Genomic DNA, 57535 nt, shown 5'->3' on the forward strand with positions numbered 1-57535 from the left:
ATCCTCGGTGTCGCGACCGGACTCGGCTTCCTGGCCGGTGCCGTCATCGGCGGCTATCTCCTGCACCAGAGCCTCGGCGATCTGCGCATGGTCAATGTCGGACGCACGGTGTCGCGCGTCCTGCTGTCCTCGATCGCGGGTGGCGCGGTCATGCTCATCGTCGACAAGGTGCTCGGACTCGACCGCCTCTCCGGCGGACCCGGCTCGCTGATCCGGGTGATCGTATCGGCCATCGTGATGTTCGCGGTCGCCTTCGGGCTGATGCGCCTGGCCGGTATCCCGGAGATCGTCGCGATCACCGTCGCCGTCTCCCGGCGCCTCGGCTTCACCCCGCCCGCCCCCGATCTCGATCTCGAGGGTCCGGTCGAGGACGAGTACGCGACACAGGTATTCCGGCGGCCCGAGCCGTATGTGGCATACCCTGGTTTCGACCCGTACATGGATGCCCAGACCATGGTGCTACCCGTGATCCGAGCTCATACCGTTGACAGCACCGGTATGGGTGAGTTCCCGTACCCTGTTCGGCAGAGAAGCACAGGTGGCGAGTTCGCCGGAACTTCGACATATCAGGGCGAAGGAGGAACGAGGGTGAGCGACGACGCGGCGCTGGGCGGCGTCCCAGCCGCCGAATCTGCTGCGACCAAGGCAGGCGGGCTCTCCACAGATGTTTCGCCCGCCGGGAAGGCCTCCGATCCCGCATACGCGAATCAGGGTGCCGACAACGGTCCGCCGGAGCACGATTCGGCGCCCGGATCCGGTGAGCAACCGCGGGAGGCCCCGCAGCGCGATCCGATGTACGACACCGGGATGATCCCCATCCCGCCGCAGCTACCGCCGATGGACGACGCGGGTCGAAGAACGCCGCGCGGCCCCAAGCTGATTCCGGGCGCTTCCGTAGCGGGCGGCCGCTACCGGCTGCTCGCGAGTCACGGTGGATCCCGCGGACTCAAGTTCTGGCAGGCGCTCGATATCAAGCTCGACCGCGAGGTCGCCCTCACCTTCGTCGACGCCGATCAGAAGGCGACCGACAACTCCGGTCACGATGGTCCGCAGGCCATCCTGTCGCGCACGCTGCGCCTGGGCCGGATCAACTCGCCGGGCCTGGCTCGCGTACTCGATGTGGTGCGTGGCAGCTCCGGCGGCATCGTGGTGGCGGAATGGACGCCGGGCCGCTCGCTGCGCGAAATGGCCGAGACGGTGCCGTCGCCGATCGGTGCCGCGCGTGCCATCCGGGCTTTGGCCTCGGCCGCCGAACTGGCCCATCGCGGCGGCGGTTCGCTGTCCATCGACCATCCGGACCGGGTCCGGATCAGTGCCACCGGTGATGCGGTGCTCGCGTTCCCGGGCACGCTGTCCGATTCCGACGCGCAATCCGATGTGCGTGGCCTCGGCGCCATGCTCTACGCGCTGATCACCGCTCGCTGGCCGATCCGCGCCGGTGGCATGACCGGTACGGCAGCGACGGTGGGCGGTTTGCGGCTGGCCGATTTCGGTTCCGACGGCACCCCCGTCGAACCGCGGCAGATCCGGCCGGAGGTGCCGTTCGAGATCTCGGCGGTCGCGGTCCGTTCGCTGGAATCGAATAAGGGCGTGCGCACCGCTGCGACCGTGCAGCATGTGCTCGAACAGGCCTCGGTGGTCGACCAGAAGACCGATTTCATCCCGGTGCTCCGCCTCGGTCAGCGTCCGTCGAGCGGTGCCGAGGAATCGCTCGCCGATCCGGAATTGCTTGCGGCGGAACGGGAACGCTCGCAGCGGATGATGTGGATCATGGTCGGGCTCGGCATTCTGGCCGCGCTCGTGGTCGGCATCATCATCTGGTGGATGGTCAGCGTCTTCGCGCCGACCGCCTCGGACGCACCGCTCAACGAGCAGCGCAATATCGGCCTCACAACAAACAGTTCACCCGCGCCCGCGCCCACTTCCGGTGGTACGACAGGGACGGCCGCGGGCGGGGTGCCGGTTCCGGTGACGAGTGTGTCGGTGTTCTCCCCGGAGGGCACACCGGACAATGTCAGCGGTACCGGTGCGGTGCTCGATCACGATCCGGGCACCGTCTGGCGCACCGATCAGTACTTCCAGCAGTTCCCGGCGCTCAAGAAGGGCGTCGGGCTGCTGGCCACTCTGCCGAGTCCGGCCAAGCTGACGAGCGTCTCGATCGAATCGCCGAGTACGGGCACCTCGGTCGAGATCCGCACCTCCCCGACTGCCTCGCCCACGTTGGACCAGACCCAGCTGATCGGCTCGGCGCGACTAGAGAACGGCATCACCGAAATCCCGGTCCGCGGTGATCAGGCTGCCCGCTATGTGCTCGTATGGATCACCGGACTCGGCAATTCCGGTGGCCAGTTCCAGACCTCGATCGCCGACCTGCGTTTCGACGCCGCGCCGTAAGCGCCGCTCAGCTCTGCCTCTCGCCGCACGTGTCCGCCCCGTGCTCATCCGCCTCCCCGAATCTTCAGGCCGTACAAGTAAGTGCCGCGACAGCTGCGTTCAGGTCCAGCGTCGCCTGCCTGGCTCGGTTTTGGGCGTCCCCGGCGAGTTACCCATGTACTTACGAAATCAGGCGTCACCTTCCCGCAGTCTCGGATCCGCTGTGCTCCAAGTGGTCTGGTTGCTGCCAATTCTTTACTGACGATATGATCTAGCCGCGCTCTCACTCAGGGGGAGCTCCCCGGGTTCTGGTTGTTCGATCCTGGATGCTGCGAAATTTCGATGGTGGTCGCTCGTGTCCGTCATCGCCGTGAGAGCTGTCCAAGGGGTTGGTTTTGCCGTCCGAACTGAACGAGGATTCCCACGGGGGGAAGTCGCGGCCTGTTGCGTTCCGCGAGCGTTCGTTCATCCCCGACGAGCTCACCGATGTCGAACTGCTGCAAGCCCATGTGCGCGGTCAGCGGCATGCCTTCGCCGAGCTGCTGCGCCGCCATAACGACCACCTCTGGCAGACCGCCCTGCGCACCTCCTATACCCGCGAGGACGCGGCGGATTCGCTGCAGGACGCCTTGCTCTCGGCACACCGCACCGCCGCCACCTTCCGCGCCGAGGCCGAGGTGCGCAGCTGGCTGCACGCCATCGTGGTGAACGCCTGCTTGGACCGGATCCGGCGCAATAAGACCCGCCGCGCGGTGCCGCTGGCGCCGGAGACCATGCCGGAACCCAAGGGCACCCGCGACGATATCGCCGAACTGGAAATGTCACTCGTCATCGACCGTGCGCTGTTCACGCTGCCGGAGGAGCAGCGGGCGGCGCTTGTCGCGGTGGAACTGGAGGGGCGTAGTGTCGCGGAAACAGCGGCACTGCTCGGCGTTCCGGAGGGCACCATCAAGAGCCGATGCGCGCGCGGCCGACAGCGGCTCCAAGAACGTTTGGAATTTCTGCGTGATCCGGGGAACCGGAAGTAGTCGAGATGCGTCATTAATAGTGACGGACAACCAGACGATGTACTGGCAGTGCCGCCCGCGACATGCGGGCGGCCATCTACTCGAGAATCCGGAGGTGCGATGGCGGCCCGATCCGATCCGCAGCCTCCGTTCTCACCCGAACTGCTCGCCGATCTACATGCCGACAATGTGGCACCGGAGCTGAGCGAGCAGCTGTGGCCGATGGTTCGCAAGGATCCGGACGCCCTGCGGTTCCTCAACTCGCTCGACGATGTCAGCGCCGAATTACGCGCACTCGGCCGGGACGAGCACATCATCCACGCCATGCCCGCCGATATCGCGGCCCGGCTGGAGGAGTTCGTCGAGGGCCTCGATGTGGCGCAGGAGCCCACCGAGCAGGTCGCAACCGTCCATCGGCTACCCTCCGCCACCACACGGCCGGAATCGTCGGTTGCCGTGTGGCCCGAATCCGCAGATGACGCAAAGCATCCCGGGCACGAGGCTGCCATCCCGCTGACGCGACGCGACACTCGCAGACTCCGCTGGGTCGCCGCTGCGGCCGCCGTGATCGCGGTGGTGGCCTGCGTGGCGGTCGCGGTGGACGCACTGCGCGGGCACGAGGTGGCCCCGAGCGCCCAACCGACCACCAGCAGCAATGTCCAACTCGGTGACGAACTCGACGCCACCGTCGCACTTAGCGCACTCGGTCGCAATGACGTGACCGGCGCACTCGGCACCCCGGCGGCCCTGAACCGCTGCGTCCACGCCAACGGCCTGGACCGCACCGTCCTCGGTTCGACCGACACCACCTTCCAGGGCAGGGACGCCGTGCTGATCCTGCTCACCGGCCCGCGTCTGCACAAGATCACCGCACTGGTCGTCGGAATCGGTTGCGGCGCCAGCGATCCGCAGCAGCTGGCACTCACCGACATCGGTTGACGAGTGGGCGACGTCACGTCGTGCGGTTGTCCCACATCACGTCGGGAACAACACCGTTTACCCTGTTGTTGACCGACACGTCTAACGAATCTCCCTCGGAAGGGTCACATGAGCAACGCAGTTCGCGACTTGATCATCGTCGGCTCCGGACCCGCCGGCTATACCGCCGCCGTCTACGCAGCCCGCGCCGAACTCCAGCCCCTGCTGTTCGAGGGCACCCAGTTCGGCGGCGCATTGATGACCACCACCGAGGTCGAAAACTTCCCCGGTTTCCGCGCCGGCATCATGGGCCCGGATCTGATGGAGGAAATGCGCGAACAGGCCAAGCGGTTCGGCGCCGATATCCGGACCGAGGATGTCGACGCCATCGATCTGAGTGGCCCGATCAAGACGGTCACTGTCGGCGATGAGACCTTTCAGGCCTACGCCGTAATCCTCGCCATGGGCTCGGCCGCCCGCTATTTGAACGTCCCCGGTGAGCAGAAGCTGCTCGGCCGCGGTGTCAGCGCCTGCGCCACCTGCGACGGCTTCTTCTTCAAGGGCCAGGACATCGTCGTGGTCGGCGGCGGCGACTCCGCGATGGAGGAGGCGACCTTCCTCACCAAGTTCGCCAGCACCGTGACCATCGTGCACCGCCGCGAGGAGTTCCGTGCATCGCGCATCATGCTGGAGCGCGCCAAGGCCAACGAGAAGATCAAGTTCGTGCTCAACGCCGAGGTCGCCGCGGTCAACGGCGATACCAGCGTGACCAGCCTGACACTGCGCGATACCCGTACCGGCGAGACCTCCGAACTGGCCGCGACCGGCCTGTTCGTGGCGATCGGACACGATCCGCGCAGCGAGCTGGTCAAGGATCAGGTGGAGCTGGACGACGAGGGCTACGTGCAGGTGCTGCATCCGTCGACCGCTACCAAGGTGCCCGGCGTCTTCGCCGCGGGCGATCTGGTCGACCACACCTACCGCCAGGCCGTCACAGCCGCCGGCACCGGCTGCCGCGCCGCGATCGACGCCGAGCGCTGGCTGGCCGAACAGGGTGACATCACCCCGAACACCCTGGATCACGCCGGCAACTCAGTTGCCGTGCCCGCCAACTGATCTCATCACTTTTTGCACTACAAGGAGATACCCATGTCCGAAAACACGGTCACCGTGACCGACGCGTCCTTCGCCGACGATGTGCTGCTCAGTGAGAAGCCGGTACTCGTCGACTTCTGGGCCGACTGGTGCGGTCCGTGCAAGATGGTCGCCCCGGTGCTGGAGGAGATCGCGGGCACGCACGCGGATAAGCTGACCGTGGCCAAGGTGGATGTGGATGCCAATCCGGGCGTCGCCCGCGATTATCAGATCCTCTCGCTGCCAACTATGATGCTGTTCTCCGGTGGCAAGCCGGTCAAGCAGATCGTCGGAGCGAAGGGCAAAGCCGCCCTGCTGCGTGAACTCGACGGCATCATCTGACGTATTCGTCAAAGAACGCCGTCAATCGACGACGCGCCGTAGGATGCCTGGACGCCGGGAATTGTCGTATTCCGGTCCGGGTCTGAGACAATCGACCGACCTCCGGTCGTGCGAGGGTGTGAGCCATCGCATGAGTGGGTACCCGGGTTGACGGAAGGAAAGGGCTCTCACGCATGCACCGACTTCGTCACGGCGATACCGGTCCAGCCGTCGCCGAGGTTCGGAGCACCCTGGCAAGTCTCGGGTTTCTGCATACGCACTCCGCCGCAACAGATCACGCTGATGCGCGAGAGTACTGGATGGACACCGACGCTTCCTTCGATCGCCAGCTCGACTCGGCGGTTCGCGCCTTCCAACAGCACCGCGGACTGCTGGTCGACGGGGTCGTCGGACCGGCTACCTACCGTGCGCTCAAGGAAGCCTCCTATCGCCTCGGTGCCCGCACATTGATCTACCAGCTTTCGGCGCCGCTCTACGGCGACGATGTGGCAACCCTGCAGCGCCGGCTACAGGATCTCGGTTTCTACGTGCATCGCGTCGACGGCTACTTCGGCCCGCACACCCATGAGGCGCTCACCGCATTCCAGCGGGAGATCGGCTTGGCGGCGGACGGCATCTGTGGTCCGGATACGCTGCGCTCGCTGGAGCTGCTCGGCGCGCGCGTCACCGGCGGCAATCCGCATCGGATCGCCGAGGAAGAGGTCGTGCACCGGGCCGGGCCGCAGTTGACCGGGAAGCGGATCGTCATCGATCCGGGTCTCGGCGGCCCGGACAAGGGCTTCGCGGTGCCGACCGAATACGGCGATGTCTACGAGTCGGAGATCCTCTGGGATCTGGCCAGCAGGCTGGAGGGCCGAATGGCCGCCACCGGTATGGAAACCTTCCTGTCGCGGCCGTGGGGCGCCAATCCGAGCGACGCCGAGCGCGCGGATACCTCCAATGCCTTCGACGCCGATCTGATGATCTCGCTGCGCTGTGCGACCAATCCGAGCCCGTCCGCCAATGGTGTCGCAGGCTTCCACTTCGGCAATTCGCACGGTTCGGTATCGATGATCGGCCAAGTGCTCGCCGGCTTCATCCAGCGTGAAGTGGTCGCGCGAACCTCGTTGCAGGACTGTCGAACTCACGCTCGCACCTGGGATCTATTGCGGCTCACCAAGATGCCGACGGTGCAGGTCGATATCGGTTATCTCACAAACGAATACGATGCTTCGGTACTCACGAACCCGCGGATGCGCGATGTGATCGCCGAGGCCATTCTCATCTCGGTGAAGCGGCTGTATCTGCTCGGCCAGGACGATCAGCCGACGGGCACATACACTTTCGCCGAACTGCTGGCAGAGGAATTGGCCGCAGCCGACCGGATGTAGTGAATTACCTTCTGGCTCACTAGGTTACGAACGACAAAATACTTCCGATACGAGTGCGCCCCTGCCGATCGCGGCAGGGGCGCACTGTTGCTGTATGCGGAATCTCAGGGTGCTCCGACACGGAAGGGGACCGTCAGGGAGGCGGCGGCGAGCAGCTGATCGAGCGCGCGCTCCACATCTTCCTTCCAGCCGTGATCGGAGTCGAGTTCCAAGCGCAGCCGGGGGAAGCGGTGGTGCGGCGCGACCACTTCGAAACCGACGTCCTCCAGGAAGTCCGCCTCGATCATGCAGGTCTCCGGCGAACATCCGGTCGCCTTACCGGCCGAGGCCGCATCCCGGACCGGTGAACCGATCCGCTCCATCAACCGCATCGAGCCGAGCGAACGATCCGACATCGCGGTCGCCGGGGGATCGGTGCGAATGCCGAAGGCCTCCAATGCGCGTACGCCACGACGCACCAGATCGGCCACCACAGCCGTCATGAGGCGGTGAGCTATGTCGGCATCCTGATACGGGAATTCGGACCGCAGCGTGGTCAGCAGGACCGCATCCGGGCTAACCGGCGATGTGGGGAACAGGCCGGCACGCGGTACGGCGCTCGGCGGCGAATACAGCGCACATCCCGCTATGTTGCCGTCCACGTTCGCGACCTGACCGCACGAACCCCACTCCAGCATGACCGTGGACAGCCAGGCCTCCTTCTCGAAGACCGGATCGCTGAATTCGCGGGAGGTCGCGGCCACGGCCGGATCGATCTCCCAGAACACGCAACGCCGCGCATGGGCGGGTAGCCTGTCGAGTCCACCCAAGGTTAGTGCTGTGACGCTGGTCGACACCGCTCTGCTCAGCCTCCAGCTATCCGATTCATCCACACTCACGCTGCATTCACTCGCCAGCAAGAATATGCGATCAAAGCGAACCCGCCTCATTCCACGTCGCTGTGCTGTTGGTAAGGAGCCCCTCCGTAGGCCGATTTTCTGCGCCGTCACAGTGACGTTTCGACGCCGAACACGTGCCTACCGGAAACACACGGCTATTTTTGCCACTTCTGTCACTTGCCGAGCTGCTGCTGCTCCATCATGCCTACGATGCGTTCGAGGTCTTCGACCGAACCGAATTCGACGACGATCTTGCCCTTCCGCTTGCCGAGGCTCACGGTGACGCGAGTGTCGAAGGATTCCGACAGCCGCTCGGCCACATCCTGCAGACCCGGCATATGAATCGGCTTGCGCCGGGGAGCAGGGGGAGCGGCCGTATCCGGATCCCGGTTCGCCAGGGTGACAGCTTCCTCGGTAGCCCGGACCGACAATCCCTCGGCAACGATGCGGGCGGCGAGTACCTCTTGGGCGTCGGCGCCTGCCTCGAGACCGAGCAGCGCCCGAGCGTGCCCGGCGGACAGTACGCCGGCCGCGACCCGGCGCTGCACCGGGATCGGCAGTTTCAACAGGCGAATCATATTCGTCACCACCGGTCGGGATCGACCGATTCGGGTCGCCAATTCCTCATGGGTGACATCGAATTCCTCGAGCAGCTGCTGATAGGCCGCCGCCTCTTCGAGCGGGTTCAGCTGCACCCGATGGATGTTCTCCAAGAGGGCATCCCGCAGCATCGCATCGTCCGCGGTCTCGCGGACAATGGCCGGAATCGCCGCGAGCCCGGCCTCTTGGCAAGCGCGCCAACGACGCTCACCCATGACGATCTGATACTTGTCGACCCCAGGCTCCAGCCGACGCACCACGATGGGCTGCATCAGGCCGAATTCCTTGATGGAGTGCACGAGCTCGGCGAGCGCCTCTTCCTCGAAGACGTGGCGCGGCTGCTTGGGATTCGGTTCGATCTGCTCCGGCGGAATTTCGCGATAGGACGCGCCGCCATCCGACAGCTGCTCATCGCTGGGGTCGGGGACCCGGTGCAGGAAGGCGGAAGCCGGTTGCGGTCCGATCGGATCGACGCCGATGACGACATTGGCTGCGGCGCTACCGAGTCCGGGTGCGGCACCAAGTCCCGGTGTGGCCGCCGGCCCCGTCGGAATCAACGCGGCAAGTCCGCGGCCTAGCCCGCCCTTCTTCGCCTGAGTCATCGGCTACCGACCCTTTCCTCGTTCGTCATTGCGCGCGCTCGGCAGCACCCGGCCGGATCACCGACCGGGAGGCCATCTCGCGACCGGCGTCCAGATAACTCATCGCACCCCGGGAGCCTGGATCATAATCGAGCACCGTCATGCCGTAGCCCGGCGCCTCGGAGACCTTCACACTGCGGGGGATGACCGACTTCAGCACCACATCGCCGAAGTGCCCGCGCACCTCCTCGGCGACCTGGTCGGCCAGCTTGGTCCGACCGTCGTACATCGTGAGAAGCACCGTCGACACGTGTAGTTCGGGATTCAGGTGCGCCTGCACCAGACCGATATTCCGGAGCAATTGCCCCACACCCTCCAGCGCGTAGTACTCGCACTGGATCGGGATCAGCACTTCCTTAGCAGCAACCATTGCGTTGACGGTGAGCAGACCGAGCGACGGCGGGCAGTCGATCATGACGTAATCGATGTCGTACCCGGCAATATTGGCCTCCTGGATGGCGGCCTTGAGCCGTCCCTCCCTGGCCACCATGGAAACCAATTCGATCTCGGCACCGGCCAGATCAATGGTCGCCGGGATGCACAGCAGACGCTCGCTGTGCGGGCTCTGCTGAATCGCATCCATCACCGACACCTCGCCGATGAGGAGCTCATAGCTCGACGGGACACCCGAGTGATGTTCGATGCCCAGGGCGGTGCTGGCATTGCCCTGGGGATCGAGATCGATCACGAGAACCGTCATCCCGGTATGCGCCAGGGCGGCCGCGAGATTCACGGCGGTTGTCGTCTTACCGACGCCCCCCTTCTGATTGGCGATGGTGATGATCCGTTGCTCGTGCGGTTTCGGCACTGTCACCTTTCCTGGATGCAATATCTGGCTTGCACGTTGGGCTTCGGCCGCTATCGGGGTCTCACTGGGGGAGATGTGCCCGAACGGTGTGCTTCCGAATGCCTCCGCATCCAAGGTGCTGGAGTCCAGCATCCCCGGCACGCGCGACGTTGTTTCCCGTGAAACATTCGCCGGACCGCTCGACATAGACAGCTCCTAACGCGAGAACCTCAGATCACGTGCGCCCGACCGAATTCGGCGCCGTGTCATCACTAGCTGTGTCGGATCGAACTTGATGCTCAATCGGGACCGCGGCGCTTGATCGACGAGCGGAGCTCTCGCCGCTGCGACAAACCCACATCCCTCCGTGGCACCAACGCTCACGCCCGACGCTCACTAGCTTGCCAGCACTCAGCGCGATTAGAAAGCTGAATCGCGGCATCGCGCAAAGGACACGCAAATCTGCACAGAATCACATCGCCGCGAACAAGATTGACGCATCCGATTCACCGTTTCACATGAAACATGAACTCCCGGAGCTACACCGAAGTTCTGTTTCACATGAAACATCGGATATGCCTCCGCGCCGCAGGTATCTCACGCAGGTCGCTCTCGTGTCCAATGAGCCTCGCGCAATGGGGATCATCGATTTCCCCATCCGGTGACACCGGATTCAAAACGTCACGTGAAGTTTCGGGTCGAAGTCTGCTGCGCTGCCGTCGCCCAGACGCCTTGTTTCACATGAAACATTGCCGCGAATCGAGAACTGCTACTTCGACTTCCGCGCCGACCTGCCAGCGCGACGCGACGGGCGCTCGGCACGCGGCAGCCGCTCAGCGCTGATCACCAGGGTGGGGGTCGAGACGAGTCCGGCACCGCATTCCAGAACGGTCGCATTTCCCGCGCCCGCCTTCGTCAAAGCCTCACCGTCGCGCTCGAGTTCCTCGGCCGCGCTGACTCCCTTCAGTGCGAGCATCCGTCCATGGTCGCGCAACAGGGGCAGGGACCACTGCGCCAGCTTCGCCAGCGGGGCAACCGCGCGAGAGGTCACCACATCCGCGCCGCCCGCTTCCTTCATCACGCCCGACTGCTCGGCCCGACCGCGTACCACGGTCACATCGAGTCCGGCCGCCTCGATGAATTCGCTCAGAAAGATGGTGCGACGCAACAGCGGCTCGACCAAGGTGATGCGGAGATCCGGACGCGCGATCGCCAATGGGATTCCGGGTAGTCCGGCGCCGCTGCCGATATCGACCACGGTGGTGCCCTCCGCCATCAACTCACCGACCACCGCACAGTTGAGAATGTGTCGATCCCATAGCCTCGGCACCTCGCGGGGACCGATCAGTCCGCGCTCGACACCGGCGGCGGCGAGGGCGGCGCAGTACCGACGCGCGAGATCTAGCCGGTCTCCGAAAACCACCGCGGCCGCGGCCGGGGGCTCCAGCTCATTCGGCAACGCGGTGATGCCACCGAGATCTCGTTCCACGTGAAACATCCTTCCGAAATCGAGTCGATAGTGCGGCAATGGGGCCAGGGCAGGGGAGCGCATCCAAGACATAAAGAGGGCCTCCGGTCCGAAGACCGGAGGCCCTAATCCAATCACAGCGCGCGATTCAGGCAGGCACCACGACAACGTGCCGATTGGGCTCCACGCCCTCGCTCTCGCTGCTGACACCGTCGACAGCGGCGACGGCGTCGTGCACGATCTTCCGCTCGAACGGAGTCATCGGCGTCAGCGGCTCCGGCTTACCGGATTCCAGCACTCGCTGCGCGGCGGCGGTGCCGAGCGCACTCAACTCCGAGCGACGCTTAGCGCGCCAGCCGGCTACATCGAGCATGAGCCGACTGCGCACGCCGGTGGCCTGCTGCACGGCCAGGCGGGTCAACTCCTGCAGTGCGTCGAGCACCTCGCCGTTGCGGCCGACCAGCTTCGAGAGATCCCGGCCGCCGTCGATGCTCACGATGGCGCGATCACCCTCGACATCGAGATCGATATCGCCGTCGAAGTCGAGCACATCGAGCAACTGCTCGAGGTAGTCGCCCGCGATTTCACCCTCTTCGATAAGAGCTTCCTCGGCATCGTTCGCGGCCTCGGTGGATTCGGCCCCCGCCTCGGCTTCGCCGTTCACCATCGTCGTCGTCGCCACAGTGGCGTCCCCTCCGTCGGTTTCAACAGTCATTTGATTTCCTTCGTCTGCTCATCGCGCGCGACCGGCGACCGGCGCCGATCGGAGAACGCGAACAGGGTTGCTCAGAGATCCCGCAGGCGCGCGATGTGTCAGCGCCGTCGCTTCTGGTTGGGTCGCCCACGGTTGCCCGGTCGCTTCTGCCCGCCCGAGCGCCGCTGTCCCGCCTTGGTCGGGGACTTCGCGGTGCCGTTCGTCGACGGCGGCGCGTCAACCGCATCCACGGCGGTATCGGCATCCGCATCGACGGGCGTCGCGTCGGAAGGCGACTGCTTCTTCTTCACATTGACCGGTTTGGCACCAGGCTTCGGCGCGTTCTGTGCGCGCTGCTCCAGCTTCTGCTGCTTCTTTATTTCCTCTTCCTTCGCCATGCGGCCGAAGACGAGGTGCTGCTGTCCGTAGGTCCAGATGTTATTGGACACCCAGTAGAGCAGGATGGCGATCGGCAGGAAGGGGCCACCGACCAGCACGCCGAGCGGGAACACCCACAGCGCGAGCTTGTTCATCATGGCCGACTGCGGGTTGGCCGCGGCCTCCGGACTCTGCCGGGCAACCGAGGCGCGCGCGTTGAAATGCGTCGCCAGACCGGCGATCACCATCAGCGGGATGGAGACCAGCGCGATGCTCAGCTTGGTCGGCACGCCGCCGTAATCAGCGAAGGCCTGCAACTGGCTCGGCGGGCTGGTGATGTAGGCCGAGATGGGGGCGCCGAAGATACGGGCGCTCAGGAAGGACTGGACGTCGGTGGCGCTGAAGACATAGTTCGGCGTATGCGCATTGTCGTAGGCCGACATGCTGAGCTGGCCGATGCCGGTGCCGGTGCGGTTGAACGAGCGCAGCACATGGAACAGCCCAAGGAAGACCGGCACCTGCGCCAGGATCGGCAGGCAGCCCATCAACGGGTTGAAGCCGTGATCCTTCTGCAGCTTCTGCATCTCGGTCGCCATCTTCTGGCGATCGTTCTTGTACTTCTTCTGCAGCTCCTTGATCTGGGGCTGCAGCTCCTGCATCTGCTTGGTGGTGCGCACCTGCTTGACGAACGGCTTGTAGAGCACCAGGCGCAACGTGAATACCAGGAACACCACCGCCAGTGCCCAGGTGAGTCCGTTGTCCGCGCCGAACGCGAACCCGAAGACCCGATGCCAGAACCAGAGGATCCAGGACACCGGATAATAAATGAAGTCGAGCACGGCTCTATGCACTCCCGTCGTTCGTATCGCCGATCACCGCGCGCGGTGATCCTTTACAAGCGTGTGGCGCCGACTCCTGCTGGCCGGCGGCTGACTCGTTCCGTTCGCGTGTTTTTCGCTCCGGAACGGGATCCCACCCACCAGGGTGCCAGGGTGCGCATTTCGCCAATCGCACGACCGTCAATCCGAGGCCGACGAACAGGCCACGGGTGCGTAACGCGGTCACCGCGTACTCGCTACAGGTCGGGGTGAAACGACACACCGGCAGGCGCATGGGGGAGACATACGTCCGGTAGAGCTCGATCAGGAAGATCACCGTGTTCGCGGGTAGCCGAGCAACGGTGGAACGTGCACTCATCCCGCACCGGCCACGGTAGCCGATGGGCGGACGATATCGAGCTTGCGCAGCGCGCCACGCAGCTGGCGGAGCAACTCCGTCGCGTCGGCGGTGGCGGCGCCGGGCAATGCGCGGATCACGATGTCGGTATTTGCGGGCAGCTCGGCGATCACCTGACCGCACATATGACGCAGGCGGCGGGCGACGCGGTGACGAATCACCGCGTTGCCCACCGCCTTGCTGACAATCAATCCGAACCGCGGACCGCCCACGCGGACCAACGATCCGGCCTCAGCCGCATCGCTTCGTCGTCCACTCGCGCCCATAGTTCCGTCATACCCGTGCACGAGCGCGTGTACGACCAGATCTCGCCTCCCGATTCGCTGGCCGCGGCGCACCGTCCGGGAGAAGTCGGCACGATGATGCAACCGATACGGCTCAGGCAACACCCGAGCGTCCGAGAGCGAGGATCAGGCAGTGAGGGACTTGCGGCCCTTGCCGCGTCGCGCGGAAACGATGGCGCGACCAGCGCGGGTGCGCATCCGGAGACGGAAGCCGTGGACCCGCGCCCGACGACGGTTGTTCGGCTGGAACGTCCGCTTGCCCTTGGCCACGGTCAACACTCCTCGAGTAGGTGGGCGCCGTTCGGCGCCCAAAGCTTGTTGGTGATACGTCTTTGCGCGATGAATCGCGAGGTGGTCATCATCGATGCGCGTCGGTCCTGGCGCACGAGGTCGATATGACCTGACACGGTCAGCACAGGACCGCCACCGCACCAAGGGGTGACTGTACGAGGGTACTGATCGGCAAAGTGCGGGTCAAACTCGGCCCACCGGTCATGCGGCCTGCATGGGAACGCTGCACCGGAGTCACGCATCCTGGGTATAACCGTGAGTTCGTCCACACCCCTAGCCGTGGACCGGTGCACCGGCTAGCGTATGTAGCCAGAAGATTGCTGTAGAATCGCAGGTCCAGGCCGTATAGCCGCGAAGCGCAACCTTGTTTCACATTTCCCCAGGGTTCTCCACATCTGTGGATAATTGTGTGGAAAGACCCCTGGAGTGGCATATTCGTAGGGCCGACGGTGCCACGCCGCGGCCCGGATGGGGGACCCGGGCAGCGTCCGAACCGGTTACGGACGTACGCGGAATCACAACATCGACTCAGCCACGGCCGATACTCCGCAGGCTCCGACCGTCTGCTCCTATCGCCTACTTCCGGGGAGGAAACTGCATGGACGACGAGCAGAACGTGTTGGCCACCGTGTGGCCGGAGGTGGTCGCCGAACTCACCACCGGCTCGGCCGATGGTGCCATCCCGCCAGTGTCCCGGGCACAGCAGGCCTGGCTCAAACTGGTCAAGCCGCTGACCGTGGCGCAGGGATTCGCATTGCTCTCGGTGCCATCGTCGTTGGCCCAGGAGGCCATCGAACGCGATCTGCGGGAACCCATTCTGCGCTCGCTCGGCCGTCGTCTCGGTCCGCAGGTCGAGGGCCTCGGCGTCCGGATCGCGGCGCCGGCGACGCAGCCGACCGAACGCCCTGGCAATAATCCCCGTCACGCGCGCATGACGAGTCGGCCCGAGCGTGGCCGCGACAGCGGTCGCGGTCCGGCGGGCTATCCCGCCCCCGACTATCCCGGACGCAACGACTACGCCCCGCCGCGTTATGCACAGCCCAACGATTACCCGGCGGCGCCCGAATACTCGTCCGGACCGGAGTACTCGGCGGCACCCGACTATGAGGCCGCACCCGAATACGCGGGCCCACCCGAGTACCTGCCGGTGCCCGGATACGAAGTGGCGGGGGAGTACCCGACCGACGAATACCCGAGCCGCGGCGAATATCCGAGCCAGACCAATGGCGAACGGCATGAGCCGCCCGCGACTCGCCGCGAATCCGGACTCCCGCCGCGACGCGATTCGGTGCCGCCCGGCCAGGAGTCTCTGTTCAATCCGGAGCCGACACCGGAACCGGTGCGGGCGCAGAGCCGTGCGCCGATGCGGGAGCCGGTATCGGCACGGGAATCCCGGCCGGGCACCGATCCGGCCATCGCGGCCGCGCACGAATCGGTCCGCGAGCCGATCTCGGACAACTCGCACGACAACGAACCCGTCGTCAATGTCCGTAATTCGTGGCCGACCTACTTCACCAAGTCGCAGGAGAATCCGGCGCCGTCGAATTCCTCGGCGAGCCTGAATGCCAAGTACACCTTCGAGACCTTCGTCATCGGCGCGTCCAATCGCTTCGCGCACGCCGCGGCCGTCGCGATCGCGGAGGCGCCCGCGCGCGCCTACAACCCGCTGTTCGTCTGGGGCGCCTCGGGTCTCGGCAAGACCCATCTGCTGCACGCGGCCGGACACTATGCCCAGCGGCTGTTCCCCGGCATGCGGGTGAAGTACGTATCGACCGAGGAATTCACCAACGACTTCATCAACAGTCTGCGGGACGACCGCAAGGTGGCATTCAAGCGCCGCTACCGCGAGACCGACATTCTGCTGGTCGACGACATCCAGTTCATCGAGGGCAAAGAAGGTATCCAGGAGGAGTTCTTCCACACCTTCAACACCCTGCACAACGCCAACAAGCAGATCGTGGTGTCCTCCGATCGGCCGCCCAAACAGCTGGCCACACTGGAGGAACGGCTGCGGACCCGGTTCGAATGGGGCCTGATCACCGATGTGCAGCCGCCGGAGTTGGAGACGCGCATCGCGATTCTGCGCAAGAAGGCGCGGATGGATCGGCTCGACGTGCCGCACGACGTGCTGGAACTGATCGCCAGTCGGGTCGAGCGCAATATCCGCGAGCTGGAAGGTGCGCTGATCCGGGTGACGGCCTTCGCCTCGCTGAACGGCCAGCCACTGGATCTGCCGTTGGCCGAGGTCGTACTGCGCGATCTCATGCCGGATACCGCGACGCTGGAGATCAACGCGGCGACGATCATGGCCGTCACCGCCGAATACTTCAACACCACGCTCGAGGAGCTGACCGGGCCGGGTAAGGCCCGGCCGCTGGCACAGGCCCGGCAGATCGCCATGTATCTGTGCCGGGAACTAACGGATCTATCGCTACCCAAGATCGGCCAGGCCTTCGGTCGCGACCACACCACGGTCATGTACGCGGAGAAAAAAGTGCGCAAGGAGATGACCGAGCGGCGCCGCGTGTACGACCAAGTACAAGAACTAACAGCCCGGATTAAACAGCGTTCGCGCTGACCGGGCACTAACACCTCAGCACCGCCCCTGACCTGGGGCGGTGCTTTTTTATGCCCTGTGGAGTCCTCGAGGAATTCTTGTGGAGTCCTCGAGGAAACTCCGAGTTGTGCACCGGTTCGTCCACAGGCTGTGCGGATGATCGTGGATCCATTGCTAACAGGTGTGGAATCAACAGAGTCCACAGCCGTATCCACACACAGGCTCTGACCAGCGACGGGCTCGGTCAGCGGCTTGGGGAATCCTCGAGGAGTCCATGTGGAGTCCTCGAGGATTCCTCGAGCTGTCCACGATTCGGTGCACACGTGTGAACAACCTGGTGAATCAGGTGGAACAACTCGAGGAGCGCTCGAGGATGAATGGGGGACAAACCCGCAACGTCCACAACCCCCGTCCGTTCATCCTCGAGTCACCCAGCGGTCATCCCCACCGCACCACGCCCCCGGACCTGCGGATTCGGCCGCAGTCCACAGATTCCACAGTGCCTACTACTACTTCAGTTCTTCTTCTAGAAGATCTCTCTTGAAAACAGGATGTGTGGAAAGTCGATCGGTGAGCATCGGCACCCGAGCCACTCGCCGAGACAAGCAAGGAGAAGAGGGGCGACACATCCGCGCGATTCACCCGCACCTGTTCTCCTTGCTCGATATTTCGCAGCACGGATCGTGTTCGCTACACAGAACAACCGGAGGGTCGGACTAGGTTCAGCTGGTCCGGACGAGTACGGTTCAATGTCGGTCGCCTATGCCAGACTTGCAAGGCGGCAGGTGCAGCACCCCCTTTCGAGAATCAACGCTGACGAAGCCGACAGAGATCACGGAACCGGGAGAGGACAGAACGGGCGATGGAGCTGGCGAGTATGAAATTTCGGGTCGCCCGAGAGGATTTCGCCGAGTCCGTTGCATGGGTGGCACGCAGCCTCCCGTCGCGGCCTCCGGTCCCGGTACTCGGCGGCGTACTGCTCGTGGCAGGCGAGGACGGACTGACCGTCTCCGGCTTCGACTACGAGGTCTCCGCGCAGATGCGCGTCGCGGCCGAGGTCGCCGGACCCGGCGAGGTGCTCGTCTCCGGCCGACTGCTTGCCGATATCACCAAGGCGCTGTCCAATAAGCCCGTCGATGTCGCCATCGACGGCACCCGCGTGCTGATCACCTGTGGCAGTGCGAAGTTCTCGCTGCCGACCATGCCGGTCGAGGACTATCCCCAGCTGCCCGAGGTGCCGCAGCAGACCGGCGAGTTGAGCGTCGATGTCTTCGCCGAGGCGGTCGGCCAGGTCGCGGTCGCCGCCGGACGCGACGACACGCTGCCGATGCTCACCGGTATCCGAGTCGAGATCGAGGGACCGCAGGTCGTGCTCGCGGCCACCGACCGATTCCGGTTGGCGGTCCGGCACATCGAATGGCAGCCCACCCGCACCGATATCGAGACCTCGGTGCTGATTCCGGCCCGGACACTGTCGGAGGCCGCGAAGACGCTGGGTCCCTCCGATGCTCCCGTACAGCTTTCGCTCGGCACCGGCAGTGGTGCGGACGGTCTGCTCGGTATCGTGAATGCGGGCCGCCGGACCACCACCCGGCTGCTCGATGCGGAATTCCCCAAGTTCCGCCAATTGCTCCCCAAGGAGCACACCTCGATCGCGACCCTCCCGGTCGCCACACTGACCGACGCCATCAAGCGCGTCGCGCTGGTCGCCGAGCGCGGTGCACAAGTGCGGCTGGAATTCACCGACGAGGGGCTGCTGCTCTCGGCGGGTGGCGATGACGCGGGTCGCGCCGAGGAGTGGCTGGAGGCCGAATTCCGCGGTGAGTCACTGACAATCGCGTTCAATCCGGGCTACCTCATCGACGGACTCTCCGCGCTGCACGCCGATCGGGTCACCTTCGGCTTCACCACGCCGAGCCGTCCCGCGGTGCTGCTGCCCGCGAGCGACGAGGAACTCAAGGTGACGGAGTCCGGTGCGTTCGTCGCACTGGAGAGTCCGTACATCTACCTGTTGATGCCGGTTCGGTTGCCGGGCTGAGCATCGGCGGCGATGCGATTTATCCACAGTTCGTCCACAGACAGTGGATGGACCACAAGATGTTGTGGTTTGCGCCCGATTCGTCGCCAGCAGCGGCAGAAAACGGCGATGACGACGGCCGGAGCGGAGTAGACGGGTGTTCATCCGGACGCTGTCACTGCGCGACTTCCGCTCCTGGGAGCACGCCGAGCTCGAATTATCCCCAGGCCGAACGGTTTTTCTGGGGGCCAATGGCAACGGCAAAACGAACCTGCTCGAGGCGGTCGGCTACCTCGCCACCCTGGGCTCCCATCGGGTCGCCGCCGACGCACCGCTGATCCGTATCGGCACCGAACGTGCCAGGATCGGCGCGACCGTCGTGAACGCGGGCCGCGAACTGCGCATTGATCTCGAATTGAACCAGGGCGCCGCGAATCGGGCGCAGATCAACCGATCTCCGGTGCGCAGGCCGCGAGAAATCCTCGGCATTCTGCAGACGGTGCTCTTCGCACCGGAGGACCTTGCCCTGGTCCGCGGCGATCCGGGTGAGCGGCGGCGCTTCCTCGACGAGTTGTGCACAGCCAGGTTGCCGCGGCTGGCCGCCGTGCGCGCCGACTACGACCGGGTGCTGCGACAGCGCTCGGCCCTGTTGAAATCCGCTGGGCGCCAAGCTCGCTCGAAGGCAGAACTCAGCACCCTGGATGTATGGGACGGGCATTTGGCGGCGCACGCCTCGGTGCTGCTCGCACAGCGACTGCGCCTGGTGCACGATTTGTATCCCTATCTCGCACAGGCGTACTCGTCGATCGCACCCGAATCACGCCCCGCCGCAATCGGCTACCGCAGCGCGAGCCTGCCACCCGAGTTCCTGGTTCCGGCGCGCGCACCGCAGCCCGATGACGTCGAGGCGCTGGAGGCGAATATGCTGCGCGAACTGGCGGCGGCGCGGCCGAAGGAATTGGAGCGGGGGGTTTGTCTGGTCGGCCCGCACCGCGACGATCTGGATCTGATGCTCGGCACTGCCCCTGCGAAAGGCTTTGCCAGCCACGGTGAGTCGTGGTCGTTCGCACTGGCGCTGCGGCTGGCGGCGTTCGAACTGCTGCGCGCCACCGGCGCCGAACCGGTACTGCTGCTCGATGACGTATTCGCCGAACTCGATCGCCGCCGACGCACGGCGCTCGCCGAGGTTGCGGCCGGTGCCGAACAGGTGCTGATCACCGCCGCGGTCCCCGAGGATGTGCCCGTGGAACTTTCCGCGGTTCCGCTCCAAGTTGAAACGAACGGCGGTGCGGACGGCCGCGTCTCCCGAATCGCCGACCGGGAATCCGACGCCGCCACCGGTTGATCGGGCACCGTCGGATGCCTGTCGTGTCGGTAAGATCAGCGCCGATTCCAATGCGACGCGTCGGCAACCAACGCGCGAACGGCGGCGGGGAGAGAGGCGGACCTCGTGAGCGAGCGTCAGCGAGTGAACCATCAACACAGCGCGCAATCGCGCACGACGAAGCCGAGCGCCAGCGAGGCGAAGTCGTGAGCGAGCGTCAGCGAGTGAACCATCAACACAGCGCGCAATCGCGCACGACGAAGCCGAGCGCCAGCGAGGCGAAGTCGTGAGCGATCCGGCAGCGTCGAATGCTTCCGCATCCGAGCCGGAACCAGAGTTGCGCGGTATCGATCTGGCGCGGCGTGCGCTGGAGGAGGCGCGGGCTGCCGCCAAGGCGAGCGGTAAATCGGTGGGGCAGGGCCGGGCATCGCCGCGTCGGCTGCGCACCGGAGCCCGCCGTCGCACCGGCTGGTCCGGCGCGCGGCCCGATGACCGTGACCCGCAACCGCTTTCGAGCCTGGCGGGCGCGATCGCGAAGAATCGGGGCTGGTCGGCCAAGGTCGCCGAGGGCATGGTCTTCGGCCGCTGGGCCGGTGTGGTCGGCGAGGACATCGCCTCCCACGCGACCCCGATGACATTGAAGGACGGCGTGCTGAGCATCGCCGCCGAGTCCACGGCGTGGGCCACCCAGCTGCGCATGCTGCAGGGGCAGATCCTGGCGAAGATCAATGCGGCGGTGGGACAGGGCGTGGTCACATCGTTGAAGATCACCGGTCCGGCGGCACCGAGCTGGCGCAAGGGTGAGCGGCACATCAAAGGCCGAGGTCCACGGGACACCTACGGATAAGCGACAGTCCGACGGAAAGATCAGTTTCACGTGGAACGCTGCGGCCGTCGTGCGCGAGTCCGCCACGTAGGCTGAACTATGCGCCGGCCACCCGCGCACCAGGCCCCGATTACGGCTCCGCCACACAGGCAACTCTCAGGCCGAATCTGATGGACTCAAAGGGGTTGAAGGCGGAGCCGACCCGTGGTCGACCGATTTCTCGCATCCACGGAGCCGTCAGGGGTGTCGTAGGTGCATTGTGGCTTGGGTCTACCAGTAGGATGGTGGGGTAACTAGCGGCGAACCTTTCGGCGCGTTCCGTACAGCTCGCGCGTGGACCCGTATTTCACGACAAGAATCAGACCGGGCCCACGCGTGCTGTCCGACCGCTGCGCCAGGGATCAGCAAGTAAGGAGAGCTACCGACCAGTGGCTGCCATGGACTCCAACGCAGACGGCTCGAACAAGCCCAAGTCAGGCAATTACGGTGCCGAATCCATCACCGTCCTCGAAGGTCTCGAAGCCGTTCGCAAGCGGCCCGGTATGTACATCGGCTCCACGGGTGAGCGCGGTCTGCATCACCTGATCTGGGAGGTCGTCGACAACTCGGTCGACGAGGCGATGGCCGGATACGCGACGCAGGTGGATGTGACCCTGCTGGCGGACGGTGGCGTCGAGGTGATCGACGACGGCCGCGGTATCCCGGTGGCCATGCACGCCCAGGGTGTGCCCACCATCGAGGTCGTCATGACCCAGCTGCACGCCGGCGGCAAGTTCGACTCCGATTCCTATGCGGTGTCGGGCGGTCTGCACGGTGTCGGCATCTCCGTGGTGAACGCGCTCTCCAGCCGCCTCGAGGCGGATGTGGACGTGGACGGGTACCACTGGACGCAGGAATACAAGGATTCCAAGCCCGGCAAGCTGATGCAGGGCGATTCGACCAAGCGCACCGGCACCACGATTCGCTTCTGGGCCGACCCGAATATCTTCGAAACCACCACCTACAACTTCGAGACGGTCGCGCGCCGCCTGCAGGAGATGGCATTCCTGAACAAGGGCCTCACCATCACCCTGACCGACGAGCGGGTGGCCGAGAGCGACGTCATCGACGAGGTGGTGAGCGATACCGCCGAGGCGCCCAAGCATGCCGATCCGGATTCGCCGGAGGCGCCGGTCGTGCACAAGGTGAAGACGCGGACCTATCACTACCCCGGCGGTCTCGAGGATTTCGTCCGGCACATCAACCGGACCAAGCAGCCGATCCACAATTCGGTCGTCGGGTTCACCGGCAAGGGCACCGGGCACGAGCTCGAGGTCGCCATGCAGTGGAACTCCGGCTACTCGGAGTCGGTGCACACCTTCGCCAACACCATCAACACCCATGAGGGTGGCACCCACGAAGAGGGCTTCCGCGCGGCGCTGACCACGGTGGTCAACAAGTACGCCAAGGACAAGAAGCTCCTCAAGGAGAAGGATGCCAACCTCACCGGTGACGATATCCGGGAGGGCCTGGCCGCCATCGTGAGTGTGAAGGTCAGCGAGCCGCAGTTCGAGGGCCAGACCAAGACCAAGCTCGGCAACACCGAGGTGAAGTCGTTCGTGCAGCGTGCCTGTAACGAGCACCTCTCGCATTGGTTCGAGGCCAACCCGGCCGATGCGAAGACCATCGTCAACAAGGCGGTCTCCTCGGCACAGGCCCGCGTAGCCGCGCGCAAGGCCCGCGAGTTGGTGCGTCGTAAGAGCGCCACCGACCTTGGCGGGCTGCCCGGCAAGCTGGCCGACTGCCGCTCCAAGGATCCGAGCAAGTCCGAGATCTACATCGTGGAGGGCGACTCCGCCGGTGGCTCGGCCAAATCCGGCCGCGACTCGATGTACCAGGCGATCCTGCCGCTGCGCGGCAAGATCATCAATGTCGAGAAGGCCCGCATCGACCGCGTCCTCAAGAACAACGAGGTCCAGTCGATCATCACCGCCTTCGGCACCGGCATCCACGACGAATTCGATATCGCCAAGCTGCGGTATCACAAGATCGTGCTGATGGCCGACGCCGACGTGGACGGCCAGCACATCTCGACCCTGCTGCTGACGCTGCTGTTCCGCTTCATGCGGCCGCTGGTCGAGCACGGGCACGTGTACCTCGCGCAGCCGCCGCTGTACAAGCTCAAGTGGCAGCGCTCCGAACCGGAGTTCGCCTACTCCGATCGCGAGCGCGACGGCCTGCTCGAGGCGGGTCTCGCCGCGGGCAAGAAGATCAACAAGGACGACGGTGTCCAGCGCTACAAGGGTCTCGGCGAAATGAACGCCAAGGAGCTCTGGGAGACCACCATGGATCCCTCGGTGCGGGTACTGCGTCAGGTCACCCTGGACGATGCCGCCGCGGCCGACGAGCTGTTCTCCATCCTGATGGGTGAGGACGTCGAGGCACGTCGCAGCTTTATCACCCGCAATGCCAAGGACGTTCGCTTCCTCGACGTGTAACCGGCGTGACGCGTATTCCACGTCCGGTGCCAAAGGAGACTTTTAGATGACTGAAACCACGCTGCCACCCAACGGCGGAGCGGGTGACCGGATCGAGCCGGTCGATATCCAGAACGAAATGCAAAGCAGCTACATCGATTACGCGATGAGCGTCATCGTGGGCCGCGCGCTGCCCGACGTCCGCGACGGCCTCAAGCCGGTGCATCGGCGCGTGCTCTACGCGATGTACGACAACGGTTACCGGCCCGACCGCGGCTATGTGAAGTCCGCCCGCCCGGTCGCCGAGACCATGGGCAACTACCACCCGCACGGTGACGCGTCGATCTACGACACCCTGGTCCGCATGGCCCAGCCGTGGTCGCTGCGCTATCCGCTGGTCGACGGTCAGGGCAACTTCGGCTCCCGCGGCAATGACGGCGCGGCCGCCATGCGGTACACCGAATGCCGCCTGACCCCGCTGGCCATGGAGCTGCTGCGCGAAATCGACCACGATACGGTCGATTTCACGCCGAACTACGACGGTCGCTCACAGGAGCCGACCGTTCTCCCCAGCCGCGTGCCCAACCTGTTGATGAACGGCAGCAACGGCATCGCGGTCGGCATGGCGACCAATATCCCGCCGCACAACCTCAACGAGTTGGCCGAGGCGATCTACTGGGCGCTGGAGAACTACGACGCCGACGAAGAGGCGACGCTGGCGGCCTGTATGGAGCGGGTCAAGGGTCCGGACTTCCCGACCTACGGCCTCATCGTCGGTAATCAGGGCATCCAGGATGCCTACACCACCGGTCGTGGCTCGATCCGGATGCGCGGTGTGGTCGAGATCGAAGAGGACAACCGCGGCCGCACCACGATCGTCATCACCGAGCTGCCGTACCAGGTCAACACCGACAACTTCATCAACTCCATCGCGGAGCAGGTGAAGGACGGCAAGATCGCGGGCATCTCCGATATCCACGACGAGTCCTCGGACCGCGCGGGTATGCGGATCGTGGTCACCATCAAGCGCGACGCCGTTGCCAAGGTGGTGCTGAACAACCTCTACAAGCACACCCAGCTGCAGACCAGCTTCGGCGCCAACATGCTCTCGATCGTCGATGGCGTGCCGCGCACGCTGCGACTGGATCAGATGATCCGGCTCTACGTCGAACATCAGTTGGAAGTCATCATCCGGCGTACCAGGTACTTGCTGCGCAAGGCCGAGGAACGCGCCCACATCCTGCGTGGTCTGGTCAAGGCGCTGGACGCGCTGGACGAGGTCATCGCGCTGATCCGGCGTTCGGCCAACACCGACACCGCCCGCACCGGCCTGATGCAGTTGCTGGATATCGACGAGATCCAGGCCACCGCCATCCTCGATATGCAGCTGCGCAGGCTGTCCGCCCTGGAGCGGCAGAAGATCGTCGACGAGTTGGCCAAGATCGAGGCCGAAATCGCCGACCTGAAGGACATTCTCGAAAAGCCGGAGCGCCAGCGCGCGATCGTGCGCGACGAGCTGGTCGAGATCGTCGAGAAGTACGGCGACGAGCGGCGCACCAAGATCGTGGCCAATGACGGCGATATGGCCGATGAGGATCTCATCGCCCGCGAGGATGTGGTCGTCACCGTCACCGAGACCGGTTACGCCAAGCGCACCAAGACCGACCTGTACCGCAGCCAGAAGCGCGGCGGCAAGGGTGTGCAGGGTGCGGGTCTCAAGCAGGACGACATCGTCAAGCACTTCTTCATCAGCTCCACGCACGACTGGCTGCTGTTCTTCACCAATAAGGGCCGGGTGTACCGGGCCAAGGCCTACGAACTGCCCGAGGCCAGCCGGACCGCGCGCGGTCAGCATGTCGCGAATCTGCTGGCCTTCCAGCCGGATGAGAAGATCGCCCAGATCATCCAGATCAAGGGCTACGAAGATGCGCCCTATCTGGTACTCGCCACCAAGAACGGCCTGGTCAAGAAGTCGAAGCTGTCCGATTTCGACTCCAACCGCAGCGGCGGCATCGTCGCGGTGAACCTGCGCGACGACGACGAATTGGTCGGCGCCGTCCTGTGCTCGGCCGATGACGATCTGCTGCTGGTTTCGGCGCGCGGCCAGTCGATCCGCTTCTCCGCCACCGATGAGGCACTGCGTCCGATGGGCCGCGCCACCTCCGGTGTGCAGGGCATGCGGTTCAATGCCGACGATGAACTGTTGTCGCTCAATGTGGTTCGCGCCGAAACCTATCTGCTCGTCGCGACCTCCGGCGGTTATGCCAAGCGGACCGCGATCGAGGAGTACACCCCGCAGGGTCGCGGCGGTAAAGGTGTATTGACTATCCAATACGACACCAAGCGTGGCACCCTGGTCGGTGCACTCATCGTCGACGACGAGGATGAGTTGTATGCGATCACGTCCGGCGGTGGTGTTATCCGGACGGCGGCGAAGCAGGTTCGTAAGGCTGGACGACAGACCAAGGGCGTGCGATTGATGAACCTCGCCGATGGCGATACGTTGCTTGCTATCGCGCGCAATGCCGACGAACCAGATCCTGATTCGCTCGTCGGCGGAGACGGCGACACCGGTTCCTCTGAGCAGTAACCCCACAGCGGCGGCAACGAACGGATCTAAGGATTCCCATTGACCACGAATCAGCCGAACGACGAGCGGCACCAGACGAACGGTGTAACCGAACGTATCGCACCGTCACCGATTCCGCCGCGGCCGATCCCCCGGCCGGTCGCATCGGCCGAGAACGGCCAGCCGAGTGGCCCGCAGGGAGGGGCCCAGCCGCACGAAATGCACAGCCAGCAAGGCGAAGTCGCGTTCAAGGCGCCGGAGCCGAGCTCGGGTGCGGACGGGCGTGAGGCATTCGATCAGCGGGCGGCTCGGCCGGGTAACCCAGGCGAGCCGGCCGCGCCGGAAGCAGGCGACCGCTCGGCATCGAACGGTGGCGGCCAGTCGCCCTTCCAGGAGGGCTGGTCGCAGCTGCCGCAGCGGGAGCCGCAGTCGAACCTGTATCGCCCCGGACAGTCGCCGGTGACCGGTCGCCCGAATTCCACCGGCGGTGGGTTCGGCGGTGGAGGGCTCAGCGGCGGCGGCACCGGTGGTGCCGGTGGCCTCGGTGGTGGTGGCGGCGGTCTCGGTGGCGGCAATGCCCGCACCACCGCGGATCTCGCGGCCAAGGCGGCGCGCAAGGAAGCGGCGATGGTGAAGTCCGTCGGCATCGACGGACCGACCCGCAGCATCGCCCGCCCGGAATTGATCAAGGACATGCCGGACCTGTCCGACATCCGGCACCCGCTGCCCGTCGAAACCCCGGGCCCGCAGTCCGTACCGGTCTCGCCCGCGGTTCCGGTCGCCGTCGCGGCGGCCGTCGCGTCCGGTGAGCCATTGCGGGCCACGGTGCAGATCCGCCGGATCGACCCGTGGTCGACGCTGAAGATCTCGCTGGTGATCAGCGTGGCCATGTTCTTCGTGTGGATGCTCGCGGTCGGTCTGCTCTACATCGTGCTCGAGGGCATGGGTGTGTGGGAGCGGCTCAACAGCACCTTCACCGATATGGTCTCCTCCGACAGCGGCTCGGTCGGGTTGGTCGATGCCGGTTCGGTATTCGGCTACGCGGGCGTCATCGGGCTGATCAATGTGGTGCTTTTCACTGCATTGGCGACCGTCGGCGTCTTCATCTACAACCAGTGCTGTGACCTCGTCGGCGGCATCCAGGTGACCCTGGCCGACCCCGACTAGAACGGTGTCCACGCGGCCGGTCACTGTCCTCGCGCAGGGCGGTGACCGGCCGTTTTGGTCTTCGGCGGGCGGGTAAGGTAATCTCGTGCCTCGGTTCGGTTAGCAGCTCCGGCGGGTAATCCGAGCAGGAAATAAGGGCCTATAGCTCAGGCGGTTAGAGCGCTTCGCTGATAACGAAGAGGTCGGAGGTTCAAGTCCTCCTAGGCCCACTCCCGAACATCACAGTAGGGTGGGAATCATGAAAATTCTTCTCACGGTCGGTGTCGTGGTCGCGGTTCTCATCGGAATCACCAAGCTGCGCAAGCGCGACGATGCGGACCTGTGGCACGAAGTCACCACCCGCTGAACTGTCTTCGGACAGTAGGGATTCGGGGCCTTAGCTCAATTGGCAGAGCACTGCCTTTGCAAGGCAGGGGTTAGGGGTTCGATTCCCCTAGGCTCCACAAACTGGGAGGCGAGTGCTCGCGGGGAGCGCTCGCCTTTGTTTGTTCCGCGTATTTTGTGGGGGCGAAGCCCCCACCACCCCACCCGGAGGGGCTTCCGCCCCCGGACCCCCCACTTCTGGTTCGCCTCTCCAGACGGCGTGCCCAGCTCCGGGACCTCTCACTTGGCTCGCTTGCCCAGTACCGCGCTCGGCCCCTGCACCTCGCTCACCCTTCAGATGCCGCAACCGGTGGACTGTCGGAGTGCGCCCCCTGGCGGCCGTACGTCGACGAGATCGTTTACGGGTGACTGGAGCCGCTTTCGAGCAATTCGCGCAGGAAACAGAGGGGGCAGATGGGATCGAAAGGAGCTGTCACCTCGGTTCGGGTGGGCGGTGTGGATTCCGGCGCAAGCCCGTCCGGGGACGTTGCGGCTGTCGCCGTCGGCAGACCGATCGTGAGCGAAATCGCCCCGGCGGCAAATGCACTGAGCATGGCACGGTTCAAGAGGTCCTCCACTTCGATGAAATCGAGCCTCCACAATGTTCTCACTGCCCGCAGTGTTCGAGGCGGCATCGTTTATCGATGGGTCACATCTGGCTCGCGTGCCCGGCCCAGCCCGTCGGTTGTGGTTGCGAGGTGGCCACTTCAGAGGTGCCGCCACGGGGCCGACCGGGGCTGGCTAGACCGTTGAAAACTGTGGCTCGCCCAGGTTGTCGGGTTCGGTCCACGGGGCGGTCAGGTCCGCTGTGTCGGAAATCTTTACGGCTTCGGTAGCGATCTCGACGGTGGTCGAGAGGTGGACGGGGAGGGTGGTCAGGCCTCGGATGAGGAGGCTCTTGCGCCACGTCAGGTCAGTGGCCGGTACGTCGAGTGACATTGCGGGGATGCGGGCCAGTAGGCGGGTGAGCGCGATGGTTGCTTCCATGCGGGCCAGGGCGCCGCCGATGCAGTAGTGGATGCCGTGGCCGAATGCGATATTCCGGGTGTCGCTGCGGTTGAGGTCGAATCGGCTCGGATCGGTGAATCGGTTCGGGTCGCGGTTGGCTGCGGCGATGGAGATGATGATGAATTCGTCCGCTTCGATGTCTTGGTTTCCCAAGGTGATCGGGGCGGTCGTGTAGCGGGCCGTGCCGAAGTGGACCGGGCCCTGGTAACGGAGGGTTTCCTCGATGAAGTCGGGGATCTTGCTCGGGTCGGTGCGCAGACGGTCGGCCGCTCGGGGGTCGATCAGCAGCTCGAGCAGCGCGTTGCCGATCAGGTTGACGGAGGTCTCGTGGCCGGCGGTCAGCAGCAGGAACAGCATGGAGATGAGTTCTTGCTGGTCGAGTCGGTCATCGTCGTCTTTCGCGACGATGAGTTCCGATAGCAGGTCGTCGAGGGGGTGTTCGCTGCGCTCGGCGATCAGGTCCGTCAGGTAGGTGAAAAAGCTCAGGCCGGCGCTGGTGCGTTTCTCGATATCGGCCGAGTCGTCGACGAGGATGGCCGTCCAGGCTCGGAATTCGTCCTTGTCCGCGTCCGGCACACCGAGCAATTCGCAAATCACCGAGATCGGCACCGGAAAGGCATAGCTGTCGATCAGGTCGGCGGATTCGCGGGCGGTCAGGTCATCGAGCAGGGTGTCGGCGATCTGCTCGATTCGCGGTCCGAGATCCCGGATGGCGCGGCTCGCGAACGCCTTCGCGACGAGGCTGCGCAGACGGGTGTGCTGCGGCGGGTCGGCGAAAAGCATGTTGTCGTTGATGGCGCCGTTGTACTGGCCGTCGGCGCCGTGTTCGGCCATGACCGCTTGTCCCCGCGGCGATCCGATCTTCTTGCTGATGGTCGGCTCGACGAAGGCCTGTTTCGCCACATCGTGATCGACGATCATCCAGCCGAGCACCCCGTCCAAGCGGACGCGATGGATCGGGCCGCGCTTACGCAAAGCCTCGTAGACCTCATGCGGATGTTGATAGAACTCATCGGTCAGCTCGAGGATCTCATCCGCGGGTTTCACTTTTTCATGCATCCTTTCCGGATTCGAACGGTTTCGGCCTCGGCGTCCCTTGGACATAGCGAAATCTCTTGCTCATCAACAGCTTTGAGTGACGCGAAAATGCGGTGGTCGCTGCGTCCATGGGGGCTGGGCGTCGTGCCCGAGTGGGCGGACGGCCAACGCGTGAAGCTCTGCGCGTAATCGACTAGGCCTGCATCGTGCAAGGTCGAGCGGTTCGAGCGATGTGCCATCTTTGCACAGGTTCGCCGTGGGGGTTCGGATATGTGGACCGAGTCCCGGCTTGATTCACAGGGCGACCGAGGCCTGCTTCAACTGGGTGAGCATCGTTTCATCGGGCCAGAACCGGGCTTCGAAGCGAATGGGGGACATGCCGGGAATCGGTGTGAGGCCGGTTATTTCGAGGGCCGCGGTGAGCGGGACGGTGCAGATGGGAACGGCGTTGTCGTCGGCGTCGGTGCCGGCGAACATGATGTAGTCGGCGGCGGGGAGCAGGTAGTCGACGCCTTGGCCCCAGACGGTGTAGGTGTAGGGGTGGGTGTCGGTGCCCGCCGGCTTCAAGTCGCCGACGATGGCCATCTTCAGGTCGTAGCGGGTGAATTCGAGGTCGCGTTCGAGCGCCTGGTTGAGCCAGTGGGCTTGGACGGCGTACTCCCACATGGCAAGGCGGTATCCGGCGCGGGCGGCAGCCTGGTGTTGTTCGTGTCGGCCCGCGCGATCGAAGGGAACGACGATGTCGTCCTCGTCGAGGGTGTAGCCCTGCGGCGAGAGGCGTTGGCGTGCATCCACATACTGTTGCTCGACTTGGCGGTAGATGCGGGCGAGCAGGTGTGGGATATCGGGGACCACGATCAGTGTGTCGATGTCGGGCATGAAGACGACGGGGCGGCGGCCGGCGTAGCGCTGACTGAAGCTCGCCAACCAACCCCGGGCGAGCGGCCAGGAGGTGAGGTAGGCACTCCCGTCGCGATCGGTGCGGGTGAGGATCGCATTGCCGCGCGGATCATGCGGCTGCGCAATGGCTTCCAGATTTTCGCGGGCCGCCGTGAAGACCTCGTCGGCCGAAACAGGCCAGAGCGCCATGGTCGAGTAGTTGATGACTGTTCGCGTGTTCGGCAGGTCGATAGCGACCAATTCGTCGATGAACGGGAAGGCCGGGCGGCTGACGAACCGGGTATCGATCTCGGCGGCCTCGGGCCAGCGGTGCAGCAGGTTGTCGAGTGCGGCCTGTTTGTAGGTCGCCGGACGCAGAATCGGCCGCAATAGCGGTCGGATTTCGGCCCAGGTGCTGTGTTGTGCAAGTGCCGCAAGGTGATCCGGCGTTGGATCCTCGAAACTCCCCACCGGACAACCGTATCCGTCGTCTCGACGGCGCGCACGTGGGTCAGCTCGTCGTGGGCGGGCCGTGGCGGTCCAGGTGCAGGTAGGTGAAGCAGGTAGTGATCAGGCACACCACGGTGGCGGTGATGAGCATGGCCCAGCCCGCGACGAGCAGGCTCAGTAATCCGCCGAGCAGCGCGCCCGCGCAGAAGGCGCCATAGAGCAGGAAGTAGCCGAGCCAGTCGGCGTAATCGCCGCCGCTGATATGGCGTTCGATGCCCTGGCCCATTTTGACGAGGGTGCCGGTGACGTAGCTGAGGGGTATCGAGACCTCGCCGTTCTTGACGAACGAGGTGTTGAGCGCGCCGACGCCGAAGGCGACGAACAGGATCGGGATGAGGTCGATATTGGTGGCGTTCGTCGCCCAGTAGATGATGCCGTCCAGCAGGGATGCCATGGCGAGGCTGAGCGTGGTGAGCAGGGTCGGCCCGTGCGGATGACCGGACCAGTAGTGCGTGCGGCACCAGGAGGCCACCACGACGCCGACGAGGAACGAGAGCATGAGTAGGGCCGCGGCGACCGCGATATCGGGTTCGTCGTGGAAGTAGCCGAGCACGGCGCGCTCGGTATTGCCGGTCATGAACGTGACGAAGTAGCCCTCGGTATGCATGAAGGCCGCGGCTCCGATGAGACCGGCCAGTGCGGCGAGCACCCAGGACAGTCGTGCCTCGGCGTCGTACAGCGCCCTTCGGCGCGCGAGATCTGGTTTCGTCACTGGTCAGGCTCCTCACGAGGGGGATGACGAGTCAGTGATACCTGGTGATCCTGAGATTCTGCTGTCGCATCGCCGCGTTCCGGATAAGGATTGCGGGGTGGTCGCCGGCTTCCTGGGTGCGAGCCGGGCGACGATTCTCGGTTAGCGTGCACGAGTGGACTCTGTGTTCGATTATCTGCTGACCGAGGCGCTCGATCCGACACCGCTCGAGTCGATCACCGATGCGTGGACGCGGCACCGGGCGGCCGCCGAGCGGTTCGGCACCACGATCGATATAGCGATCGCCGGTGGATTCGGCGCGGACCGACTGGGTTTCGCATTTCTGTCCGGATATCAGCAGGCGCTGCGTGCGTTGCTGCCCGAACTCCCGGCCGATGAGCTGATCGCGGTTTCCGCGACCGAGGCGGGTGGCGCGCATCCGTCCGCGATCGCGACCGAGGTGACCGAGACCGATGGCGGCTGGCGGGTCAACGGCACCAAGACCTTCACCACATTGGGGATACTCGCGCGGCGGATGTTGGTGATCGCCAGCGCGGGCACGTCGGCCGACGGCCGCAACCGCCTGCGCGCGGTGCTCGTCGACGCGGCACAGCCCGGCGTCGATGTGACGAATCTGCCCGCGGTACCTTTCGCACCCGAAATCCCGCACGCCTCGGTGACATTCACCGATGCCGCGGCCGAGCCGCTGGCCGGCGACGGGTACTCGGATTACCTCAAACCGTTCCGCACCATCGAGGACGTCCATGTGCTCGCGGCAACCCTCGGCTGGCTGGTGCGGGTCGGGCGCGAGTCCGGTTGGCCGCAGGCGACGCTGCAGCGGTTACTCGCCGCGGTGGCCTTCGTGCGTGGTCTCGATATGGATCGGCCGACCTCACCGGGCGGGCACATCGCACTGGGTGGCGCGTACGCGTACTTCGAACAGGTACTGACGGAACTGGAGCCGCTGTGGGCACAGGCCGATCCGGTCGTTCGCGAGCGATGGGAGCGGGATCGGCGGTTGCTGGCGACCGCCGGAAAGGTACGGGCGCAACGGTTGACGGCGGCCTGGCTATCGGTGGGCATGGTCGAGAATCCGGCGGTGCCGACAGATAGCTGAGCGGGGCTGACCTGCCCCGGAAATGGGGAGCGGGCCTCGGCGAAGGGGGGGAGTTAGCCGAGGCCCGCGTAAGGTCGGCCCGGGGGGGAGGGGCCGACGTGAATGATCCTACGCGATGTTCCGGGATTGTGTGTGCGTGGGGATCACCACTTTCCAAGATTTTTCGGGACGGCTCACCTGCGCCGGGCGCGGACGCCGCCCAGGTAGCCGGACCGGTCGGTTGTCGGCCGGTTTGCCGATTCTGTGACTGTTGTCAAAAATGTTGTCGCGCAGTGATTTACGGCTGGAGTGTGAGCTCACTCAGCGGTCTGGATAAATGTGAAAACCATGCCGACCGGTTGCTGTGCGCCCGGAATCACTCCTGGGGTTCATCGACCGGACGGCAGATTCGGTCGGATTTGTCGCGTGTCGTTCGGGCACGGGCATGTCGTGCCCGCGGAACCCGAGTACCGGGCGGGCCCGAATCGGGTAGTGCGCTACGCGCGATCGGAGGGGGATCGGGCGGCAGGATCGAAACCGGTCGCATCCCGATCCGGCACCCCCGAGCACCGCCCGGAACGGGATGCGACCGTTTTGTGTCCGATGGCAATTCGCGACCATCGATCGCTGGTAAAGCCCAGGTCGACGAAAAATCAGCGGAAATTGTCGGTGCACAGGGCAATACTGACTCGGGTAATGGTCACCTCGCCCGGAGCGAGCGAACCTCAGGAGAATCATGCCCGACGCAATCGTCGCCGAGGGTCTGGTCAAACGATACGGCCAGTTGGTCGCCCTCGATGGACTCGACCTGGCGGTGCCCGAGGGCACCGTCACCGCATTGCTCGGACCGAACGGTGCGGGCAAGACCACCACGGTCCGGGTGCTCACCACCCTGCTCATTCCGGACGCCGGCCGCGCGACCGTCGCGGGTATCGACGTGCTCCGCAATCCACAGGCCTTGCGCTCACACATCGGCGCGTCCGGGCAATACGCCGCCGTCGACGAATATCTCACCGGATTCGAAAACCTGGAGATGGTCGGCCGGCTCTATCACATGGGCGTGCAGCGCAGTAAGGAGCGCGCGCGGGAATTGCTGGAGCGCTTCCGACTGAGCGATGCCGCCGATCGACCGGTCAAAGGCTATTCGGGCGGCATGCGCCGACGGCTCGACCTGGCCGGTGCGCTGGTGGCCAATCCGCCGGTGCTCTTCCTCGACGAGCCGACCACCGGACTCGATCCACGTGCGCGCCTCGACCTCTGGGATGTCATCGAGGAACTGGTGGCCGGTGGCACCACCCTCTTGCTGACCACGCAGTACATGGAAGAGGCCGACCGGCTGGCCGACGCCATCGCGGTGATCGACCACGGCAAGGTGATCGCCCGCGGCACCGCGGATGAACTCAAGACGCTGGTCGGCGGCGACCGCATCGAACTCACCGTCGACCACGCCGACAATCTCGCGACCGCCCAGGAGGCGCTGAAGGGCTTGGCGGACGGGGAGATCCATCTCGAACCCGGACTGCGCCGGATCACCGTTCCGGTCAGTGACGGATCACAGGCGCTCGTCGATGCCATCGGCAGGCTGAGCACCCACAATGTGCAGATTCACGATGTCGGGCTGCGTCGTCCCTCGCTGGACGATGTCTTCCTCACACTCACCGGTCACGAGGCCGAGGAGTTGATCAACGGCAATGGCGACAAGCCCGCGGATCGGCTCGAAGCATCGGAAGGACGCAAGCGATGACCGCGGCGACCGTGGACACCAGAACCCGCATGCCGCTCGGCGAACGTCTCACCATCGTCTGCACCGACAGCGTGACCATCGCCAAGCGCAATGTCATCAAGATCAAGCGCGTACCCGACGTACTGATCTTCTCGACGCTCTCACCGATCATGTTCGTGCTGCTGTTCGCCTATATCTTCGGCTCGGCGATCGAGGTGCCCGGCATGTCGGGCGGTTACCGGGAGTTCCTGATCGCGGGCATCTTCGCGCAGTCGGTGGTGTTCGGCGCGACGTTCACCGGATTGGGCCTGGCCGAGGATATGCAGAAGGGCATTATCGACCGGTTCCGCTCGCTGCCGATGGCGCCGTCGGCCGTGCTGGTCGGGCGCACCATCAGCGATGTGGTGATCAATGTGGTCAGCCTGGTGGTGATGTCGCTGACCGGTTATGTCGTCGGCTGGCGGATTCGCGGATCACTGCTCGACGCGGTACTGGCCTATGTGCTGTTGCTGCTGTTCGCGTACGCGATCTCCTGGATCATGGCCGTGGTCGGCCTGCTGGTCCGCGCGCCCGAGGTGTTCAACAACGCCAGCTTCATGGTGATCTTCCCGCTGACATTCCTGGCCAATACCTTTGTGCCGCTCGAGAATCTGCCGACGGCGCTGCGAATATTCGCCGAATGGAATCCGGTCTCGGCGGTCACCCAGGCGACCCGCGATCTGTTCGGCAATACCAGTCCGATGGCGCCGAAATCAGACGCCTGGTCCATGCAGCATCCTGTGGCGACCACGCTGGCTTGGGTGGCGATCATCCTGCTGGTGTTCATTCCGCTCGCGCTGCGGCAGTACAAGCGCACCGTCAGCCGCTGACCGGGATCGCCAGCGGGGAGTCAGCGACCGTTGTCCGCGCTGGCGCCCGCCATGGGGTTCGGCGCGGAACCGTTGCGGGAGTAGCCGATTCGCGGCGGCGCCGGCGCCGGTTCCGGCGGTTGTGGACGCTTGCTGCGGACCAACCAGGCCACGCCACCGGCCAGCGCGACGACGACCGCGGCGATCAGACGGTTACGAGAACGTGCGGAGGTGAGTAGGCGCCCCAGGGTCATTCGACAACTGTGGCACATACCCACGCATCGCGCAGTAGTCCCAGATCACAGCCGCACCCGGCCCGGTGCGGCGAAGATTGCGAGGATCGTGGCACGATGGGCGGCGTGACCTCACCGAATCAGACCGCCGTGGCCACGTTGCACACCAACCACGGCGATATCAAGATCTCGCTCTTCGGTAACCATGCCCCGAAGACGGTGCGGAACTTCATCGGCCTGGCCGACGGATCGGCACCGTACAAGACGGAGAACGCCAGCGGCGGCACCTCCGGCCCGTTCTACGACGGCGTTAGCTTCCACCGGGTGATCGACGGGTTCATGATTCAAGGTGGTGACCCGACCGGCACCGGACGCGGTGGACCCGGCTACGAATTCGGCGACGAATTCCACCCGGAGCTGCGCTTCGATCGCGGCTACCTGCTGGCGATGGCCAATGCCGGACCGGGCACCAATGGTTCGCAGTTCTTCATCACCGTCGGTTCGCAGCCGCATCTGAACCGCAAGCACACCATCTTCGGGGAGGTCGTCGACCCCGATTCGCGCAAGGTCGTCGATGCCATCGCGACCACGCCGACCGATCGCAACGACCGTCCCAAGGAAGCCGTCACCATCTCCAAGATCACTATCGAATAATCCGATGAACGCTCAACCGCCCGCACCGACGTGCGTCCGCCACCCCAATCGTCCTACGGGCCTGGCCTGCACTCGGTGCGGGCGGCCGGCCTGTCCGGAATGTCTGCGACCCGCGGCGGTCGGACAGCACTGTGTCGACTGTGTCCGTCAGGGGCAGCGTGAGGTCCGGCCGGTGCGAACCGTCGCCGGTGCGCAGACCGCGCGCACCCCGATTCCGTATGTCACCTACGCACTCATCGCGCTGAATACGATCGTCTTCGCGGTCACCGCGGGCCAATCGAAGAGTCTGGTGGAGAACACCGGGCATTCCGCGCTGTACGTCGACTGGGTGCTCTATCCGCCCGCGGTCGCGCACGGTCAGTACGTGCGGCTGATCGGCTCCGGCTTCCTGCACTACGGTCCGATCCACCTGCTGCTCAATATGTTCGCACTGTATGTGGTCGGCCGCAGTATCGAGCCGGTGCTCGGGCGGGTGCGCTATCTGGTGGTCTACCTGGTGTCGCTGCTCGGCGGTGCGGCCGCCGTGATGGTTTTCGCCGGGGACAGCCTCACCGCGGGCGCATCGTGTGCGGTGTACGGATTGTTCGGCGCGATCACCGTGATCCTGATCCGGGTGCGGCAGAATCCGAATCAGATGTTGATCCTCATCGGCATCAATGTCTTCATCAGCTTCTCGCTGCCCGGTATCTCATTGGCCGGACACCTCGGCGGACTCGCCGCGGGCACCCTTGCCGCACTCGGCATTCTGTTCCTGCCCGAGTGGTTGCGCGCGAAATCCCAAGAGAACGCACGGCTGATCGGCTGGGCAGCGGTTGCCGCCGTCGCCGTGGCGGCACTCGCCGTCATCGTCGCCGCGGCGATATCCCTGCGGTAAATGCTTCACGTGAAACGTCGCCGCCGCGCGCATTCGTCGCGCGGCTACTGCGCCAGTCCGTGTGCGACAAGGGTTTCGAAGACCTCGTCCGGACTGGTGCCGAGGTCCCAGCGGCCGAAGATCAGCAGCCGTTCGTCGCCGTGGCGCTCGACGTCGATTTCGAGCATGGGATTCTTCCGGCCGAGGCGGCGATAGCCGACGACTCGGGCCCGCATTATCTGATCGCGGGTGTATTCGGTCGGCCCGGTAAGAGTACGGACCACCAGTCGCGGCTGTGGATCGGCGGTGATGCTCAGGCGCGGGCGCTGTCGGAATCCGAGTCCGGCCAAGGCCAGCAGGCCGATCGCCGCCAATCCGATCAGCAGCCGACTCGGCCCGTCCTCGGCGAGGATGGCGGCACCGGCCAGCACCACACCGCCGATGGTGACCGCAATGAGAGCGGCCATCGGCGTGGTCCAGGTGGTGCGTGGTTCGGGAAGCGGATCACGCGAATCGGATTCGGGATCCACGTTCACTTTCCCCAATCGTTCCTCGAGTTGTCCACATGGTTATCCACAGGTGTGCATGAATGACACGTCTGTAATCCTTGCCGTAGCGACTGCTTGCAGGTCGCTCGAAAAGGCCGGCTACTGAGCCAGGTCACCGCCACCGCATGGTCATGATCAGGCCGATGACCATCAGACCGAAGCCGATCAGGAAGTTCCACGCCCCGAGATCCGCCATCCAGGAGATCTTGTCGTTGGCCAAGTAGTAGACGAGCAACCAGACCAGCCCGGCCAGCATGAAGCCGAGCATGATCACGACGTACCAGACCGGGGACGGCCCCGCCTTCACCTTCACCGGCGTGCGGCTCGCGGGATTGATCGTGTAGTCGGTCTTCTTGCGGACCTTCGACTTGGGCATGTCGTCCTCGTGTTCGGCGTTCAGGTCGGGTACCGGCGGGCGGGATTCGGTTGAATTATGGCCGAGCTCGCGCACCACGGAACCCGATCCGGCGGGGGCCGAGACGGTCCGGGTGAGGGCTCAGGTCCCCGCCGGTCTGCCTCTAGGCTATCCCAACTGGTAATGCGGGCGACGGTCCGCCGGGTCGCCACGTAATCTCGTCAGCATGCGTGTACTGGTCGTCGACAACTACGACAGCTTCGTGTTCAACCTGGTGCAGTACCTCGGCCAGTTGGGTGCCGAGGCCGTGGTCTGGCGCAATGACGACCCGCAGCTGGCCGATCTGGACGCGGTCGTCACCGAATACGACGGCATTCTGATCAGCCCCGGACCCGGCACTCCGGATCGGGCGGGGGCGAGCATCGATCTGGTGCATGCGTGCAGCCGGCACGACATTCCGCTGCTCGGTGTGTGCCTGGGCCATCAGGCCATCGGAGAGGCGTTCGGCGGCACCGTGACTCGCGCGCCGGAGTTGCTGCACGGCAAGACCAGCTCGGTATTCCATCTCGGCGCGGGCGTGCTGGCCGGTCTGCCCGACCCGTTCACCGCGACCAGATACCACTCGCTCACCGTCCTCGAGAACACCCTGCCCGCGGATATCGAGGTGATCGGGCGCACCGAGTCCGGGATCGTGATGGCCATGCGGCATCGGACGCTGCCGATTCACGGCGTGCAGTTCCATCCCGAATCGGTGCTGACCCAGGGCGGGCACCGGATGTTGGCGAACTGGCTGGAGGTATGCGGCGAGCGTCCGTCCGAGGGGCTGGTGGAGACGCTGGAGGCGGAGGTCGCGGCACTGGTGACCCAGTGACGCGTCGGCCCTATGTCCTGCTGTCCGTCGCGGTCAGTGTCGACGGATATATCGACGATGCGAGTCCGGAGCGGCTGAAGCTGTCCAATGCCGCGGATTTCGATCGGGTGGATCAGGTGCGCGCGGAGTCCGACGCGATCCTGATCGGTGCGCAGACGCTGCGGCGCGACAATCCGCGGTTGCTGGTCGACAGTGCCGACCGGCGGGCCGCGCGTCTCGCGGCCGGCAAACCGGAGTACCCGTTGAAGATCGCCGTGAGCGCACGCGGTGATCTGGATCCCGAGCTGCGGTTCTGGCACCACGGCGGTGACAAACTCGTCTACACCACACATGCCGGTGCGGCGAAGCTCGGCGATCGGTTGGCGGGTCTGGCGGAGGTGGTACCGCTCGGTGCCGATATCGACCTCGCAGCATTGCTCGACGATCTCGGCCGCCGCGGCATCGCCCGGCTCATGGTCGAGGGCGGCACCCGCATCCACACGCAGTTTCTCGCGGCGGACCTGGCCGACGAATTGCAGATGGCGGTCGCGCCGATCGTCGTCGGACATGCCGCGGCACCGCGCTTTCTCGGCCCCGCGAGCTACCCGGCCCGCCGAATGCACCTGGCCGATGTCACTCGGATCGGCGATATCGCATTACTGCGCTACCTGCCGCGCGAGTCCGAGGAACAGACCGATATCCGATTCATGCGCCGGGCAATCGAACTCGCGCGGCTGTGCCCGCCCAGCCCGACCGCATTCTCCGTCGGCGCGGTCATCGTGGCCGACGGCGTCGAGATCTCGACCGGCTACTCGCGCGAGACCGACGAGAAGGTTCATGCCGAGGAGTCCGCGCTCGACAAGCTCGACGCGGACGATCCTCGGCTGGCGCGGGCGACGATCTACAGCACTCTGGAACCGTGTTCTCAGCGCGCCACCGCGACCCGGCTGCCGTGCACCGACCGGATCCTGCGGGCCGGGATTGCGCGCGTCGTCATCGCCTGGCGGGAACCGACGACCTTCGTGACCAACTGCGTCGGGGTGGAGCAGCTGCAACAGCACGGCGTTGAGGTGGTCGAGTTGGCGGGGCTGGCCGAGGAGGCGATGTCGATGAATCGCCACCTGGATCTTTCCTGATCGGCGTCATGGCCTGCCGCAGACCGCGGTGACGAATTCGCTGAGCTGATCGTCGTCGAGGTGGCGTGCCGGCTCGGCCGCTGTTACGGCGGACCGAGGACGTAGGTGGTGATCGACACCGTTCCGTTCTTCGCGATCGCCGATCCGGCCGCGGGCTGCTGGCTGACGACCCGGCCGACGCTGTTGGTATCGAAGGTGCCCTGGGTGGTCTGGCTGATCTGTGCCGATGTGCCGGTCCAACCTGCCTGCCGCAGCTTGTCCACCGCCTGCGCCGTGGTCAGGCCGACCAGGCTGGGCATGACGATGTCACCGCTGGAGACCTGCACGGTGATCGTCGCCCCTTTGTCCGCGCTTGTGCCGCCCGCCGGGTTGGTCGAGAGCACCTCGCCCTTGGGCTTCGAGGACGGAACCTCCTGGATGTTGATCTTGAAACCGGCGCTGTCCACCAGATTCGGCTGCGCGACGCTGATGTCCTGACCGACCACATTCGGCACCCGGGTCTGCTCCGGTCCGGAGCCGAGGATCACGACGATAGCCTTGTCGACATCGACACGCGAGCCCGCCGAGGGATCGGTGCCGATCACCTTGTCCGTCTCCTGCGCACTCGACGGCTTGCGCTGCACATTCGGATCCATCCGCAATCCGCTGGCGTTGAGCTGCTGTTCGGCCTGCTCCTGGGTCATGCCGTCGAGCCGAGGAATCTGCACCTGCGCCGGTCCGGAGGAGACCTGCACGGTGATCGTGCTGCCCTTGTCGACCCGGGAACCGCCGAGCGGCTGGGTGGAGATGACATTGCCGGTGGCGACCGTGTTATTCGCCTTCTGCTGGATGGCCACCGCGAAGCCGAGCTTCTGCAGTGAATCCTGGGCCTGTTGCGCGGATTTGTTCGAAAGATCGGGTATGGCGACCTGATCCGGGCGCGCGCCCGGTCCGATCAATACCCAGAACAGGGCGAACGCGACGATGACCGCCGCGGCGGCGCCGAGGGCGATATAGAGATTGCGGCGTGGACTCGCCGGTTCGGCGGGTTCCTGCTCGGCGGTGTCGTCATTGCGTTCGACGGTGCGGAAGTTGCGCGGCGCCGGTTCGTTCGAGCCGAGGATGGTGGTGCGGTCCTCATCGGTCATCACCATCGGCGCGCTCGGCTTCTGGCCGCCCAGCACCCGGATCAGATCGGCGCGCATCTCGGCGGCCGACTGGTACCGGTTGGCCGGATTCTTGCTCATCGCCTTGAGCACGACGGAATCCATCTCGCGCGGCACTCCGTTGTGGACATGCGATGGCAGCCGCGGATCCTCCCGGACGTGCTGGTAGGCAACGGCGATCGGCGAGTCACCGGTGAAAGGCGGCTCACCGGTGAGGATTTCGAACAGCACACAGCCGACGGAATAGACATCCGAGCGGGCGTCGACGGTCTCACCGCGCGCCTGCTCGGGCGAAAGATATTGCGCGGTACCGATAACGGCCGCGGTCTGGGTCATCGGGTTGGAGTTGTCGGCGATCGCCCGCGCGATACCGAAGTCCATCACCTTCACCGCACCGGCCCGGTTGATCATGATGTTGGCCGGCTTCATATCGCGGTGCACGATTCCGGCCTTATGGCTGAAATCCAGTGCGGCGCAGACGTCGGCGACGACCTCCATGGCCCGGCGCGGCGGTATCGGACCCTTACCGCGCACGATGTCACGCAGCGTGTCACCGTCCACATACTCCATCACGATGTACGGCAGCGGGCCGCCGTCCACCTCCGCCTCGCCGGTGTCGTAGACCGCGACGATGGCCGGATGGTTCAGTGCGGCGGCGTTCTGCGCCTCGCGCTTGAAGCGCAGGTAGAACGTCGGGTCGCGGGCCAGGTCGGCACGCAACACCTTGATCGCGACGTCCCGGCTGAGCCGTAGATCGCGCGCCTTGTGGACTTCGGACATGCCGCCGAACCCGATGATCTCACCCAGCTCGTAGCGGGATGAGAGATTCTTCGGGGTCGTCATGGTTGTCCTTGCGGAGTAGCAGCGCCTGGAGTGGCCGAGGGTCCTCGGGCACCGGGACTATCCGGAAATGGTAAATCGAGCGTAGGGAACCACGAGCCTCTTGTGGTGGTGGACGGACTCGTCGTCTTCGACGACTTCGTCGTACTCGGCGCTGTGGTACTCGGCGTTGTGGTCGGCGGCTGCGTTGTCGTCGTCGGTTCCGTGGTCGGCGGCGGTGGCGGGGCCGGTCTGGTCGTGGTGACGACGGTCGTCGGCGCCTCGGTTGTGGTCGGCGGCGGCGTGGTGACCGGTGGCGGCGCGACCTTCGTGGTGGTGGTGACCGGGCGCACGGTATCCGGATTGGTATCGCCGCCGAAGAGCAGCCACAAAACGAGTCCGACGAGCAGCACCGCACCGACGGCCACGGCCGCGCCGACCTTCTGGCCGGTGGTGAACTTCGAGGTCTCCGGACCGGGTCCGGGGTTGGCGCGGGTGGCGCCGGAACTCATCACGGTCCTGGGCGCACCTGCGGGCGTTTGCCTGGTCGAAGCAGCGCCGCCGACACCCATCGGCGTGGCCGGGGTGTTGTACCGGACCGTCGGGCCATCGTGGTCGTGCGACGGCAGAATCACGGTCGGGCCGGGCGGCAGCACCCGGGTCGCACCGGTCGCCGTCGGTCCTGCGGTGGTGACCGGCGGTGGTGGGCGCCGTCCGGCGCGCACTGCGGCAACGGCGTCGGCGAATTCGCCGCCGCTGGCGTAGCGCAGGGTCGGATCCTTGCCCATGGTGATCTCGATCAGCTCGCGCACATTGGGCGGCAGATCGGACGGCATCGGCGGCGGGGCCTCGCGCACATGTTTCATCGCGACGGTGATCGCACCGTCGCCGCTGAACGGCCGCTGCCCGGCCAAGGCCTCGTAGCCGACCACACCGAGTGCGTACACATCACTGGCCGCGGTTGCGTCCTCGCCGACCGCCTGCTCGGGCGCGATGTACTGGGCGGTGCCCATCACCATGCCGGTCTTGGTGACCGGGGAGGCGTCGACGGCCTTGGCGATGCCGAAGTCGGTGATCTTCACCTGACCGGTCGGCGTGACGAGGATATTGCCCGGCTTGACGTCACGGTGCACGACGCCGGCGGCGTGCGCGACCTCGAGTGCGCGGCCGGTCTGCTCCAGCATGTCCAGACCCTGGGCCACCGAAAGCCGCCCGAGCCGGTTCAGCACCGTATTCAGCGGTTCGCCCTGCACCAATTCCATGACCAGATAGGCGGTTTCCCCGCCGCTGGGATCCATGGTCTCGCCGTAGTCGTAGATTCCGGCGATACCCGGGTGATTCAGCTGGGCCGTGGTCTTGGCCTCACTGCGGAACCGGTGCCGGAAGGTCGGGTCGGCCGAGAACTCCGACTTGAGCACCTTCACCGCGACCCGGCGGTCCAGTCGGGTGTCGAGCGCCTCCCAGACCTGCCCCATACCGCCCGTGGCGATCAGGCGTTGCAGGCGATATCGGTCGGCGATCATCGCACCGTTGTTCAGCATCCCGGCCCCCGTACATCCACTCGCACGTTCATAATCTCTCAGCGCCCTCGCAAACCGGCGTCCAGCACCGCGCGGGCAATCGGCGCGGCCACCGAGCCACCAGTGGCGGCCAACGCCCGGTCGCCGCCGTTCTCCACGATCACCGCGATGGCGATCTTGGGGTTCTGCGCGGGCGCGAAGGCGATGTACCAGGCGTGTGGTGGCGTACTGCGCGGATTGCTTCCGTGTTCGGCGGTTCCGGTCTTAGAGGCGATTTGATACCGGGTCTGGCCGTGTCCGACGGTGTTGTCCTCCGACGCGATCATCAGGTTGGTCAGCGTCGACGCTACCTGGGCGCTGACAGCTTGGCCGACCGAGACCGGTTTATTTTTCGACAGCTCGCTCAGATCGGGTCCCTGCAGTTGATCGACCAGGTACGGCTCCATGCGTACGCCGCCGTTGGCGACGGTCGCGGCGATGACCGCGTTGTCCAGTGGGGTGAGCGCGACATCGCGCTGGCCGATGCTGCTCTGGGCCAGTGCGGGATTGTCCGGAATCGTGCCGACGGTGCTCTCCGCCACCGGAATCGGGATACCGCGGTGCGCACCGATGCCGAATGCGGCGGCCTCATCCTTGAGGTTGGACGAGCCGACCTTGAGACCGAGTTCGACGAATGCGGTATTGCAGGATCTGCGGAACGCCTCGGTGAGCGTTGCGGTGGGGCCGCTGCCGCAGGTGGTGCCGTTGTAGTTCTCCAGCGTCGTGTTCGTCCCCGGCAATGTGATGTTCGGCGCGGCGGTGAACTGGTCGTCCGGAGTTGCGGTGCCGTTGGCCAACGCGGCGGCGGTGACAACCACCTTGAAGGTGGAGCCCGGCGGATAGGTCTGCGACACAGCACGATTCAACATGGGTTGGCGCTGGTCCGCACTCAGCTCTTCCCAAGACTTCGTGCCCTGGGCGCCATCGTGCCCGGACAACAGGTTCGGGTCGTAGCTGGGGGTGGACACCATGGTGAGAATCTTGCCGGTACTCGGCTCGATCGCCACCACGGAACCCGTGTAGCCCTTGGCGGTCAGCTGTTCGTAGGCGACCTGCTGCATCATCGGATCCAGCGTGGTGAGCACATTGCCGCCGCGCGGATCACGACCGGAGATCATATCGATCAGGCGGCGTCCGAACAGCGAATTGTCCGAACCGTTGAGCACCGTATCCTCGGCGCGCTCCAGGCCCGTGCTGCCGTACTGCATCGAGTAGAAGCCGGTGGCCGGTGCGTACGCCTCCGGATCGGTGGGGTAGGTGCGCAGGTACTTGTAGCGGTCGTCGGTGGCGACCGAACTGGCCAGCACGGTGCCGCCCGCGGAGATCTGTCCGCGCTGGCGCGCGTATTCGTCGAGCAGCACGCGTGAGTTGCGCGGATCGGTGCGGTAATCGTCGGCCTTGATCACCTGCACATAGGTGGCGTTGAGCAGCAGGGCGACGATCATGAGCATCACCGCGACCGCGACCCGTCGTAGCGGCGTGTTCATTCCTGCGGCCTCGCTTCCGGTTTGCGCAGAAGCTCGGTGGTCGCGTCCGCGATCGGGGCAACCGGATCCTTCTTGCGCACCGGCGCCGGGGCACGGGCCGCGTCGGAGACCTTGATCAGCAATGCCAGCAGCGCGTAGTTGGCCAGCAGCGACGAACCGCCGTAGGACATGAACGGGGTGGTGAGACCGGTCAGCGGAATCAGTTTGGTGACACCGCCGACCACCACGAACAGCTGGATCGCGATGGTGAACGACAACCCGGCGGCCAGCAGCTTGCCGAAGCTGTCGCGCACGGCGAGCGCGGTCCGCAGACCGCGCACCACGAACACCAGGAACAGCAGCAGCACCGCGGCCAGCCCGAACAGCCCGAGTTCCTCGCCGATGGTGGTGATGATGAAGTCGGTCTTGGCGAAGGGCACCTGCGAGGGCCGTCCGCTGCCGAGGCCGGTGCCCGCCAATCCGCCGGTGGCCAGCCCGAACAGCGACTGCGAGATCTGGTAGCCGGTGTTGTTGTAATCCGCGAACGGGTGCAGCCAGGTCTGGGTGCGCACCCGGACATGGCTGAAGGCCTGGTAGGCGAAGAAGAATCCGATGGTCAGCAGCACGCCGCCGATGACGAGCCAGCCGACTCGCTCGGTCGCGATGTAGAGCATGACCAGCACCGTGCTGAAGATCAACAGCGACGTGCCGAGGTCCTTTTCGAAGACCAGCACGCCGATGCAGACGATCCAGACCACCAGAATCGGTCCGAGGTCGCGGGCACGCGGGAACTCCATGCCGAGGAAATGCCGACCGGCCGCGGTGAACAGATCGCGCTTGGCGACCAGCACCGAGGCGAAGAAGATGATCAGCAGGATCTTCGCGAATTCACCCGGCTGCACACTCAATCCGGGCAGCCTGATCCAGATCTTGGAGCCGTTGGTCTCCGAATACGCCCCCGGCAGCAGCGCCGGAATCGCCAGCGCGACAAGGCCTGTCAGGCCTACGGTGTAGCTGTATTTGGCCAGCGTGCGGTAATCGCTCAGCACGACCAGGATCGCGATGAAGATGATCATCCCCAGACCCGTCCACAGGATCTGTTGATTGGCGTCAGGGGAGGGGATCGGCCACGAGTTGTAAGCGGCGGTCTGCGCGTCGGCGAGATCGAGCCGATGGATCAGCACCAGGCCGAGTCCGTTGAGCAGCGCGGCGATCGGTAACAGCAGTGGATCGGCGAACGGTGCGAAGCGGCGCACCGCGAGATGCGCGACCGCGAACAGGGCCAGATAGGCGAGACCGTACTTGGCGATATCCCAGGTGACCGATTGTTCCTGACTCGCCTCGACCAGAAACAGCGAAACGGTGACGATGCCCGTCGCACCGGCGAGCAATACGAGTTCGGCATTGCGCTTCGTCGACGGTGGCGGCGCTGGCGCGAATCCGCCGGGCGGACTGGGAAAGGCCCCAGCGGACGGCGGTGCCGGAGCGGACATCAGTCCGTCACCCGGCAAGGCTCCCCCGCCGTCTGGGGGTTCGGCGACGTCGTCGCCGTCGGGGTCTTGGCGTCGGGGCTCTTGGTCTCACTCGGCTGCGGTTCGGGCGCGGGCGGCCGGTTCTCGGTGGTTGGCGCGACCGTCGTCGGCGCGGGGACCCCAGGCTGCGTGGGCGGCTCGCTCGGCGGTACGACGCCGGGCTGCGGTACCGACTCCTTGGTCGGGCAGACGGGCAGCAGCTCGTTGCGGGCCAGCATCTGCATCTGCTTGCGCGCCTCGTCCAGCGAACCCGGCGGCAGTCCCTTGTCCACCTGGTCGTGTCCGGTCTGCTTGAGATCGGAAACCTTGAGCGCCTTGCACTTCGTCGGCAGCGTCTCGTGCGGCTGCTTCAGGGTGAGGGCGCCGGTCGGGTCGACACAGCCGATCGTCTCGACCTCGTGGATCGAATAACCCAGCACCGAACCCGGCAGCCCGCGCATGATGACGACCTTGTCGTTATCCGCGCCGACGTAGTAGTTGCTGCGAATCATGTTGTAGCCGACCAGCAATCCGACAGCCGCGGCCAGCACCAGGGCGACCGCGAGCAGGATCCAGCGCAACTTGTGCGATTTGCTCTGCGGCGGCGTCTCCGGTGTCGCGGCGGCCCGGCGTGGTTCGGCCCGCGGCGGACGCATCGCGGCGGCCCGACCGGCGGCGGTATTCGGCGGCGGGCTGTCCTCGTCCTGCCCCGAGGCCGCGCCCGCCACGATCGGGTGGCTCTGCCCGTAGTCCAGATCGATGACATCGGCGACGACCACGGTGACGTTGTCCGGGCCGCCGCTGCGCAAGGCGAGTTCGATGAGACGATCGGCACATTCGTCGGTGCTGCCTTCGCGCATGGTGTTGGCGATGGTCTCATCGCTGACCACATCGGAGAGTCCGTCGGAGCACAGCAGATAGCGATCGCCGGCCCGGGCCTCGCGCATGATCAGCGTCGGCTCGATCTCGTTGCCGGTGAGGGCGCGCATGATCAGCGAGCGCTGCGGATGGGTATGCGCCTGCTCGGGCGTGATCCGGCCCTCGTCGACCAGCGACTGGACGAAGGTGTCGTCGCGGGTGATCTGGGCCAGTTCGCCGCCGCGCAGCAGATAGGCGCGCGAGTCGCCGATGTGGACCAGGCCGAGCTTCTTGCCCGCGAACAGGATTGCGGTGAGCGTGGTGCCCATGCCGTCGAGCTCGGGCTCTTCCTCGACGTGATCGGCAATGGCGCCATTGCCCTCGTGGACGGCGGCATTGAGCTTGCCGAGCAGATCGTCGCCGGGCTCGTCGTCGTCGAGATGGGCCAGCGCGGCGATCATCAACTGCGATGCCACCTCGCCTGCGGCGTGGCCGCCCATACCGTCGGCTAGTGCGAGCAGCCGTGCGCCCGCATAGACGGAGTCCTCGTTGTTGCCTCGGACAAGACCGCGGTCGCTGCGCGCTGCGTAGCGGAGAACAAGTGTCACGATCGCAGCTCGATCACTGTTTTGCCGACACGGACGGGGGTTCCGAGTGGAACTCGGACTGCGGTGGTGACTTTCGCACGGTCGAGGTAGGTGCCGTTCGTCGAGCCGAGGTCTTCGACGTACCAGTCGTCACCGCGCGGTGAGAGCCGCGCATGTCTGGTGGAGGCGTAATCATCGGTGAGTACCAGCGTTGAGTCGTCCGCACGTCCGATCAGCACCGGTTGGGTGCCGAGCGAGATGCGAGTGCCGGCGAGTGAACCTTGAGTCACCACAAGAAATTTGGCGCCCTTCTGGCCTCGGCTGAAAGACGGCAGCACCGCGGAACCGCGTGCGGCCCTGGGCTGGATCCGGATGCCGGATGCCGCGTAGATGTCGCTGCGCAGGGTGCGCAATACCGCCCACACGAATAACCACAACAGCAGCAGGAACCCCGCACGGGTCAATTGCAGGATCAGTCCCTGCACGGCGCTCCACCTCCTGTTCGACCGTGTACGTCGGTGCCGGAGGTGCGAGTTCGCCCCCACCGGCCTGCTGGTTTCGCGAGCCCCGGTCCTGGCGACGCGCGTGTGTTGGCAGCATCATAGGGCCGTGGGTCGAGTTCGATCACGATACGGCCGCAGAATCCCTCTACGCCATGTCGTGACCTGCACCGCGAGCTTACGGGATCAGACGATACGGATCAGGATCTCGGAGTGCCCGGCGCGGATAACGTCGCCATCGGCCAGCTGCCAGTCCTGAACCGGGGAGCCGTTGACGAGCGTGCCGTTGGTCGAACCCAGATCCGAGAGCATCGCGGTCTGCCCGTCCCAGCGAACCTCGATGTGCCTGCGGGAAACTCCGGTATCCGGCAGCCGGAAGTGCGCGTCCTGACCGCGGCCGATGATGTTGCTGCCCTCGCGGAGCTGGTAGGTGCGGCCGCTGCCGTCGTCGAGCTGCAGCGTCGCGGAGTAGCCCGAACCGGCTTGTGCGCCACCGCCATACGCGGGCGCGGGGGCCTGGTAGCCGCCGCCCTGGGCGCCGTAGCCGGGCTGTTGCGAGTAGGCCTGGCCGTAGCCGCCCTGCTCCTCGGGCGCGGCGTAGCCCTGCTCGCCGTAACCCGGTTCCGCGTAGCCTTGTTCGCCATAGCCGGACTGTGCGTAGCCCTGCTGGCCGTAGCCCGGCTGCTGACCGTAACCGCCCTGGTCGGCGTAGCCTTGTTCGCCATAGCCGGACTGTCCGTAGCCCTGCTGCCCGTAGCCCGGCTCCTGGTAGCCCTGCTGCCCGTAACCGGGCTCCTGGTAGCCCTGCTGGCCGTAGCCCTGGTCGGCGTAGCCACCCTGCTGCTGGCCGTAGCCGCCGCGCTCGCCATAGCCCTGCTCGCCGTAACCGGGCTCCTGGTAGGCCTGCTGGCCGTAGCCCTGGCCACCCTGCTGGTAGTCGTAGCCGTTCTGATAGTCGCCGTAACCCTGCTGCGAGTCCGGCGCCTGGTAGTCGGAGCCACCGGCGTAGGGCGCGCCGCCGCGGCCGTAGTCGTCGCGGTACGCACCGTTCGGCGGCCCGGGCCGCCCCGCAGGCGGCGGTGCGTACCCGCGGTTGCGTGGATCGGACTCCGCGGGCTCACGGCTTGGGTCGTAGCCTGAGTTCTGCGTCATGGGGCCAGCTCCTGGTTGCGGGTGTGCAGGTCGTTGTGGCGTGGGTTCGGGGCTGCGAGCCGAGGTGGCTCTGCGGCCGATGTCGGGATCGACCCGACCGCTCGCCCTGAACTGTCCGGTGTGCAGCGTAGGTGATGCCTCGAATGCCACGTGTACTTCGCCGTAGGTCTGCCAGCCTTGCTCGCGGATGTAGTCCTGAAGGTGTTTGGCGAACGCGCGGGTGGTGAGGTCGTGGTCGGCGTCGAGTTGTTGGTGATCAGAGGTGTTGATGGTGATCACATAACTGTTGGGCGCCAACAGATGTCCGCCACCCAGATCCTGGATATTGTCGGCGGCTTCCTGCTTGAGCGCCGCTTCCACCTCCTGGGGAACGACACTGCCCCCGAAGGCTCTGGCGAACACGTCACCGACGGCGCCTTGCAGGCGACGCTCGAATCGAGAAACGATGCCCATCTCGGCCTCCCTTCGGTGCGTGTCTGTTTATTCATAACAACGACACGCGCGTATGGCGTGTCGCGTATCGACCACGTTCATTGCATGATATCCACGATCGTCCACACCTGTAACTCCCGGAAGCCAGCCGGGGTTCCCGCGCCTGTCCGGACCGCACTCGAGTGCCGTCAACAGGCGATTTCGTGTCTCGCCGACCCGCGTGATACTGTCTCCCAGTCGCTCGGGCGAGTGGCGGAATGGCAGACGCGCTGGCTTCAGGTGCCAGTGTCCTTCGGGACGTGGGGGTTCAAGTCCCCCTTCGCCCACAGATACGCGGAAAGCCGCAGATCAGAGAATTTTCTCGAGTCTGCGGCTTTTATCGTCTGCGGGGTTCTTCCCTTGTGCGTCAGCGGGTTTGGTGAGTGAGGCCGGGTGTGCTGGTCGGGGCGGCCGATCCGTACCTCCGTGTCGGCGTGTCGGTCGAAACCGAGTGGGTATGCGATCGGTGTGTCCCACTCGACCGAGCGGCGCCAGGAGGTTGTCGTGACCAGTGACATGCAACAGGCCAAGCGCCCGGTCAGCGCGATGTTGGCCGGTCCGTACGGGCATCCGTTCCACCCGATCCTCGTAACGGTGCCGATCGGGGCATGGGTGGCGAGCGTGGTATTCGATATCGCTTCGCACATTGCGGGCGACCCGCAGTCCCTCGCCCGTGGCTCGACATGGCTCATCGCGGTCGGTGTGCTCGGCGCGCTGGTCGCGGCCGTGGTCGGTCTGCTGGATTTGCTCGCGATCCCGACCGGCACCTCGGCGTTTCGCACCGGCCTTGTGCACATGAGCCTGAATCTGATCGTGACGGCCGCCTTCGCCATCGACTTCTGGTGGCGGCAGTCCGGTGACGGACCGGATGGCGCCGTGCCGATGGGGCAGTTGGTGTTGTCGATCATCGCCCTCGCGGTGCTGGGCGTCTCGGGTTATCTCGGCGGCAAGCTCGCCTACCACTACGGCGTCCGGGTGGCCGACGAGGCCACTCAGGCCTCCGGGTACCGACACTGAGTCCCGTCAGGGTTCGCATCGTCGATGCTTGCGATGGCTGGTGTCGCACAACGGGTAGTTCGACGAACGGCGGCACAGACACAGCGCGACGACGACTCGGTCGGAGTGAATGGTCCGTCCGTCCGGGGTGACGAGTTCGACCGGCCCGTCGATGAGGGCCGGGCCGTCGGTCGTGAGCCGGATCCGCCGGGGTTCACGGTTTGTCGGCACGGATCACCACCAGATCTTCTCGGTTCTGGCCGGGCTCGATCAGCCCGGTCGAGGTCAGCCACGGGGTCAGCTCGCGCATGATGGGACCGAACGGCACCGACGAGCGCGCCACGACGGCGGCCTCGAGTCCGCCTTCCCGGAGCTGGGCAACGGTCGCATCGGGATGGCACAGGCACGAATGCACGGTCAGCGCGACGCCGCCGGATTCGAGTAGCCGCGGCATCATCGCGCACAGGCGATCCAAAAAGGCCCTGCCCTTTTCTCCCGCGTTCCAGGCCCTGGCTTCGCCGCGATCGGGAGCGCTTCGAGGCGCGGGAACGTAGGGCGGGTTGGCGAGGACGAGATCGAAGCGATCGGTTCCGAGTATCGCCTCGAAATCGCCGTGTAGGGCTCGGATGGTCAGGCCGCGCAGCCGGCAGTTCAACCATGCGGTGGCTACCGCGCGACGGGAAACGTCGACCGCGGTGACGGTGCGGGCACCATGGTGGGCGGCGGCGACGGCGAGCGCCCCGGTGCCGGTGCCGATATCCAGTACGCGACCGCCGTGCGGGATGCGCGCCTGCGACAGTGCGTGCATGAGCAGCCGCGTGTCGTGCTGGACTCGATAGACGCCGGGAGCGCGGACCAACATCATATTCTCCGGATTATCCGTTCGGACCGTCCTAAACATCGGCGCCGGGCAGCAAGGAGCTGCGTCCGGCACGCCAGGCGTCGAAGATGTGGTCGGCGAAGCGGTTCTCCAACATATTTGTGGCCTGAATGCCGAGGACCATGGACTTCGTCAGCGCAGGCTCGTGCGCGATCAGGTCACCGATTACATCTGTGCGCATCAATTGTTCGTGTACCGCATCGGCTTCCACGTGTTCCTGGTAGAAGCGCACGCAGGCCGGGTCCGCTTCGAGTCGTCGCAGGGCGTCGACCAGGCGTGACGACGCCGGTGACGAGCTGATTTCGACAGTCGCGAAATGTCCGACCAGCGCACCGCGCAGCGACCGATGTAAGCCGAACAGCGACATCATGTTCACCAGGGAGAGCATCGGTTCCGGGACGGCGTCGAGGTAATGCAGATATTCGGCATCGAGGCCCGCGCCCGCCATGAGCTCGGCAAAAAGTCGCGCGTGGATGCGTTCACCGCGACCGCCGCCGAATTCGTCGAATTCCACCGCAACAAAGGCAGCTTTGGCCTGTCCGCGCAGGCGCGGGATCGCCCAGGCGTAGGGGTCGGCTTCTTTATGGTGATAGATCGACCTGTGCACGAAATACTCGCGCATATGCCACCATTGGCCCTCGTCTCGGAGGAACCTGGACGGACCGGTGGATTCGATCGGGGTCACCAGGAGTTCGTCGAGCTCCGATTCGAGATCATCGCCTCCGGATACCTCCGCGCGCATGGCGTCCAGGAATGCGGTCTCCATGGCGGCTCGCAGGGCCAGCAATCCGGGATCCCATTCCCATTCCGGGTCCACCGCCGCGAATCCGTGATAGTGCAGCTCGTAGCAGGTGTGCAGAGCAAGCTGCAGATCCTCGCTGTACGGGTCGAGCGATCGGGTCGTGGGCCCCGGTTTGCCAGGTATTCCGCGCAACAGCCCCACCACCGCCTCGGACAGGGCGCCGCGTGGGCGTGGCAGGGGGCGAGGTCGGATGTCCGTGGTGACCGTCATACCTCCTCATACTCCCCGTGACCTGATGCGATATCCAGCAATGTCCGGCGTGACGTCAATGCTCGGCGAACCGATGTGCCGTTACCCGCAGTAATAGCCGATCCCGCGTTGGTGAATGCCGTGGGTTTGCCCGGGGTGCGGTCGCCGAACCGGCGATGTTCGGTAGTCCGCTGTGAACGCAGCGGAAAATCGAATGACAGCCTGTTCGGCGATCTTTAGTATCTGGCGAGTGCATCGATGGTTCCTGATTACCCCGCCGCCGTCCTCCTGAGCGAGGTGTAGGACCGCGCGTCCCAGCAAATTGGTTGTGCACCTCGCTTCCGCGACCCCGATCCATTTCTGTCGCAGGAGCGCGAATGTCCACTGCTATATCCACGGCCGGCCGATTCGGGTTGGTCTGCCTTGTCGGTGCCGGACTTTCGGCGGGTACCGGCGGTCTACTCGGCATCATGCTGCTTCGTGCCACCGGTCTTTCGCCGGTATCCGTCGCCGCCTGTCGGCTCGCCGTCGGCGGGCTGCTGCTGATCGCTCTGCTGACCGTGACGCGGCGGCCGTTGCCGCGGAACACCTCGGCCTGGCGCAGGATCGGGGTGGTCGCGGTCCTTGTCGCGGTCATTCAGGCGAGCTACTTCGGTGCGGTCGCGGCCTCGTCGGTGAGCCTGGCGACGCTGATCACCCTCGGAATGTCACCGGTGGTCGTCTCGCTGCTGGAACATCTGACCGGCAGGCGGATCCTGGATCGTCGGCGCGTGGCGACGATCGGAATCGTGGTGTCCGGGGTGATCCTGTTGGTCGGTGCGCCCGCCGATGACGCGGCATCCGGCGGGATATTCGCCGGTGCCGCAATGGCATTGGTATCCGCCTGCGCCTTCGCGACCCTCACCCTGATCAGCGCCCGTCCGGTGCCCGGCCTCGACGTGATCACCACGACAGGTTTCGCCGTCACCGGCGGTGCCGTGCTGCTGACGCCGCTCGCGGCGATATCCGGACTCACCTTCCACCCGACGCCACACAGCGTTGTCCTGGTAATCGTGTTCGGCCTGATATCCACCGCCGTGGCATACACGCTGTACCTGCGCGGTCTCTCCGAAGTCGGTGCGGGCACAGCCGCGGTGCTCGCCCTCCTCGAACCGCTGACCAGCACGATCGCGGCCGCCGCAATCCTCGGTGAACGGCTGACCCCAACCGGTCTGGTCGGCGCGGCATTACTGACCGCCGCGCTCGTCCACACCAGCCTTCAGCCGGTGCGATCGTCCGACAGGTGACCGCGCAGTGCGATCCTGGCCCGCCGAACTGACCGTCGGATCCTCGGCGGCGCTGCTCGCAATAGCTATTCACACGGCCGCGGCGTCGGCGATCTCGTCGCTGGTGGTGAGCCACACGCCCGGATGGTTCGCCACATAATCCAGCGCCTGCTCCAGATATTTGATGCGGAAGGCCTGGCCGATGACGAAGGGGTGCAGTGCAAGAGCCATGACGCGGCCGGACTCCGCACAGAGCCGGTCCAACTGGTCCTTCACGATTTGCACGAAATCCGCACCGCGCAAACCGGTTCCGAGGAACAGGCCGATGTCGTTGAGTTCGACCGAGTACGGAACGCTCAGCACCCCGGGCACATTGAGCCGATACGGCTGATCGTCATTGGTCCAGTCCAGGACATAGTCGAGGCCGAGTTCGGCGAGCAGTTCCGGGGTGTGGAAAGTCTCGGTGAGTGCGGGCCCCATCCAGCCGCGCGGGCGGCGGCCGGTCGCGCGCTCGATGGTTTCGACGATATCGGTGAGGTAGGCGCGCTCGTCGTCGATCGACATATCGGCCTGGAAGATCGAGTTGTTCTTGCCGTGCGCCAACCAGGTCCAGTTCCGCTCCCGCCCGGCGGCGATGATCTGCGGATTATGGTGTGCGACATCGGAGTTGAGCAGGGCGCTGGCCCGGATACCGTAGTTGTCCAGTGCCTGCATCACCCGCCAGATGCCGACCCGGGGACCGTAGTCGCGCCAGCCGTAGTTCAGCGGATCCGGGGTGAGGTTGGCGGTGCCCGGGAATATGCTGGTCGAGGGTCGGTCCACCTGGTAGTGCTCGATATTCAGCCCGACATAGAACGCGACGCGGGCATCGTCGGGCCACCGAATCGGTGCGCGGTCGACGATCGGGCTGTAGTCGAAGAGTGCGTTGTCCATGCGGCCTATGCTCGAACCATCACATACATGTGAAGGTCAAACCAGAGGCGGAATCCAATGCGAATCGGGGAACTGTCGGAGCGCACCGGCACCTCGCGGCGGCTGCTGCGCTACTACGAGGAACAGGGCCTCATCGTCGCCGACCGGTGTGCCAATGGCTATCGCAGTTACGACGACCGCTTCGTCGACCGGGTCCTGCAGATCCGCGGCCTACTCGACGCGGGCCTGCCGACCCGCATCATCAAGCAGATCCTGCCCTGCCTGGACAAGCCGCGCACCATCTACTTCCCGGACGCGACCCCGGAAATGCTGGCCACCCTGGAACGGGAACGCGACCGCATGTCCGACCGCATCCGCTGCCTGTCCCGCAACCGCGACGCCATCGCCGAATATCTCGAGACAGTCCGCGAGAACGCCGCCTCCTGACCTCGGTTCCGTCAGAACCTGTTGACTCCTAATGAGAACCTGTTCTAATTTTTGGCATGCGTAGATTTGACGGCCGCCGCGTATTGGTCACCGGAGCAGGATCGGGTATCGGGCAGGGGATCGCCCTGCGGCTGCTCGATGAGGGGGCGACGTTGGTCGCCGCCGATATCGATGCGGCCGGTCTGGAGAACACCGCGGCCAAGGCGGGGGATGCGGCCGAGCGGGTGCGCACCGTGCAGGTGAATATCGCCGATATCGAGTCGGTACGCGCCGCGACGGGCGAAGCGGTCGAATTCCTCGGCGGCCTGGATGTGCTGGTGAACGCGGCGGGGATTCTGCGGCCCGCGCGCACCGAGGAAATGCCGCTCGAGGTGTGGAACCAGGTGATCGGGGTCAACCTCACCGGCACCTTCCTGATGACCCAGAGTGCGCTGCCCGCGCTGTTGGAGTCCGGTCACGGCGTCGTCGTGAACCTCTCCTCGACCGCGGCCTTCAGCGCCGCGCCCTATCTGGCGTCGTATGCGGCGTCGAAGGGCGGCGTCAATGCCTTCACGCACGCGATCGCGCTGGAATACGCCAAGCAGGGGCTGCGCGCGGTGAACATCGTGCCCGCGGGTATCACCAGTGGGATCACCACGAAGTCCATCCTCGATCAGCCGGAGGGCTTCGATCCGAAGCTGTTCTCGCGCATGACCGGCTGGCTCAACGGCGGCGCGCTCGGCAGTCCGGAGGATATCGCCGGCGTAGTCGCGATGGTCGCCTCCGATGACGGTCGCTATATGACCGGCACGGAGATCCGCATCGACGGCGGCGCACTGATGTAGTCAGGCGGGTCGGGCGACGAGCAGGTGATGCGGAATCGGCGGATCGGCCAGTTGCCTATGGTCGACGGTGCAGCCCGCGCCTTCCAGCGCGGCGATCACCTCGGCCACCGGCCGCAGCGTGAAACCGTATGCGGTGAACGGCATTTTCGCCATCGTGTCCGGATCGCCGATACCGACGACGAGGCTGCCACCGGGACGCACGACGCGCACGAGTTCGGCAACCGCGGCGGCCAGATCCGGCACGAAGTAGACGGTGTTGACGGTGATGGCGGCATCGAGTGCGTCATCGGCCAACGGCAGATCGGTCATCGAGGCCGGTGCGAGTTGCATTCGGCCCGTACGGATTTCCTCGGCGAACTTGGACTTCGCCCTGGTCAACATGTCCGCCGAGATCTCGAAACCGTGCACCGTCCCGTTCCTGCCGACCCGCTCGAGCAGTATCGAAAGCCCTGCGCCACCGCCGAATCCGATATCCGCGACCGTCGCGTTCGCCGCGATCCCGGCCGCATCGACCGCGCCGGCGATGGCGCGCTTATTACCGCGATTGAGCATGAAGGCGAAGCCCTTGCCGAGCGTTCCGTGCGGATTGCCGAGTTGACCGGCAATCGTGGACAGCACGCGGGTCCGGATTCCGTTCATAGCGCTCATAGTATCGACCGACATTCCGAATCGGACACGGCAAGACATGCCAGATGGACCACTGATTTCGTATGAACATGGGTAACTCGTCGGGTACGTCCAGAACTCGACTCACACGTGACCGCCGGTCCGCGACGGCACCGGCGTGGCTCTCGACGATCGGCAAAAGGCTCGGGGAGGCGGGGGAGCAAGCTGACCTGATGCGATCACCGCTGGTACTCCTTGCCGCCGCCGTCCTGGCGCTCGCGCCGATCGGTACTGCCGAGGCGGCCGGATCGTGGGGTCCGCTGGCGCCGCCGAATCCGTACCTCGGGCCGCTCGGCACCGCGACCATGCACGGTGATGCCGGATCGTCGGATGCGACGCCGCTGGCCGGGCCCGGCACCGGTGGGATTTCGGTGGCCGGGTATC

Annotated in this window: 53 protein-coding genes and 3 tRNA genes (2 of these 56 only partly in view); 29 read left to right on the plus strand and 27 right to left on the minus strand. The window is 65.4% G+C overall.

Translation table 11 applies throughout. The annotated features are described in order from the left end of the window. The 6 genes from ACZ60G_RS22065 to ACZ60G_RS22090 all read left to right on the plus strand — a co-directional run. Window positions 1-2394, plus strand: partial view of a murein biosynthesis integral membrane protein MurJ gene (locus ACZ60G_RS22065; protein ID WP_465811913.1) — the 3' portion only. It extends 2046 nt beyond the left edge of the window; the window shows 2394 of its 4440 coding nt (coding positions 2047-4440); its start codon lies beyond the left edge, outside the window; it ends in the stop codon at window positions 2392-2394. A 446-nt stretch (window positions 2395-2840) separates the two neighbouring features. Next, a complete protein-coding gene (gene sigM / locus ACZ60G_RS22070) occupies window positions 2841-3401 on the plus strand; it encodes an RNA polymerase sigma factor SigM (RefSeq protein ID WP_465812144.1) in 561 nt (186 codons plus the stop codon). A gap of 99 nt (window positions 3402-3500) precedes the next feature. Beyond that, entirely contained in the window at window positions 3501-4319 is an 819-nt protein-coding gene (locus ACZ60G_RS22075; protein ID WP_465811914.1) for a hypothetical protein, read from the plus strand. 108 nt (window positions 4320-4427) lie between these two features. Further along, window positions 4428-5414, plus strand: coding sequence for a thioredoxin-disulfide reductase (trxB, locus tag ACZ60G_RS22080; RefSeq protein WP_465811915.1), 987 nt, complete (start codon window positions 4428-4430; stop codon window positions 5412-5414). Between the two features lie 33 nt (window positions 5415-5447). Continuing rightward, the gene (trxA, locus tag ACZ60G_RS22085; protein WP_062981517.1) at window positions 5448-5774 is read left to right on the plus strand and encodes a thioredoxin; all 327 of its coding nucleotides are present in this window, start codon (window positions 5448-5450) and stop codon (window positions 5772-5774) included. 173 nt (window positions 5775-5947) lie between these two features. After that, window positions 5948-7144 carry an N-acetylmuramoyl-L-alanine amidase gene (locus ACZ60G_RS22090; RefSeq protein WP_387287062.1) on the plus strand — a complete coding sequence of 399 codons (1197 nt, stop codon included), beginning with the start codon at window positions 5948-5950 and terminating at the stop codon, window positions 7142-7144. 104 nt (window positions 7145-7248) lie between these two features. Here ACZ60G_RS22090 and ACZ60G_RS22095 read toward each other — a convergent pair whose 3' ends face one another. The 9 genes from ACZ60G_RS22095 to rpmH form a co-directional block, all read right to left on the minus strand. After that, complete coding sequence (locus tag ACZ60G_RS22095; protein WP_327094816.1) at window positions 7249-7980, minus strand: GNAT family N-acetyltransferase; 732 nt, start codon at window positions 7978-7980, stop codon at window positions 7249-7251. Between the two features lie 215 nt (window positions 7981-8195). Further along, a complete protein-coding gene (locus ACZ60G_RS22100) occupies window positions 8196-9224 on the minus strand; it encodes a ParB/RepB/Spo0J family partition protein (RefSeq protein WP_433523708.1) in 1029 nt (342 codons plus the stop codon). A 25-nt stretch (window positions 9225-9249) separates the two neighbouring features. Next, window positions 9250-10203, minus strand: coding sequence for a ParA family protein (locus ACZ60G_RS22105; RefSeq protein ID WP_245720979.1), 954 nt, complete (start codon window positions 10201-10203; stop codon window positions 9250-9252). Between the two features lie 616 nt (window positions 10204-10819). Beyond that, entirely contained in the window at window positions 10820-11548 is a 729-nt protein-coding gene (gene rsmG, locus ACZ60G_RS22110) for a 16S rRNA (guanine(527)-N(7))-methyltransferase RsmG (protein WP_465811916.1), read from the minus strand. A gap of 118 nt (window positions 11549-11666) precedes the next feature. After that, window positions 11667-12185, minus strand: coding sequence for a Jag family protein (locus ACZ60G_RS22115; RefSeq protein ID WP_465812147.1), 519 nt, complete (start codon window positions 12183-12185; stop codon window positions 11667-11669). Window positions 12186-12331: 146 nt separating this feature from the next. Continuing rightward, window positions 12332-13429, minus strand: a complete 1098-nt coding sequence (yidC, locus tag ACZ60G_RS22120) for a membrane protein insertase YidC (RefSeq protein ID WP_465811917.1) — start codon at window positions 13427-13429, stop codon at window positions 12332-12334. Window positions 13430-13433: 4 nt separating this feature from the next. After that, window positions 13434-13787 (minus strand): membrane protein insertion efficiency factor YidD, encoded by a 354-nt coding sequence (gene yidD, locus ACZ60G_RS22125; RefSeq protein WP_465811918.1) that lies wholly within the window; start codon window positions 13785-13787, stop codon window positions 13434-13436. After that, window positions 13784-14215 carry a ribonuclease P protein component gene (gene rnpA, locus ACZ60G_RS22130; protein ID WP_465811919.1) on the minus strand — a complete coding sequence of 144 codons (432 nt, stop codon included), beginning with the start codon at window positions 14213-14215 and terminating at the stop codon, window positions 13784-13786. Before rnpA ends, yidD begins: the two co-directional genes overlap by 4 nt. Before the next feature lie 21 nt (window positions 14216-14236). Continuing rightward, window positions 14237-14380 (minus strand): 50S ribosomal protein L34, encoded by a 144-nt coding sequence (gene rpmH / locus ACZ60G_RS22135; RefSeq protein WP_083898281.1) that lies wholly within the window; start codon window positions 14378-14380, stop codon window positions 14237-14239. A 619-nt stretch (window positions 14381-14999) separates the two neighbouring features. Here rpmH and dnaA point away from each other — a divergent pair. The 10 genes from dnaA to ACZ60G_RS22185 all read left to right on the plus strand — a co-directional run bounded on the left by dnaA (window position 15000) and on the right by ACZ60G_RS22185 (window position 27760). Then, window positions 15000-16979: a chromosomal replication initiator protein DnaA gene (gene dnaA, locus ACZ60G_RS22140; RefSeq protein WP_465811920.1), complete on the plus strand. Its 1980-nt coding sequence runs from the start codon at window positions 15000-15002 to the stop codon at window positions 16977-16979. Window positions 16980-17820: 841 nt separating this feature from the next. Beyond that, complete coding sequence (gene dnaN / locus ACZ60G_RS22145; protein WP_465811921.1) at window positions 17821-18996, plus strand: DNA polymerase III subunit beta; 1176 nt, start codon at window positions 17821-17823, stop codon at window positions 18994-18996. Between the two features lie 136 nt (window positions 18997-19132). Beyond that, window positions 19133-20320, plus strand: a complete 1188-nt coding sequence (gene recF / locus ACZ60G_RS22150) for a DNA replication/repair protein RecF (RefSeq protein WP_465811922.1) — start codon at window positions 19133-19135, stop codon at window positions 20318-20320. Between the two features lie 265 nt (window positions 20321-20585). Beyond that, window positions 20586-21146, plus strand: a complete 561-nt coding sequence (locus tag ACZ60G_RS22155; protein WP_465811923.1) for a DUF721 family protein — start codon at window positions 20586-20588, stop codon at window positions 21144-21146. Window positions 21147-21562: 416 nt separating this feature from the next. After that, window positions 21563-23602 (plus strand): DNA topoisomerase (ATP-hydrolyzing) subunit B, encoded by a 2040-nt coding sequence (gyrB, locus tag ACZ60G_RS22160; RefSeq protein ID WP_465811924.1) that lies wholly within the window; start codon window positions 21563-21565, stop codon window positions 23600-23602. Window positions 23603-23648: 46 nt separating this feature from the next. Further along, window positions 23649-26171: a DNA gyrase subunit A gene (gyrA, locus tag ACZ60G_RS22165; RefSeq protein ID WP_465811925.1), complete on the plus strand. Its 2523-nt coding sequence runs from the start codon at window positions 23649-23651 to the stop codon at window positions 26169-26171. A 198-nt stretch (window positions 26172-26369) separates the two neighbouring features. Then, window positions 26370-27317: a DUF3566 domain-containing protein gene (locus tag ACZ60G_RS22170; protein ID WP_465812148.1), complete on the plus strand. Its 948-nt coding sequence runs from the start codon at window positions 26370-26372 to the stop codon at window positions 27315-27317. Between the two features lie 135 nt (window positions 27318-27452). Continuing rightward, window positions 27453-27526, plus strand: a tRNA-Ile gene (locus tag ACZ60G_RS22175). Window positions 27527-27555: 29 nt separating this feature from the next. Then, the gene (locus ACZ60G_RS22180) at window positions 27556-27663 is read left to right on the plus strand and encodes a DLW-39 family protein (RefSeq protein WP_218007666.1); all 108 of its coding nucleotides are present in this window, start codon (window positions 27556-27558) and stop codon (window positions 27661-27663) included. A gap of 24 nt (window positions 27664-27687) precedes the next feature. Further along, window positions 27688-27760, plus strand: a tRNA-Ala gene (locus tag ACZ60G_RS22185). Between the two features lie 661 nt (window positions 27761-28421). Here ACZ60G_RS22185 and ACZ60G_RS22190 read toward each other — a convergent pair. From ACZ60G_RS22190 to ACZ60G_RS22200, 3 genes are all read right to left on the minus strand, one after another. Continuing rightward, window positions 28422-29735, minus strand: coding sequence for a cytochrome P450 family protein (locus tag ACZ60G_RS22190; protein ID WP_465811926.1), 1314 nt, complete (start codon window positions 29733-29735; stop codon window positions 28422-28424). 285 nt (window positions 29736-30020) lie between these two features. Further along, window positions 30021-31076: a DUF1444 domain-containing protein gene (locus ACZ60G_RS22195; RefSeq protein WP_465811927.1), complete on the minus strand. Its 1056-nt coding sequence runs from the start codon at window positions 31074-31076 to the stop codon at window positions 30021-30023. A 40-nt stretch (window positions 31077-31116) separates the two neighbouring features. Next, window positions 31117-31827 (minus strand): YoaK family protein, encoded by a 711-nt coding sequence (locus tag ACZ60G_RS22200; protein WP_465811928.1) that lies wholly within the window; start codon window positions 31825-31827, stop codon window positions 31117-31119. 154 nt (window positions 31828-31981) lie between these two features. On the opposite strand from ACZ60G_RS22200, the gene ACZ60G_RS22205 reads away from it, so the two are divergent. The 3 genes from ACZ60G_RS22205 (at window position 31982) to ACZ60G_RS22215 (ending at window position 35494) form a co-directional block, all read left to right on the plus strand. Then, a complete protein-coding gene (locus ACZ60G_RS22205) occupies window positions 31982-32923 on the plus strand; it encodes an acyl-CoA dehydrogenase family protein (RefSeq protein ID WP_465811929.1) in 942 nt (313 codons plus the stop codon). A gap of 715 nt (window positions 32924-33638) precedes the next feature. Further along, on the plus strand, window positions 33639-34646 hold the full coding sequence (locus ACZ60G_RS22210; protein WP_465811930.1) for an ATP-binding cassette domain-containing protein: 1008 nt from the start codon (window positions 33639-33641) through the stop codon (window positions 34644-34646). Window positions 34647-34675: 29 nt separating this feature from the next. Next, complete coding sequence (locus tag ACZ60G_RS22215) at window positions 34676-35494, plus strand: ABC transporter permease (protein WP_465812149.1); 819 nt, start codon at window positions 34676-34678, stop codon at window positions 35492-35494. Window positions 35495-35514: 20 nt separating this feature from the next. Here the strand turns inward: ACZ60G_RS22215 and ACZ60G_RS22220 are convergent, their stop codons facing one another. Beyond that, a complete protein-coding gene (locus tag ACZ60G_RS22220) occupies window positions 35515-35727 on the minus strand; it encodes a hypothetical protein (protein WP_465811931.1) in 213 nt (70 codons plus the stop codon). 105 nt (window positions 35728-35832) lie between these two features. On the opposite strand from ACZ60G_RS22220, the gene ACZ60G_RS22225 reads away from it, so the two are divergent. Continuing rightward, window positions 35833-36360 (plus strand): peptidylprolyl isomerase, encoded by a 528-nt coding sequence (locus tag ACZ60G_RS22225; RefSeq protein ID WP_465811932.1) that lies wholly within the window; start codon window positions 35833-35835, stop codon window positions 36358-36360. A 4-nt stretch (window positions 36361-36364) separates the two neighbouring features. Then, complete coding sequence (locus tag ACZ60G_RS22230; RefSeq protein ID WP_465811933.1) at window positions 36365-37234, plus strand: rhomboid family intramembrane serine protease; 870 nt, start codon at window positions 36365-36367, stop codon at window positions 37232-37234. A 44-nt stretch (window positions 37235-37278) separates the two neighbouring features. On the opposite strand, the gene ACZ60G_RS22235 is transcribed toward ACZ60G_RS22230, so the two are convergent. Further along, complete coding sequence (locus ACZ60G_RS22235) at window positions 37279-37680, minus strand: PH domain-containing protein (RefSeq protein WP_465812151.1); 402 nt, start codon at window positions 37678-37680, stop codon at window positions 37279-37281. 193 nt (window positions 37681-37873) lie between these two features. After that, window positions 37874-38137 carry a cell division protein CrgA gene (crgA, locus tag ACZ60G_RS22240; RefSeq protein WP_063044162.1) on the minus strand — a complete coding sequence of 88 codons (264 nt, stop codon included), beginning with the start codon at window positions 38135-38137 and terminating at the stop codon, window positions 37874-37876. A gap of 205 nt (window positions 38138-38342) precedes the next feature. On the opposite strand from crgA, the gene ACZ60G_RS22245 reads away from it, so the two are divergent. Beyond that, window positions 38343-38987: an aminodeoxychorismate/anthranilate synthase component II gene (locus ACZ60G_RS22245; RefSeq protein ID WP_465811934.1), complete on the plus strand. Its 645-nt coding sequence runs from the start codon at window positions 38343-38345 to the stop codon at window positions 38985-38987. Continuing rightward, entirely contained in the window at window positions 38984-40102 is a 1119-nt protein-coding gene (locus tag ACZ60G_RS22250; RefSeq protein ID WP_465811935.1) for a dihydrofolate reductase family protein, read from the plus strand. Before ACZ60G_RS22245 ends, ACZ60G_RS22250 begins: the two co-directional genes overlap by 4 nt. Before the next feature lie 83 nt (window positions 40103-40185). Here ACZ60G_RS22250 and pknB read toward each other — a convergent pair whose 3' ends face one another. The 7 genes from pknB to ACZ60G_RS22285 all read right to left on the minus strand — a co-directional run bounded on the left by pknB (window position 40186) and on the right by ACZ60G_RS22285 (window position 50152). Beyond that, the gene (gene pknB / locus ACZ60G_RS22255; protein WP_465811936.1) at window positions 40186-42090 is read right to left on the minus strand and encodes a Stk1 family PASTA domain-containing Ser/Thr kinase; all 1905 of its coding nucleotides are present in this window, start codon (window positions 42088-42090) and stop codon (window positions 40186-40188) included. Continuing rightward, the gene (locus tag ACZ60G_RS22260; protein WP_465811937.1) at window positions 42087-43607 is read right to left on the minus strand and encodes a protein kinase domain-containing protein; all 1521 of its coding nucleotides are present in this window, start codon (window positions 43605-43607) and stop codon (window positions 42087-42089) included. The genes pknB and ACZ60G_RS22260 overlap by 4 nt, the downstream gene beginning before the upstream one ends. 38 nt (window positions 43608-43645) lie before the next feature. Next, window positions 43646-45112, minus strand: coding sequence for a peptidoglycan D,D-transpeptidase FtsI family protein (locus tag ACZ60G_RS22265; RefSeq protein ID WP_465811938.1), 1467 nt, complete (start codon window positions 45110-45112; stop codon window positions 43646-43648). Next, window positions 45109-46584 (minus strand): FtsW/RodA/SpoVE family cell cycle protein, encoded by a 1476-nt coding sequence (locus tag ACZ60G_RS22270; protein ID WP_465811939.1) that lies wholly within the window; start codon window positions 46582-46584, stop codon window positions 45109-45111. The genes ACZ60G_RS22265 and ACZ60G_RS22270 overlap by 4 nt, the downstream gene beginning before the upstream one ends. Beyond that, window positions 46584-48068, minus strand: a complete 1485-nt coding sequence (locus ACZ60G_RS22275; protein WP_465811940.1) for a PP2C family protein-serine/threonine phosphatase — start codon at window positions 48066-48068, stop codon at window positions 46584-46586. The genes ACZ60G_RS22270 and ACZ60G_RS22275 overlap by 1 nt, the downstream gene beginning before the upstream one ends. Beyond that, window positions 48065-48532, minus strand: a complete 468-nt coding sequence (locus ACZ60G_RS22280) for an FHA domain-containing protein FhaB/FipA (RefSeq protein WP_014980860.1) — start codon at window positions 48530-48532, stop codon at window positions 48065-48067. Before ACZ60G_RS22280 ends, ACZ60G_RS22275 begins: the two co-directional genes overlap by 4 nt. A 201-nt stretch (window positions 48533-48733) precedes the next feature. Continuing rightward, window positions 48734-50152: a DUF3662 and FHA domain-containing protein gene (locus ACZ60G_RS22285; RefSeq protein WP_465811941.1), complete on the minus strand. Its 1419-nt coding sequence runs from the start codon at window positions 50150-50152 to the stop codon at window positions 48734-48736. Window positions 50153-50374: 222 nt separating this feature from the next. Between ACZ60G_RS22285 and ACZ60G_RS22290 the strand changes: the two genes are divergently transcribed. Continuing rightward, a tRNA-Leu gene (locus ACZ60G_RS22290) sits at window positions 50375-50457 on the plus strand. A gap of 217 nt (window positions 50458-50674) precedes the next feature. Beyond that, window positions 50675-51187 (plus strand): DUF2231 domain-containing protein, encoded by a 513-nt coding sequence (locus tag ACZ60G_RS22295; protein ID WP_465811942.1) that lies wholly within the window; start codon window positions 50675-50677, stop codon window positions 51185-51187. 6 nt (window positions 51188-51193) lie between these two features. On the opposite strand, the gene ACZ60G_RS22300 is transcribed toward ACZ60G_RS22295, so the two are convergent. From ACZ60G_RS22300 to ACZ60G_RS22310, 3 genes are read right to left on the minus strand one after another with little or no spacing between them, the layout of a single operon-like run. Continuing rightward, the gene (locus ACZ60G_RS22300) at window positions 51194-51397 is read right to left on the minus strand and encodes a CDGSH iron-sulfur domain-containing protein (RefSeq protein WP_465811943.1); all 204 of its coding nucleotides are present in this window, start codon (window positions 51395-51397) and stop codon (window positions 51194-51196) included. Beyond that, window positions 51381-52031 (minus strand): HemK2/MTQ2 family protein methyltransferase, encoded by a 651-nt coding sequence (locus tag ACZ60G_RS22305; protein ID WP_465811944.1) that lies wholly within the window; start codon window positions 52029-52031, stop codon window positions 51381-51383. The genes ACZ60G_RS22300 and ACZ60G_RS22305 overlap by 17 nt, the downstream gene beginning before the upstream one ends. 28 nt (window positions 52032-52059) lie before the next feature. Further along, window positions 52060-53058, minus strand: a complete 999-nt coding sequence (locus ACZ60G_RS22310; protein ID WP_465811945.1) for an iron-containing redox enzyme family protein — start codon at window positions 53056-53058, stop codon at window positions 52060-52062. Window positions 53059-53414: 356 nt separating this feature from the next. Between ACZ60G_RS22310 and ACZ60G_RS22315 the strand changes: the two genes are divergently transcribed. Continuing rightward, window positions 53415-54323: a DMT family transporter gene (locus tag ACZ60G_RS22315; RefSeq protein WP_465811946.1), complete on the plus strand. Its 909-nt coding sequence runs from the start codon at window positions 53415-53417 to the stop codon at window positions 54321-54323. 69 nt (window positions 54324-54392) lie between these two features. Here ACZ60G_RS22315 and ACZ60G_RS22320 read toward each other — a convergent pair whose 3' ends face one another. Continuing rightward, a complete protein-coding gene (locus ACZ60G_RS22320; RefSeq protein ID WP_465811947.1) occupies window positions 54393-55235 on the minus strand; it encodes a polysaccharide deacetylase family protein in 843 nt (280 codons plus the stop codon). A gap of 57 nt (window positions 55236-55292) precedes the next feature. Here ACZ60G_RS22320 and ACZ60G_RS22325 point away from each other — a divergent pair, with 57 nt between their 5' ends. Both ACZ60G_RS22325 and ACZ60G_RS22330 read left to right on the plus strand, forming a co-directional pair. Beyond that, on the plus strand, window positions 55293-55661 hold the full coding sequence (locus ACZ60G_RS22325; protein WP_465811948.1) for a MerR family transcriptional regulator: 369 nt from the start codon (window positions 55293-55295) through the stop codon (window positions 55659-55661). Window positions 55662-55717: 56 nt separating this feature from the next. Then, window positions 55718-56485, plus strand: coding sequence for an SDR family NAD(P)-dependent oxidoreductase (locus ACZ60G_RS22330; protein WP_327094775.1), 768 nt, complete (start codon window positions 55718-55720; stop codon window positions 56483-56485). Here ACZ60G_RS22330 and ACZ60G_RS22335 read toward each other — a convergent pair whose 3' ends face one another. Then, window positions 56486-57124 (minus strand): class I SAM-dependent methyltransferase, encoded by a 639-nt coding sequence (locus ACZ60G_RS22335; protein WP_465811949.1) that lies wholly within the window; start codon window positions 57122-57124, stop codon window positions 56486-56488. Between the two features lie 200 nt (window positions 57125-57324). On the opposite strand from ACZ60G_RS22335, the gene ACZ60G_RS22340 reads away from it, so the two are divergent. Further along, a protein-coding gene (locus ACZ60G_RS22340) for a hypothetical protein (RefSeq protein ID WP_465811950.1) crosses the window boundary here: on the plus strand, window positions 57325-57535 show its start. 1205 nt of this gene lie beyond the right edge of the window; 211 of the gene's 1416 nt are visible here — the first part of the coding sequence; its start codon is at window positions 57325-57327; the stop codon falls past the right edge of the window.

It is taken from the genome of Nocardia sp. NPDC102475, from assembly GCF_055584605.1.

Bases quoted from the DNA above. Each gene is read 5' to 3' on its own strand.
- ACZ60G_RS22075 (WP_465811914.1), top strand. From the start codon at position 3,501: ATGGCGGCCCGATCCGATCCGCAGCCTCCGTTCTCACCCGAACTGCTC.
- trxB (WP_465811915.1), top strand. From the start codon at position 4,428: ATGAGCAACGCAGTTCGCGACTTGATCATCGTCGGCTCCGGACCCGCC.
- trxA (WP_062981517.1), top strand. From the start codon at position 5,448: ATGTCCGAAAACACGGTCACCGTGACCGACGCGTCCTTCGCCGACGAT.
- ACZ60G_RS22090 (WP_387287062.1), top strand. From the start codon at position 5,948: ATGCACCGACTTCGTCACGGCGATACCGGTCCAGCCGTCGCCGAGGTT.
- ACZ60G_RS22100 (WP_433523708.1), bottom strand. From the start codon at position 9,224: ATGACTCAGGCGAAGAAGGGCGGGCTAGGCCGCGGACTTGCCGCGTTG.
- ACZ60G_RS22105 (WP_245720979.1), bottom strand. From the start codon at position 10,203: ATGCTGGACTCCAGCACCTTGGATGCGGAGGCATTCGGAAGCACACCG.
- rsmG (WP_465811916.1), bottom strand. From the start codon at position 11,548: ATGTTTCACGTGGAACGAGATCTCGGTGGCATCACCGCGTTGCCGAAT.
- ACZ60G_RS22115 (WP_465812147.1), bottom strand. From the start codon at position 12,185: ATGGTGAACGGCGAAGCCGAGGCGGGGGCCGAATCCACCGAGGCCGCG.
- yidD (WP_465811918.1), bottom strand. From the start codon at position 13,787: ATGAGTGCACGTTCCACCGTTGCTCGGCTACCCGCGAACACGGTGATC.
- dnaA (WP_465811920.1), top strand. From the start codon at position 15,000: ATGGACGACGAGCAGAACGTGTTGGCCACCGTGTGGCCGGAGGTGGTC.
- dnaN (WP_465811921.1), top strand. From the start codon at position 17,821: ATGGAGCTGGCGAGTATGAAATTTCGGGTCGCCCGAGAGGATTTCGCC.
- gyrB (WP_465811924.1), top strand. From the start codon at position 21,563: ATGGACTCCAACGCAGACGGCTCGAACAAGCCCAAGTCAGGCAATTAC.
- gyrA (WP_465811925.1), top strand. From the start codon at position 23,649: ATGACTGAAACCACGCTGCCACCCAACGGCGGAGCGGGTGACCGGATC.
- ACZ60G_RS22170 (WP_465812148.1), top strand. From the start codon at position 26,370: ATGCACAGCCAGCAAGGCGAAGTCGCGTTCAAGGCGCCGGAGCCGAGC.
- ACZ60G_RS22180 (WP_218007666.1), top strand. From the start codon at position 27,556: ATGAAAATTCTTCTCACGGTCGGTGTCGTGGTCGCGGTTCTCATCGGA.
- ACZ60G_RS22210 (WP_465811930.1), top strand. From the start codon at position 33,639: ATGCCCGACGCAATCGTCGCCGAGGGTCTGGTCAAACGATACGGCCAG.
- ACZ60G_RS22215 (WP_465812149.1), top strand. From the start codon at position 34,676: ATGCCGCTCGGCGAACGTCTCACCATCGTCTGCACCGACAGCGTGACC.
- ACZ60G_RS22220 (WP_465811931.1), bottom strand. From the start codon at position 35,727: ATGACCCTGGGGCGCCTACTCACCTCCGCACGTTCTCGTAACCGTCTG.
- ACZ60G_RS22230 (WP_465811933.1), top strand. From the start codon at position 36,365: ATGAACGCTCAACCGCCCGCACCGACGTGCGTCCGCCACCCCAATCGT.
- ACZ60G_RS22235 (WP_465812151.1), bottom strand. From the start codon at position 37,680: ATGGCCGCTCTCATTGCGGTCACCATCGGCGGTGTGGTGCTGGCCGGT.
- crgA (WP_063044162.1), bottom strand. From the start codon at position 38,137: ATGCCCAAGTCGAAGGTCCGCAAGAAGACCGACTACACGATCAATCCC.
- ACZ60G_RS22245 (WP_465811934.1), top strand. From the start codon at position 38,343: ATGCGTGTACTGGTCGTCGACAACTACGACAGCTTCGTGTTCAACCTG.
- pknB (WP_465811936.1), bottom strand. From the start codon at position 42,090: ATGACGACCCCGAAGAATCTCTCATCCCGCTACGAGCTGGGTGAGATC.
- ACZ60G_RS22260 (WP_465811937.1), bottom strand. From the start codon at position 43,607: ATGCTGAACAACGGTGCGATGATCGCCGACCGATATCGCCTGCAACGC.
- ACZ60G_RS22265 (WP_465811938.1), bottom strand. From the start codon at position 45,112: ATGAACACGCCGCTACGACGGGTCGCGGTCGCGGTGATGCTCATGATC.
- ACZ60G_RS22270 (WP_465811939.1), bottom strand. From the start codon at position 46,584: ATGTCCGCTCCGGCACCGCCGTCCGCTGGGGCCTTTCCCAGTCCGCCC.
- ACZ60G_RS22285 (WP_465811941.1), bottom strand. From the start codon at position 50,152: ATGGGCATCGTTTCTCGATTCGAGCGTCGCCTGCAAGGCGCCGTCGGT.
- ACZ60G_RS22305 (WP_465811944.1), bottom strand. From the start codon at position 52,031: ATGATGTTGGTCCGCGCTCCCGGCGTCTATCGAGTCCAGCACGACACG.
- ACZ60G_RS22310 (WP_465811945.1), bottom strand. From the start codon at position 53,058: ATGACGGTCACCACGGACATCCGACCTCGCCCCCTGCCACGCCCACGC.
- ACZ60G_RS22315 (WP_465811946.1), top strand. From the start codon at position 53,415: ATGTCCACTGCTATATCCACGGCCGGCCGATTCGGGTTGGTCTGCCTT.
- ACZ60G_RS22320 (WP_465811947.1), bottom strand. From the start codon at position 55,235: ATGGACAACGCACTCTTCGACTACAGCCCGATCGTCGACCGCGCACCG.
- ACZ60G_RS22325 (WP_465811948.1), top strand. From the start codon at position 55,293: ATGCGAATCGGGGAACTGTCGGAGCGCACCGGCACCTCGCGGCGGCTG.
- ACZ60G_RS22330 (WP_327094775.1), top strand. From the start codon at position 55,718: ATGCGTAGATTTGACGGCCGCCGCGTATTGGTCACCGGAGCAGGATCG.
- ACZ60G_RS22335 (WP_465811949.1), bottom strand. From the start codon at position 57,124: ATGAACGGAATCCGGACCCGCGTGCTGTCCACGATTGCCGGTCAACTC.